Raw genomic sequence first — 56312 nt, 5'->3', positions numbered from 1 at the left:
AAGGTGATCGGGTAGGCGAGGTTTACAGGGTTTACAAAGTGAACGAAAAAGGCGAATTCATCCTCATGCCGTAACACGCCGATAAGCCGCCCTGACGCCTGCCGCCTGGGGGCGTCAGGGTTTACGAATGCATTCAGAAGGTTTCCACATGGAAGAGTTCCTGCAACAGTTCATCAACGGTCTGTGTGTGGGCGGAATCTATGCTCTAATTGCCCTTGGCTATACGATGGTTTACGGCGTTTTGAAGCTCATAAATTTCGCCCACGGCGATCTTTTCACCATAGGAGCCTATCTCGGCCTTACACTGCTCATATCCCTGGGCCTGGCCGATCACATAGGGCCTGTTGCCGGTATTTTCCTTTTATCACTTATGGTTATGGGACTTGTTGCGGTGCTGGGAGTCATCCTGGAACGCGTAGCCTACAGACCTTTGAGACATTCCCCTCGACTTTCGGCCGTCGTCTCGGCTCTTGGTGCATCCATATTCTTTCAAAACGCCGTTATGCTCATTTACGGAGCCCGCTTTCAGGTTTACCCTCAGGATCTCCTTCCCAAAATTGCCCTGAACATCTTCGGGTTGTACATTCCGCTGATAAGGATCCTGGTTCTGGCTGCCTCTGTAATCATGATGCTTGCACTTTATCTTTTCATCCAGAAAACCACCATCGGAACCGCCATCCGTGCTGCCGCTATCGACCAGAAGGCGGCACAGCTCATGGGAATAAACGTGAATGCCGTAATAACCCTGGTTTTTATCATCGGACCGGCGCTGGGCGGTTTTGCAGGGGTTATGGTCGGACTTTTGTACGGACAGATAAAATTCACCATGGGGTGGATTTATGGGTTGAAAGCCTTTACTGCAGCCATACTTGGAGGAATCGGCAACATACCTGGAGCAATGCTCGGTGGGCTGATTCTGGGCGTAATAGAAGCCCTGGGTGCCGCATACCTGTCCATAGCCTGGAAAGATGCCATCGCCTTCCTGGTACTCATCGTAATTCTAATTGTTAGACCCACAGGACTCCTGGGAGAGAGGGTGGCTGAAAAGGTATGAAGCCTGACAAAAGAACTCTGCTGACCGCCGTTTTTCTGGTCACTTTTTTTGTCGTACCTCTTTTTCTAAACCCCTACTGGGTTGATGTTCTGGTAAATGTGGGTATCTACGCACTGCTGGGCCTGAGCCTGAACCTGATAGTGGGTCACGCCGGGCTCTTCAATCTGGGACATGCGGCTTTCTATGCAGTCGGTGCTTACACCGCCGCCATCCTGAACACCAAGTTTCACATTCCCCTACTATGGATTCTTCCCGTCTCCGGCCTTGCCGCGGGAATCTTTGCTTTGATCATAGCGAGGCCGATTATTCACCTCAGAGGCGACTACCTGTGCATAGTGACCATCGGCGTGGGGGAAATCGTTCGCATTGCCCTGATAAACAATGTTTTCGGTATCACCGGAGGAGCCAACGGAATTTTCGGAATATCCCGCCCTCAGATCTTTGGATACGTCATAAAAACACCCTATCAGTTTTTCTATCTCGTCTGGGTTTTCGTGCTCATAACGGTCGTACTTTTCCGTCGTCTGGAGAACAGCCGCGTAGGCCGGGCGCTTAACTACCTGCGAGAGGATGAAGTGGCAGCCGAAGGATGCGGTGTTAACGTGGCCCATTACAAGCTCCTGTGTTTTGTCATAGGAGCCGCCTGGGCCGGCATGGTGGGGAATATCTACGCCGGCAAGATGATACTTATATCTCCGGAATCCTTCAGTTTTTGGGAATCCGTTATAATGTTTACACTGGTTATTCTCGGGGGAGCCGGTAGCATCGAGGGAGTCATCCTGGGAGCATTCCTGATTGTGGGGCTTCCTGAAATATTCAGAGAGCTGGCCGATGCAAGGATGCTTTTTTTTGGAGCGGCAATGATCGTTATGATGATATTCCGGCCGGAGGGATTGATACCGGCACGCCGACGGGTATATAGATTGCCCTCTGGAAGTGCAGGAGGTTTTCTTGCGGAATGAGTCTTTTAAGTATTCAGCGTGTAACCAAGTCCTTTGGAGGTCTCGTTGCGGTTAACAACGTCTCTTTTGATGTAAATTCCGGCGAAATTATCGGGCTTATAGGGCCTAACGGAGCGGGGAAAACCACGGTTTTTAATCTGATTACGGGAATCTATACCCCCGATCAGGGGGAAATTATATTCGACAACGAGTCCATCGTAGGCAGAAAGCCTCACCAGATCGTCCAGCTCGGCATTGCCAGAACCTTTCAGACCATCCGCCTTTTTCCCAGGCTCACCGCTCTGGAAAACGTTCTTGCCGGCGCTCATTGTCGAATGAAATCCGGAGTGATTGCCGCCCTTTTGAGACTTCCCGGGCAAAAAAAGGAGGAAGAAGAAAAGCTTTACGAAGCCTATTCGCTTTTAAAGTTCGTGGGAATTGCAGATTATCACGATGTTCTGGCGGGAAATCTTTCTTACGGAAACCAACGGCTTCTTGAGATCGCCCGGGCTCTGGCAACACATCCCAGATTACTCATCCTGGACGAACCTGCCGGGGGAATGAACGAAAAAGAGACGGAAGGCCTTATAGAGCTCATTGCAAAGATTCGTGACAGAGGAATAACTGTTTTGCTCATTGAGCACGATATGAATGTGGTTATGAAAATCTGCGAAAGGATCGTTGTGCTCGAATACGGGTCGAAGATTGCTGAAGGGACACCGGAAGAAATACGCAGGAACCCAAAGGTTATCGAAGCATACCTGGGAACCGAAGAGGATGGGTGATGCTGCTCCAGGTCGTTGATCTCAAGGTGAAATACGGGAACATTGAAGTACTTCACGGTATTAACCTGGAAGTACGGGAAGGCGAAATCGTTGCAATACTCGGTGCAAACGGAGCCGGAAAGAGCACCACACTGATGACCATAAGCGGCATCCTTAAACCATCTCATGGTGGAATATACCTTGACAAAACACCTCTTCACAAACTCCCGGCTCACGAAATAGTCAAGCTGGGGATTGCTCAGGTGCCCGAAGGCCGCAGGATCTTCGGCACCCTTACAGTGAGAGAAAACCTGAAGCTGGGAGCATTTACGAGACGCAACGATGCCGGGACGGCTGCGGCCGAAGAGTGGGTTTATGAGCTTTTTCCAATCCTTGCGGAGCGCCGGGAGCAACTGGCCGGGACATTAAGCGGTGGAGAACAGCAGATGCTCGCCATCGGAAGGGCTTTAATGAGCCGGCCTAAGATCCTGCTTCTGGATGAGCCCAGCCTCGGACTGGCACCAATTCTGGTAAAAAGCATCTTTCAGACCCTTCGGGAGATCAACCAGCAGGGGGTTACAATACTTCTGGTCGAGCAGAACGCCAGAGCGGCCCTTAAACTGGCACACCGGGGCTACGTCATGGAAGTGGGGAACATAGTCCTGGCCGACACGGCCGAGCAACTGCTGGCAAATCCCGAAGTCCAGCAAGCCTATCTGGGCGGATAACAAGGGCGGGACGGCTTGCCTTCCGGTTATTCCGGTTTTTCCCCGGGAGATATACCGTTAACGGTAAGAAAACTCGAAATCTCCCTGTCTGAGTCCACTATTACTTTCAGGAATAAGCCGGTTATTCCAATATATACCGACCCCCTGTTATTTTGCCGCTCTCTTTCGATTTTTGATATTATGCCGGGGAAGCCCGGAAAACTATCGAAGTGAATGACGAGGAGGAAAAAATGAGAAGCTCCTCTGGACGCGGCAAGCTACGGTGTTTACTCGTGATGTTGACATTTCTGCTGGTACTGGCAATAACCTCTGGCGCAAACTCTACCGTCGGTTCTCCCGGAGCCCTTACCGGAGAAAGAAGCCAGAACGGAGAACAACCCCAGCCAATTCCGCTTCTACCCCTTAAAGAAAAAGTAACCCCCGTGGAAACCCAGAAGATAGATGTAGCAGGCAAGAAGCTGGGTCAGACAATAGACCTGATCGGCAGGAAAGCGGCAAAGCTTTTGGGCCCCTGGGTAAACACCACTCTCTTTCTGGGAATAACCTGGCTTAAGCTGCTGGTGTGTTTTCTCCTGATTTTCCTTGTTATCGTCCTGGAGAGGTTTATTCGATTCCTGATAAATCGGCGGATCAGAAGACTCCGTGATGCCGGACGGGATACATCGTGGCACTTCCTTGCTTTGCAGACCGTCCAGGCTCCTCTGTCTCTGTTTATATGGGTTTACGGAGTATATGGGGCTATTTCTCCTTTGTTTTCACACTTTCAGCGCCCTGACGGGTCAAACCCTGTGCATTTCACGGCGAGCCGCATAGCAGACATCGGAGGGCTGGTAACAGTTTTATGGATTTTGTACCGCCTCATAAAATTCGTCGACCTGCGCCTTTACAATTGGGCAAAGAGCACCGGTAACTCCATAAACCTGATGATTGCCCCTCTGGTTGGGCGGGCACTTCGAGTCTTCATGATCATTATAGGCTCAATAATGCTTCTTCAGGCCCTGACCGGCGTCGATCTTGCCCCCCTCATAGCCTCACTGGGAATAGGCGGACTTGCCCTTGCCCTTGCCGCCAAAGGTTCGGTCGAGAATTTCTTCGGAACCCTCACCATACTTCTGGATCAGCCTTTTCAGGTCGGTGACAGGATTATCGTAGAGGGCTTTGACGGGGTTGTAGAAGAAGTGGGTTTCCGAAGCATACGGCTCAGAACCCTAACGGGACATCTCGTGACGGTTCCGAACGATAGAATTGTGACTTCATCGATAGAAAACATAAGCAAAAGGCCGCACATAAGGTGGCTCACCAACATCACCATTACCTACGACACACCTCCCGAGAAGGTACGGCGGGCCGTGGAAATTCTGGAGGACATACTAAGGGATCACGAAGGAATGCACCCCGATTTCCCGCCCAGGGTTTTCTTCAACGGCTTCAACGACTGGAGCCTGAACATAATGGTTATTGCCTGGTATCACCCGCCAGATTACTGGGCCTATCAGGCGTGGCTTCAGAAAACCTGCATGAAGATACTGGAAGAGTTTGAGAAGGAAGGAATCGAGTTTGCCTTTCCTACGAGGACGGTATATCTTGCCCACGATGAGAGACGTCGGCTGGCTCTTTCGGTAATCATGGGAGATAATCCGGTTACGAAAGAAGACCAAATTGGAGGCGACAAAAATGAAACTTCCTAAGGTCACGGCGACTATCGGGATTTTCGGTTTTTTTGTCGCATTGACCGTTCAGGCCTGGGCCTATACCAGAGATGAAGAAAACAACATGGAGCTTTACGAACGGCTGGCTCCCGGAGTGGTGAACATAACCAGCACCATTCTGGAGAGGGATTTCTTTTTCAATATAATTCCCAAAAAAGGCGTCGGTTCCGGAGTTGTAATAGACAAAAGAGGCTATATAGTTACCAACCATCACGTAATAGAAGATGCCAGTAAACTCGAGGTTACCCTTGCTAACGGAGAAAAATACACGGCCAGACTCGTAGGATCTGACCCCGATACGGACGTTGCCGTAATCAAGATAAATGCGCCGCCTTCGGAGCTGGTGGTCATACCCATGGGTGACTCGGATAACCTGAAGGTGGGCCAGAAAGTCCTGGCCATAGGAAATCCTTTTGGGCTGGGTCAGACTTTGACCACCGGGGTTATAAGCTCTCTCGGAAGATCCCTCAGATCGCCTACAGGCGCTCTTGTCGAGAACGTTATCCAGACGGATGCCTCCATAAACCCGGGCAACTCGGGAGGGCCGCTAATAGACTCTTCAGGACGCATGATAGGCATAAATACGGCCATCTTCAGTCCCACAGGGGCAAATGTGGGCATAGGCTTCGCCATTCCCGTAAATACCGTAAAAAGGGTCGTGGAAGAAATAATCGAAAGGGGCTATTATGCCCATCCCTGGTTGGGGGCGACGCTGCTTACCCTCTTTCCCGACGTGGCCGAGGCCCTTCACCTTCCCGTTCGCCGCGGGGTTATGGTGGTTGAGGTTGTTCCAGGTAGCCCCGCGGACAGAGCCGGACTCAGAGGCGGAAATATGCAGGCTCAGGTAGGCAATTACCTGCTTCTCGTCGGAGGCGACATAATCATCAGGGTGGAAGGAAAAGAGACGGCTCAGGCAGAGGACGTTATACGAATCATCCGGCGTTACCGCCCGGGAGATAGGGTCAGAATGGACATCGTCAGATGGGACGGATCCAGAGAGCGGGTAACGGTTGTACTCGGTGAGCGTCCCAGAACGAATCGATACAGATGGTAAAGGGGGGCAGGCATGGCAACCCGAGAGTTTTTAATACTTCCACAGAGAAGACCAGGTCCTCTGGTGATAGTGATCATGGACGGTATAGGATACCGTGAGGATGTGGAAGGCAACGCCTTTCGTTTAGGATACACCCCTCACTTCGACTGGCTGTGGAATAACTGCCCTCGCACTCTTCTCAAGGCGCACGGCACGGCCGTGGGACTGCCTTCCGACAAAGACATGGGAAATTCCGAAGTCGGGCACAACGCCATAGGAGCCGGCCGTGTCTATGCTCAGGGAGCCCGTCTGGTTAATGAAGCAATCGATTCGGGCAGGCTTTTCAGGGGGAAAGGCTGGCGCTACGTTGTTGACTTCTGTAAAGAACACAACGGGGCTCTGCACTTTATAGGGCTGTTCTCGGACGGCAACGTCCACAGTCACATAGACCATCTGAAAAAAATGATAGAATACGCGGCAAAAACAGAGGGGATACGGAAAATCCGGATACACATCCTGCTCGACGGTCGTGATGTAGGGGAAACCTCTGCTCTGGATTACGTCATTCCCTTTGAAGAATTTCTGAAAAAGATCAGGGCTGAAACGGGAGCAGACTGCCGCATTGCCAGTGGCGGAGGTCGCATGGTCATAACCATGGACCGTTACGAAGCTAACTGGAAAATGGTGGAACTGGGCTGGAAGACCCACGTTGCGGGCGAGGGACGACGGTTTCGTTCTGCTCAGGAAGCCATAGAGACCTATCGGAAGGAAATCCCGGGCGTCATAGACCAGGATATTCCCCCCTTTGTGATTGCCGACGAAAAGGGTGAACCCGTGGGACCGATAAGGGACGGGGACGGAGTGATCTTTTTCAATTTTCGAGGAGATCGGGCGATAGAGATTTCCCGGGCCTTCGAAGAGGAAAATTTTACGGCCTTCGAGCGGGTCCCACGGCCGAAAGTTGCCTTCGCCGGTATGATGGAATACGACGGAGACCTTCATATTCCCAAAACCTACCTCGTGGAACCCCCGCATATATCCGACACCATGGGCGAGTTATTGTGCCGGCGGGGAATCAGGCAGATGGCCATTGCCGAAACTCAGAAATTCGGCCACGTAACCTACTTCTGGAACGGGAACAGATCGGGCAAGTTCGACGAAAAGCTGGAAACTTACACAGAAATCCCTTCGGACATCGTCCCCTTTGAGCAGCGCCCGTGGATGAAAGCTGCAGAAGTAACGGACAGGCTATTAGAAGGAATAAGATCCGGCAGTTACGACCTCATTCGTGTAAACTACGCCAATGGGGACATGGTGGGACACACGGGAATTCTACAGGCGGCCGTCATAGCGGGCGAAACCGTGGACCTGTGTCTCGGGCGAATTATCCCGGCCATAGAGGAGACCCGGGGAATTCTGATCGTAACGGCCGATCACGGCAACCTGGAAGAAATGTTTGAAAGAGACAAAAAGACCGGACAGATAGTAAGAGATGAACAGGGCAGACCCAAGGCCAAAACGGCTCACACTCTAAATCCCGTGCCCTTCATAATCTACGACCCGGCAGGGAAAGAAAAAATTAAATTCAACCCCCGTGTGAAAACCCCGTCTTTAACCAACATCGCCGCAACCTGCTTCCAGCTTCTGGGGCTTGAGCCACCGGAAATATACGATCCGCCTTTGCTCATATTCGAAGATAAGGGAAACTGAGGTGGTCATGAGCACCGGTCGAAACCCATTCGGTTCCTTCCGTTTGCTCCTTTTTCCGTTGTGCTGTTTTCTCTTCACCGCCACTTTCTGGATGATGATGGCCTTTCTTCCCATCTATCTCACAAACCTCGGCGTTGCCGGAAATCATCTTGGATTCATCCTGGGCATGTACCCCCTGGCAGGACTGGGTTTTATAATCCCTTTCGGAGTCCTGGCCGATCGCCTCAGCCCCAAAAAAGTCCTTTACGCCGGCGCGTCGTGCATGCTTATCCACATTGTCATGCTGAAGTTTGCCCTTGCAGAATGTTTAATTTTCTTCGCAACCTTCGTGGGGGGGTTGGGATTAAACATATTCCAGACCGTTCTTTTTGCCCTCTACCTTAAGGTAATCCCCGAAGATCACCGGGGACTAAGGGTGTCGATTTTTCAGATGGGTTTCTTTCTGGGCTTCGGCGTCGGCCCACTTATAGGAGGCTATCTCTGGAATTCGGGAGGTTACGACCTCATCCTAAAAATATCGACATACGTCTTTCTGGTATTAATAGTTTGTTACGCTCTCCTTCCGGAAGGCTCCATAAACCGATTTTCCTGGAGTGAGTATCGGGAAGACGTCTTTCAAAAGAAGACTCTGCTATTTCTGGCCGTATACTTCGTTTACGCACTCCACTTTGGGGTAGAACACACAGGGTTTTCAATGCTGATGAAGAAAGAGTTACTCTTCAGCGCCCGTGAAATCGGTCTGGTTTATTTGGCCGTCGGCTTATGGATGACACTCCTCGCTCCCTTAACGGGTCATCAGTTCGACATACATCCCCGCATTACGCCTTTTCTGGTAGGCGGTATGGTGGTATCATCGGTTTTCCACATCGCCACGGCCTTTGCCGACTCGGTAAACCGTATGATTCTCGTAAGAATCCTGCACACCCTCGGCGACAGTCCGGTGATTTTCGCAACAGGCTTACTGACCTCCACCCTTTTCCCCCAAAGGAGACTTGGAGGCAATTCTGCCGTCGTGCAAACGGTCAGAACCGTCGGTGTGTTCACGGGAAATGCCATGACCGGAATCATTGCATCCTATACGGGATACGGCGGCGCCTTCATCTATACCGGAATCTTCTTTTTGATGTCTGCTATACTGTTTCTGCCCTTCGTTTACGCATACTTTGACGCTCCCCGTGGGAAAAACCTTCCCGTGTCGGATAGTCCCACATGAACTGCAACTTCGGGAAAACCGTAAGCAAGTCGTTAAGCATACTGGCCGCTTCGGCCGGTGGCGCGGGTTTTCTGCCTCGAATGCCCGGAACATGGGGAACTGCAGTGGCTATTCCCATCGTGGTATGGGGCTACGAAACCTTCAAAAGCCCTGCAGCATTCAGATTTTTTATCCTGACCTGGCTATTGTTGGTATGCCTGATCTCGGCATTAGTGCTCCCGGAAGTACAAAAACTGTGGAAGGAAACCGACCCCACAAGGTTCGTTCTGGACGAAGTCGCAGGATTTCTGGTAGTTCCCCTGATTACCGGCGATAAACTTCACATATCCGTGCTTCTCATCCCGGGCTTCCTGCTCTTTCGCCTTTTTGACATTTCAAAACCCCCGGGTGTCAGGCACTTTGACAGAATGAAAGGCACTTTTTGCGGGGTTATGGGAGACGACATAGTAAGCGGCCTCTATGCCGGCTTCATACTTCTAATCCTTGGCAAGCTGATCTGAGTCACCCATTATTCTCGGCGGCTCGATAGAGGTCAGATCCGCCAATGGAAGCCTCAATACCGCAAGAACGGCTTCTTTTAGTACGGCCGCCGCTTTGGCAGATCTTCGAAAATACCTGAAGAAAGAAACAATCACCCCGGGATCGCCGAAGGCGTACGACAGGACACGTCTTATAGAAACGAAGCCCGACGAGTCTATAAGTCGATTAACTTCAAAGGGTATTTCGTCGTCGGGACCGTCCGTTTTTGCCCGAAGGCAAATAAAGGGAAGACCGAAAAGGGAAGCCACCAAAGCCGTAAAATAGGATTCCATATCAAGAATCGACGGGGCAGTGTCTTTAGTGGCTATAAACTTTTTCGGCACATAAACGGGCACACTTATTGCTTGACACACGGTGCCTCCATATGCGGCAAGGGTTTTTATTACCGAAGACGGCAGAGTTAACGAAAGCACGGGCAGTGGTGACGAGGAGTGGTATCCGGGGGGGCGGAAAATCGTGGGAATGTAAAGACCCGAGTCACTGTGAGATGCGGTAAGTTCTCCGCAAAACCCAAAGGAAATCAGGAGATCGGGGCGAAGGTGGTTGAGAATGCGCAACCCGTGCCTAAACCAGAAATTCGGACCCATGCCGGTTGCAACAAGTACACAGTGGCGGCATACATTTTCTTCTGATGACTTAGGGTGAGACGTAAGGTATGTTTCATAAACGGGTATGTTGCCGAGAATTGTCCGGGAGGTGTCGAAAATTGTCTTCAACGGTCTGTATTCCTCTGGTATTGCGGCGGAAACCAGTATTGTAGGGGGTTGTTTCCTGCGATGGAGGAAAGGCTTAAAATCCTGCATCTCTTTACACATCATGCTCTCACCCGGGGAGGTGCATTTCAAGGGCTGAACCTTGCTACTATGCAACAAAAAAGAGGCCACCTTGTAACCTGTATTTTCCACAGGCAACCCTTCCGCGACGTCCACAGCACGTTAAGGCAAGCTTTCCCATTCAAGATCCGGCACATGAACATGAAAAACCCCTCTTCCTACCTTCAACTCGCCCGATTTGTTAAAGAAGAACAGATAGACATAATACACTGCCACAGGAATCTTGCACTTCTTTTTGGATACTTTTCAACGCGAGTTTTATTAAGGACGTCGGCACATGTCCTTATTATCAACAGGGGAACCACCTATCCCTTGCCGGATCCCGTAACCCGCCGGGTCTTCCGCTCCGATGGGCTTGATCACATAATTGCGGTCAGCAAAGCGGTAAAGGACGTTCTGGTAAGAGAAGAAGGTATTTCAGAGGAAAAGATTTCCGTAATCTACGGCAGTTATGACGCATCACGATTCAGCCCAAACATCGATAGTTCCGGCTTTCGGAGAGAGCTCGGGTTGTCGGACGGCGTGCCTCTTGTCGTGTGCGTTGCCGCGGTGGACAGGCGAAAAGGGCTTGAGTACTTCATCAGCGCCGCTCACAGGGTAAAAAAAGTTTTTCCCGAGGCCAAATTCTGCGTGGTCGGTAACGTGGACGACAGGGAATACTATCTTCGTCTGCTTGCCGAAAGAGATAAGCTGGGTCTCGGCGATTCACTTCTCTTTACGGGACACAGAAAGGACGTTCCCACAATTCTTGCGGCCTGCAGTCTATCCGTTTGCGCATCCGTTGAAGGAGAAGGCATAACCGGAGCAATCAGAGAGTCGCTTGCCATGAAAAAGCCCGTCGTTACGACGGAGGTTTCCGGGAATTCGGAAATCGTAATAAAGGGGGAAACAGGCTGGGTAGTTCCGCCTTCCAGCGGCGAAAAGTTGGCCGAAGCCATCATCGAAGCCCTGTCAAATCCAGACGAAGCGGAGAGGCGTGCTACAAAAGGCTATGAGCTGGTCAAAAGGCTATGTTCCCCTGAAACCCGCTACCGGCAGGTCTTTAACCTGTACAGAAAGCTACTTATGGAGAAAAGAAAATGATGAAGCCTATGATCGCCGATTTACTATCTTCACCTGTGCAGGCCGGATTAAAGTTCAAGATATTCTCAAGCGTTAAAGAGATAAGCCCCCATGAATGGAATCGGCTTACCGACCACCTGGCTCCGATGATGGAGTGGGAATATTTTTACATCCTTGAAGAATCCCGTTGCGTGGGCGAGGAACGCCGTTATCAGCCTTTCCACATTGCTCTCGTTGACAGGAAGGATAACATCATAGCCATTGCACCCTTTTTCGAAAGAACCGATTCTGCCTTTGAATTCGGCATATCGGGACTTATGGCCGAAGTTTCGGCCATAACCAGAATACCCTTTGAAAAGGGCCTTGTGGGCACCATTCCCTTTACGCCTGTTCCGGCCTATTCATTTCTGACCCCCACCAGAAACTCAAAAGACCTGCAACACATTGTGCGCCTTTTTCTGCGCTACATAGACTATCTGTGCGAAATCTACGGCTTCATGTCGGTGAGGCTCTACTTTGTGGACCCCCTTTTAAACGAAATGCAACCCCTTCTGGCTCAATTCGGATACGTCCAGCTTATAACTCAACACTTTATGTGGCACAATCACTACGCCAGCTTCGAAGAATTCCTTCGGAGTCTTGGCTCTCACAAGCGTCGCAACGTCCGACGGGAGTTGAGAAAGCTTAATGAAATGGGAATACACATATCCATGCAACCGGGCTCCAGGGTTGACGAAAAGATTTTCGATCAGATGTACGGCCTCTACCTCAGAACATGGAAAAAACACATGCCGCCCTGGATTCGACCTTACCTTAACCGCCAGTTCTTTATCCTGTTAAGGCCTTTTTTCAGAGATCGCTGTGCCTTTTCCATTGCAACCCGCGGGAGCGATACCAAAGGAATGGCCATATTCTTCGAGAAAAACGAAAAACTCTACGGGCGTTACTGGGGGAGCTTTGAACACGTACCTTACCTGCACTTCGCCACCTGCTACTACATACCCTTTATGTATGCCATTGAAAAAGGCATCAAAATGTTCGATCCTGGCTTCGGAGGCTACCATAAAGAGATTCGCGGTTTTGAATACGTCCCGGCCTATCACTTCGTCAAATTCTTCGGCCCTTCGAGACACCTCGGCTACATGGCGCTGGAAAATGTGGTAACCCGGAATTACGAAATATGACGGATTGAAGCTTCTATAATCCCTGCAACTTTTTCCATAACCTCGGGCCCGAGATAGGGGTGGAACGGCAGAGCCAGGACCCGTTCCGAAAGCCATTCGGCAACAGGGAAATCGCCCTTCTTATAGCCAAGACGGGAAAAAGCCGGCTGCAGATGAAGCGGAACAGGATAGTAAACGGCACAGGGTATCCCTGCGGAATTCAGGGCTCTCCTAACCTTATCCCTGACTTCTTTACGCTCAAAGACGACGCAATATTGAGCCCAGGCACTCTCCGTAAGTTCCGGCAGGGCTACTTGAGGAATTCTGACACCGGGCAGGTTACCTATAAGCCTTGAGTACTCTTCCGCTACTTTCCTCCTGAGGCCCAGTTCTTCTTCAAAAATTTCGAGTTTGGCCAGAAGGATCGCCGCCTGAAGCGTATCCATTCTCGCATTTAAGCCCACTCTCAGGTGCTCGTAAGCACCCAAACCCTGACCGTGATCCCTGAGGGACCTCACCACGTCGGCGTACTCATCGAAGTCTGTAAAAACTGCTCCGCCGTCCCCATAGCAACCCAGAGGTTTTGCGGGAAAAAAGGAGGTGCACGCCAAATCACCGAAACTACAGGCTCTGCGCCCTTTTCGCCGGGCACCAAAGGCCTGAGCCGCATCCTCGATCAGAAGAAGACCGTAACGATCGGCAATGACTCTTATTCTGTCATAGTCACAGGGCACGCCGAACAAATCAACGGTTATTACGGCCCGCGCTTTCAGGTCTCCGGACTCAGGAAGGGGATAATCAATTCCTCCTTCACTGAGGGATTTTACCGCCTTAACAAGCTGATTCGGGTCGATGAGAAAGTTTACCGGATCCACGTCAACGAATACCGGCGTAGCCCCAAGAAGTGCTATAGCTTCCGCCGTTGCAAAAAAAGTAAAGGGACTTGTAAAAACCGCATCCCCGGGGCCGATCCTCAGGGCAAGCAAACTCAAAAGAATGGCATCGGTCCCGCTGGAACAGGCAATACAGTGCCTGACACCCACATACTCCGCCAGCTTATGCTCCAGCTCAGAAACCTCGTCCCCCCTGACGTACCTGCCGTGCATGAGAACCCGAAAGATATTTTTCTCCAGGGATGCCCTTATTCGATCCTGCTGACTCCTGAGATCAACAAAGGGCACAGGGACCGTCGTCACGGTACCATCCAGATATTCGGTAAATTCGTCAATTGTAATCCACAACCCGGAAGAAGCAGGTTTTTCCAGATGTTCCACACAAAGGGCTTTTGCTTCCGGGCCAAGGCGGTCAAGAGAAAGTAACACCTGCCTGACATAAGGATCTACCGAGTCATTGCAAATGGAAAAAGCATCTTCAGAAAGCGCAGCTAGAGGTTTCGCATACTCAAGGATTCTGCCCACCAGCCTTTTAAACTCCAACCCCCTACCCTTCGACAACCACCTTTCAAAAAGAGCATTCAGAATACCCAGATGCACCCAAATCCTTATGCCTTTACGGCCTGCTTTCTCAAGGATACGCCATCCTTTGAAGTCGAGAGAACTAAAGAGGGCCTCAAGACAATCCATCGATAGGACCACTTCGCTTATTCGCCGATTTTCCGAAGAATTAGACATATTCCCACTTCGCCTGAAAATGTTCACCGCCTTTCGTCTCTTTTGAAAAACAACATAAATGCCGATATCGGTAGATCATCAAGTCTAATCGCCCTTCTGCTTTTAGGCAATGAGCATATATGCCGCCCACAAAGTTAAAAGTATGAATAAAACTAAAGTTCACCACAGGTCTTTAATATTTTCAGTTTTACTACAGACAACCCGTTATTAGCCTGCAGTTACAAAGCTCACCGTAATACAATCGCGATTTCTACAGCGAACCACAACAGATGTAACATCACATCGTTTCATCCTCATGCCAGATCTCCAGTTCTTCTTGAAGCACCAATCCAAACTCATCAAAAACCCTTTTCTTAACCATCTCAATCAAACTGAGTACTTCTTTTGCCGTGGCTCGACCTCGATTTATAATCCAGTTTGCGTGCTTGGCACTTATCTCGGCATCTCCTATTCTGACTCCCTTCAGAGCGCATTTATCGATTAGATATCCTGCGCTAAGGTTTTGAGCAGGGTTACGGAAAACGCATCCTGCGGATGGATAACCTAAAGGCTGCTTTTCGAGCCTTTCTTTCATGATAGACTTAACTTTCAGACGAACTTTATCGGGACGAGAACGTAAAAGCCTGAAGGTCGCGGATACCACCACCCCGGACTCCGGAATGTCGGCGTGTCTATAGGAAGGCCTGCAATCTTTCATGTAATCAAGGACATGGTATTTTCCTTCAGAGTCTATAACTTCCACGGTCTCGACAACATCACCCATACAACCCCTTTGAGTCCCTGCATTCATTTTCACGGCTCCGCCTACCGTAGCAGGGATGCCGGCCAGAAACTCACAACCCGAAAAGCCCATCCTGACACACCAGGAGATAAGTGTTTTGGTCTTAAGACCCCCATGCACCCTCACGATAACATTACCGTCGTCTCGATAAGCCAGGCCGTCATTCGCAGTTTCACGGAAAAAGTCATCCACCTTTGCCGCTTCAAGTTTAACCACCAACCCCCGCACCCCCCCGTCGGAAACGAGAAGATTGCTTCCACCGCCCATTATCTTTATGGGCAACCCGTTGGTCTTACAAAAACTCATGATTTTTGCCACATCATCGGGATAAAAAACTTCAACAAACAGATCCACGGGGCCGCCGATCCTGAAGGTAGTATGCCTGCTCAAAGGTTCTCTTTGAAGGCACCTCACCCGTTGCAGTCTGTCTTTTTCAACCATCTGTATGAATTCTTTCAGTGCCGGCTCAATCATCGCGGTTCTTGACGCCTTAGCCTCAAAAGGAGTTCTTCACCGACCTTCCAGACATTCCCCGCCCCCAGAGTTATAACCATGTCCCCGGAGGTTATACTATCCACTACCTCCTGTAAAAGCTCCTCAAGGGACGGTCTGAACCTGAATATTCGATCACCGTCTCCGAAGGATTCCCTCTTTATCTTTTCCGCAAGAAATTCACCCGTTATTCCCGGTATGGGTTTTTCCCCTGCAGGGTAAATATCGCACATGAAAAGAACATGACATCTACGAAAGACTCTGGCGAACTCGTCGGCCAATGCCCTGGTTCTCGTATAACGATGGGGCTGGAAAACCACGACTTTTCGCCTTTCCGGGAAATACTCCTCCAGTGTTTCCAGGACTGCCTCAATTTCGGTAGGATGATGACCGTAATCGTCTATCACCGTGATACCCTTTACATCTCCTTTGATCTGAAGCCTTCTCTGAACCCCGGTAAACCGCTCTAACCCTTTTCCAATCTCCTCCCAGGAAAGGCCCAGCTCTCGACCAACCGCAACGGCCGCAAGAGAATTCAAAACATTATGTCTTCCCGGTACGCTAATTCTGAACGAACAAACAACCCTGCCGTTCCACTCAAGATCGTAAACGCTTCCGAAACCTTCGGCCCGTAAGTTAAGAGCCCGATAATTGGCTCCTTCACGAAATCCGTAAGTTACGTAGCGCCTCTTGAGGGCCGGCAGAACCCTTGTGGCCACCCATTCGTTGTCACAGCAAAGAACGGTAAGACCGTAGAAAGGCACCCGATTGGCGAACTGAATAAAGGAGTCAACGATGTGGTCAATATCCCGGTAATAGTCCAGATGTTCTCTGTCTATGTTGGTAATCACGGCTATGGAAGGACTGAACAGCAGAAAGGTCCCATCGCTCTCGTCGGCTTCGGCCACGAAAAATTGACCGGCTCCCATCTTGGCGTTGGTTCCCCAGGCATTGAGTTTTCCTCCAATAACAACCGTGGGATCCAGACCCGACTCACACAGAAGAGTGCCTATCATAGAAGTAGTCGTCGTTTTGCCATGGGCGCCGGCAACAAGAATTGAATGTTTCATCCTCATGAGTTCGGCAAGCATTTCGGCACGGGGTATAACCGGCAAGCCCGGCGTGTTCAGAGCCGCAACCATTTCGGGATTATCGGCCCTAACGGCCGAAGAAAAAACGACCACTTCGGCTCCCTCTATGTTTCCCGGATCGTGACCGATTCTCACATCCGCTCCGAGCTCCCTGAGTCTCAAAGTCGTATCGCTTTCACGTATGTCAGAACCGGACACCTCATATCCCATATTCAGAAGAACCTCGGCTATGCCGCTCATACCGATTCCGCCGATTCCTATAAAGTGAACGCGCCGAAAAGACGGATACCTGATCACACCTACCCCTTCTTTCTAAGGTATATTTCTTCTCTGATCAGCCTGAGCCACAACCCCATAAGAACACCCGTTGCAACGGTATGCGATCCCCCGTATGAAAGAAAGGGCATCGGCAACCCCTTTGTGGGTAATAGCCCGGTTACGACCGCACCGTTAGCAACGACCTGAACCGCCAGCAAAGCGTAAAGCCCCGTTGCGAGTAGCCTGTTTCTGTCGTCTTCTATCCTTTTCATAACGGAAAAGAGTACCCAAAAGAGCACGGCGAAAAGAAAAATCAGCAAAAAAATCCCCGCGAAACCCAGTTCGTGGCCTGCAACGGCGACTATAAAGTCCGTGAACGGCTCAGGAAGATATCGAAGCTTCTGAAGACCACTCCCAAGCCCTTGCCCGAAAAGTCCCCCCGATCCAAGAGCAATCCAGGACTGAATAATCTGATACCCCTGATCCTGAGCATGCTGCCAGGGGCTGTAGGTCGCAATTACTCTCTGCCAGCGGTAATCTACACGGTACACAAAGAAGTAACCCACCACCGCCGCAACAACAACATAAACCGCAAAATGCCTCCAGGGAACACCTGCCGCTGCGAGCATAACCACCGTTAAAACACCCACGAGTACTGCATTACCGAAATCCGGTTCTGCCAGAATAAGCCCCGAAATAATCGCCATGAAGATCGTATAAAATACGAGACCTCTCCAGAAATTACCCAGTTTGGCTCCGTGGCGATAAAGAGCATCGGCAAGATAAATTGCCCACACAAGCTTTGCATATTCGGAAGGCTGAAAATGGAAACCACCGAAAAGCACATACCACCTGCAGGCATTATTGTAGCACCTTCCAACTCCCGGAATTAAAAGGCCTGTGAGCAGGATAACAACAACCACAATGCCCACTCTGGAGAGCCTGTACCATACCCTCAGCGGCACCAGGGACACCAGAAACATGGAAACAAAAAAACCGACTGTAACGAAAAGATGTCGCAGAAGGTAAGTCGTTGAAGCACAATCTTCTTTAAAACCACAGGCTTCGAGGGCATAAGGGGCACTTGCCGAATACACCAGAACCAAACCGATGGAAAGAAGAATCGTGCACAACACCACAATGTATTCAGCGTAGGGCGGCAATTCCCCGACCTTATTGCCTTTCACGACCCCGGCTTCCCTTCTATAAGATTCTTTACGAGGGCTTTGAAATGATCTCCCCTTTCCGCATAATTCCGATACCTATCAAAAGAGGAACAGGCCGGCGACAGCAGTACGATGTCGCCGGGTCTGGCTTTCCTTAAAGAAACAAGGAAAGCTTCTTCAAGATCTTCAACCTTTGTTACTTCAAACCCGCAATTCTCGAAAAACCCGTAGATGCGGTCACGAGCCTCACCAAAGCACAGGACCCCACGACACTTCAACTTTGCCGCCTGAACCAGCTTATCGTACGAACCGCCCTTGTCCCGACCTCCAACCAGAAGCCACAGGGGTCTATCAAAAGCCTCCAGGGCTTTCACCGTCGCATCGACATTCGTGGCCTTCGAGTCATCGTAAAAGTCAATGCCCTTCCAGGATCCTACCCATTCAAGGCGATGGCTTCCGGGTCGAAACTCCGTAAAAACCCGTTCGATACAGCCGGTGGGAATTCCGAGAAGGAAGCAGCAAAGTGCCGCAGCCGCAAAGTTCTCGTGGTTATGCCTGCCCAGCACGCGAGCCCGTGAAAAATCGAAGATCCATTCTTCGCTGGTACCGGGAAATAACCGCAAAGCCGAAGCCGAGATTACGGCATCTCCTTTTCTGCTCCGGCCAGTCCAGAACAGACACCCTCTGTCAGGAGCATATCGCACTATTACCGGGTCATCTCCGTTAAGCACCGCCCTACCACCCGAACTCACAGCCTTCCAGGCGACGCTCATCTTCGAACGGGCGTAGGAATCAAAAGAATCATACCTATCAAGATGATCTTCCGATATGTTAAGAACCACGGCCACACGAGGCGAAAAACTTTTTGCCGTATCCAGTTGAAAACTGCTTACCTCAAGAACAATCACGTCCACGGAGGCCTCAGGCTTGCAGATAAAACTGCTGAGGGGTTCTCCTATGTTTCCGCCGACAAAAACCCGATCGGCACCGAAATATTCCCGGCACACACTCCCGATCAGTTCCGTTGTCGTTGTCTTCCCGTTCGTTCCCGTAACGGCTACAACGGGTACCCGGGGTTCAAGATTTCGCCAGGCCCACTCAAGCTCACCGATTACTTCCAACCCCCTTTTGCCGGCTTCCAGAACCCCCGGATGGTTCAACGGAACACCGGGGCTAACTATAACGGTATCCCCGGCCGAAAGTTCCCCCAGCAGTTCCGCTATCCCTTCCCTGCCACACACGACGCGACAGCCCAGAGAACGCAGCTCACGATAAATCCCGGGCTTTGATTTCTCCAGTTCCTGATCGTCATAGGCGATTACATTACAAAAGCCCTTCTGAAAAAGAGCTTTACATGCGAAAAAACCGGAAACCCCAAGTCCCAGAACGACAAACCGACTCCCAAAGTTTTTCTTAGGCCTTTCCCCCGGTTTCATCTTCGACCTTCGATCAGCTTCTCGACGACCCTTTCCATGGTCATGCTACGGGATCCTTTAACGAGGATGACGGCTCCAGATTCTACCATTTCCATCACCTTTGCAGCCGCTTCCTCGTGAGACCCGGCGTGGACCCATGCTTTCCTACGACTTCCTTCAACATCCTCCAGCATCTTTTTCGCCATTTCACCCAGGGTTACAATCAGAACAGGTTCAAAACTTACGAGAAAAAGTCCTACCTCCTTATGAAGCCTTTCCGCCTCGGCACCCAGTTCTTTCATATCTCCCAGGACTGCCACGAAATTTCGCCCGACTTTTCTCGCAACCTGAGCCACCGTCTCAATCGCCTTTTTCACAGATCCGGGGTTAGCATTGTAGGTATCGTCCACAAGCACGGTCCCGTCCTTAAGGTTATGAACGTTCATTCTGTGGGGCGCCGGCCGCCACATCCGAAGCTTTTCTGCGGATGCCCGGAGATCGATACCGAAATGGACCCCAACGGCCACGGCCGCCAGAGCGTTTACCACATAATGATCGCCCCATACGGGAAGATTGACTTCTGCCCGCTGTCCTCCGAAGCGAACGGGAAAAGACGTACCGGAAACATCCAGTCTGACCGAAGCCTTCCCACCCGGAACCCACACATCGGCATCTGCTTCCAGACCGAAGGAAACCGATGGAACCTTCAAAATAAGCTCCGCTTTCGAAAGCCTCGGATCATCTCTGTTTACAACGGCCAAACCGTCCGGAGGCAAAGCATTCCAGAGCACCGTCTTTTCTCGAAAAACCCCATCTTCCGAACCGAACCCTTCCAGATGAGCGGGCTGAATGTTGGTAATAACACCCACGTTGGGCTCGGCAATCCTCACAAGTTCGGACATCTCACCCGGATGATTAACACCGAGCTCCAGCACCGCTGCATTCGATTGATCGGGCATTTCCAGTATCGAAAGAGGTACTCCGATGTCGTTGTTCCAGTTTCCCGGGTTTTTCCAAACGCGGAACCTGTTCTCAAGCACGGAAGCTATCATTTCTTTTGTGGAGGTTTTGCCGTTTGATCCCGTAACACCCACCACAGGACCCGAGAACCTCTGGCGCCTGTAAATGGCAAGTCGGGCCAGGGCGCTCCTGGTATTTTCGACTTTGATGAAACAGGCCTCGGCCGTTAAAGGCAGCACATCTCTGTCCACAATGACCGCCTTTGCGCCCTTTTTCACCGCCTCTTCAACGAAATCGTGACCGTCAAAGCGTTCTCCCCTGAGAGCAACAAAGACCGAACCGGGCTTCAAAGTGCGCGTGTCCGTGCTGATGAAGTTGAAGACCTCTGATCCGTCACCGGCGCCTGATCCCTGAATCAGCCTACCTTCCGTTGCCTGCAAAAGGTCGGCAAGCCTCCACTGCATAACGTACACCTCCGGAGCTTTGCAGAATCGACTTTTTTCTAGCACATTTCCCGGAACAAACGAAATCTTCTTTGAGGAAACGAAAGGGGGGTCGGGATCCGGAAGTCCCGACCCCCCTTTCTAAGAGGAGGGAACCATGAGCACGAAACGGGGCCTGGCTTAAACGCTGAAAAACACCTTCTGCAGGACCCGTGGGGTTATGCCGGCCATATCAAGGTACATTGTTATCCCGCCCATAAAGAAAGGCCATCCTGCACCCATGATCATGGCCAGATCCACATCCCTGGAGCTTTGCACAACGCCCTCCTGGAGTATCAGGTCAATTTCACGGGCAAGATTTTCGAGGCAGATGTCTCGAATCTCCTCATCAAGAAATTCTCTATTGTCCACCCTTACCCACATCTTCTCTATTTCCGGATCAACCTTCTTGGTTTTGCCCGACTGGATGTAGATGGAGCGTTTCCCGGCATCGACAATCCGCTTCAGATTCTGATTGAGCGGAAAACGTTCGGGGCTGAGATGGTAATGAAGCGTTTCATTAACATGATAGGCAACGGCCGGGCCGACGAGCGCCAGCAGATCAAAGGGAGCCATCGGAAGCCCCAGAGCCAGCAGTGCGTTGTCAACCTGCTGGAAGGACGCTCCCTGATCGACCATGCTAAGGCAGTCCACCATCATCTTGGTAAGCAGACGGTTTACGAGAAAGGCCGGAGAATCCTTAACGAGGATGCCCGTCTTTTTGAGTTTTTTCGCAAGATCAAATGCCGTCGCAAGGGTCACGTCGTTGGTCTTCGGAGTTTTTATGACTTCTATTAGAGGAAGAACCGCCACAGGATTAAAGAAGTGGAATCCCACAACCCTTTCCGGATGTTTGAGATCTGCTCCCATTTCCGTAACGCTTAAGGAAGATGTATTGGTCGCCAGGATACAATCGGGTCTGACAACCTGTTCCACTTCCGCAAAGACCTGCTTCTTCACGCTCATTTCTTCGAAAACGGCTTCTATCACGAAGTCACAATCGGCAAAGTCGCCGTAGTCAAGGGTGCCTTTGAGGAGACTCGTCAGGTAGCGGGCTCTTGCTTCCGTAATCCTGCCTTTCTGAGCCATCTTCTGGAATTCAGAGGCAACATAGGCACACCCCTTATCGACAAACTCCTGTTTGATATCTTTCATGACCACGGGAACACCCAGTCGATAGATGAAGAGATGGGCAAGCTGAGAAGCCATGAGCCCGGCTCCCAGAATTCCCACTTTGTTTATTTTCATGGGTTTGGCATCGGGTATGCCTTTGACCTTCTTGGCATAGCGGTTGACCAGATCGAAAGCGTAGATGGAGCACTTGCACTGGCGGCTTTTAATCAGATCCCCCAGGGCCTTGTTTTCTTCTTCAAAACCCCATTCGATATCGTTGGAACAGACGCCTTCAATGATCTCCAGCGCTCTGTAGGGAGCCGGTGCCGCCCCGTGAACCTTGCTGTCAATAAACTCCCGGGCCTGCTTGACCACCGTTTTAACGGCATTCATCTTCGTTTCGGGCCTTTCAACCTTGACCTTTCCGGAAATTATGTCCTGAAGAAAGAGAAGTGACTCATCCAGAAACTCGGCACCGTCAAAAAGTCGATCTGCAAGGCCCATTTCGTAAAGTTTCGTACCGTCTATCATTCTGTTCTGATTCAAGGCGTTGTAGATTATCAGCTCAACGGCCTTTTCGGGTCCCACGAGCTTTGTCGTAAGAGTACATCCACCCCAGCCGGGAACCAGTCCTATGAAGCATTCAGGAAAGCCGATAGCCTGAGCACTTCTGGATACCGTTCTGTAGTCGCAGTAAAGGGCAATCTCGAGACCACCACCCAGAGCCACACCGTTTATCGCGGCAACGGTGGGAAAGGGCAGGTCCATTATCCTCTTGAAGGTATCGTGCCCTGCCTTGGCGACGGCATAGCCCTGCTCAAAGGTCGTTATGAAGGGGACCTGTGTGAGGTCGGCTCCTGCGGCAAAAATGTATGGTTTACCCGTAAGGAGAAGCCCTTTAACGTCCTTTTCGACAAGGACCGTATTGATCGCTTTATTTAGAGACTCGAGAGCCCCTTCGTTAAAAACATTCGGCTTTTTGTAATCCTCTCCGTTGTCCATCGTAACGATAGCTATTTTACCCACAGGCGAATTGTAAAACCTTACATAAAATTGAGTAATAGGCTCGGCCATCTTTATCCCCTCCGATTATTTTGCCATGAGGTTTTCCCAGATAACGGCTCCACCCTGCCCAAGGCCAACACACATCGTGGCAAGGCCGTACCTTACGTCAGGGCGCTCCTGAAAGAGATGCATGAGATGAATCATCAGCCTTGGGCCGGACGCAGCGAGGGGATGACCAAATGCAATTGCTCCTCCCCAGGGGTTCAGCCGCTCGTCATCGGGCGCCTTGAGGCCGAATTCCTTCATGAACACAAGGCACTGTACTGCAAAGGCTTCGTTAAGCTCAATGATTCCAATGTCGTTAAAAGACAGGCCGGTGCGCTGAAGCACCTTCTTCGTCGCAGGTATCGGCCCCAGACCCATTACCTCGGGATGGACACCTGCATAGGCATAACCCACAAGCCGCATTTTCGGCTGAATTCCCAGTTCCTTCGCCTTTTCGGCAGACATAAGGAGTACGCCGGCAGCACCGTCGTTAAGACCCGAAGAGTTTGCCGGCGTAACCTTTCCCATCACACGGAAAGGAGTTCTGAGATTTTTCATACCCTCAAGCGTCACATCCGGTCGAAGCTGCTGGTCGTGATCGGCAACGACCCATCCCTGCTTGGTATAAACCGTCATCGGAACAATGGTTTTTTGAATTTTCCCTTCTTCGTAAGCCTTGGCGGCCTTCTTGTGAGACCAATACGCGTATTCATCGGACATTTCTTTTGTTATTTCGGGAAACATGTCGTGCAGATTCTCGGCAGTTTTTCCCATAACGAGGGCATCTTCGGATACGATCCTCTCGGTAAGAAAGCGCGGATTGGGATCGGCCGTTGCCCCCATGGGATGATGGCCCATGTGCTCAACTCCGCCAGCAATGGCAATATCACAGGCTCCCAGTGCTATTTCCGATGCCGCACAGGTCACGGCGGTCATCCCGCCGGCACACATCCTGTCAACGGCAAAACCTGAGCATTCCACGGGCAACCCTGCCAGGATGGCCGTTGTACGGCCTATAGTAAGACCCTGATCGCCTTCCTGAGTAGTCGCTCCCCAGACGTTTTCTTCCACCATTTCCGGCTTTACCTGAGGATTTCGCCTCAAAAGCTCGCGAATTACCTTTACCACCATGTCATCGGCTCTGGTGTTCCAGAAAAACCCGTCTTCCTTTGCCTTCCCGAAAGCCGTCCTTATTCCGTCAACCAAAACTACTTCTCTTGCTTTCATGAGCGGTTCCTCCTTAAGTCCAGTTAATCAAGTGCAAATCCGGCCTCGGGGATATCCAGCGGTGAGGTGTCCCCGCTCATGATAGCCCGGGCCTTGCCTCTGGCCTGTGTAAGGTTCTGAGTAATAAAGTATCGAGCCGATGCTATTTTACCGTAGTAAAAAGCAGCACTTTTGTTGGTCTCTATGACCTTCCTCTGAGCGGCCGGATCCTTCGCACCGTGATCCTCAAAGATCTGCTGGAGTTTCTTGTCGGCAATATGGGCCTGCCACAGAAGCAGAAATCCAAGAGTCACATCGCCAAAGAAGTCCAGGTAAGGTTTGGCATAGAGGATCGGAACGTAGAATTCTTCCGTCATTCCCTTAAGACCGAAGTACTTGGTGGTTTCCGTCAGCATCTGCTGGGCTTCATCGTAAATGGCCACAAGATCCCTGAGCCTGCGGTTTTTTCTGATCTTTGCCATGACATCCCGGGAGAACTTCCAGGCGTTCTTAAAGAGTTGCCCTCTTTTTATGGTAAGCTTGCGGCCGACGAGATCTAACGCCTGAATTCCATTAGTTCCTTCGTAGATAGAAGCAATCTTGCAGTCCCTCAAGAATTGTTCGACCGGATATTCCTTGATGTAGCCGTATCCTCCGTACACCTGAATGGCCGTTTCACAGATCCTGAAGCCCAGATCGCTTCCCACGGATTTGCAGATCGGGATAAGCAGATCAACGTATCCCTGAAAGAGCTCTCGCTCCTCGTCATTCTGCGCAACCTCGGCCCTATCGATACAGTAGGCCGCCAGATACATAAGAGCCCGAAGCCCTTCCGTACCGCTTTTCATAAACATCAGCATACGCCTTACGTCGGGATGCTGTATGATGGGAACCCTGGGAGCCGCCGGATCTTTCATTTTTTCTAGCGGAGTGCCCTGAATCCGCTCTTTGGCATACTGCAAAGCATGCAGGTATGCAGCACTTGCGTGGGCCAGGCCCTGCATTCCGACGGACAGACGAGCCTCATTCATCATGTCGAACATGATCCGCATACCGCGATTCTCTTCGCCCATGAGGTAGCCAATGCAATTGCCGTTTTCACCAAAGCTGAGGACCGTCGTGGCAGATCCGTGAATTCCCATCTTCTCTTCTATGCCAAGACAGGTCACATCGTTGTCCACCAGGCTTCCGTCGGCCTCAACCCTCAGCCTGGGAACCAGGAATATGGAAATTCCTTTGGTTCCCGGAGGAGCTCCTTCTATTCTCGCAAGAACCATATGAACAATATTCTCGGTAAGATCATGCATTCCGGAGGAAATAAAAATCTTCTGCCCTTCAATTCGATAAGTACCGTCCCCATTCCGAATAGCCTTGGTTCTCAGGGCGCCGACATCGCTTCCGGCGTTCGGTTCAGTAAGGCACATGGTGCCGCCCCACTCCCCTGAGAACATTTTATACATGTACTTTTCCTGAAGTTCCGGAGTACCGTAGCGATAAAGAAGCCTTGCGGCACCATGGGTAAGCCCCGGGTACATGCACAGAGACCAGTTGGCGGCACCGAAGAATTCGATGCAACAGGTTGCCACAACGTACGGAAAACCCTGACCGCCAACTTCGGGAGGATCTGCCATGGCAAGCCAGCCGCCTTCACAGTACTTCTGATAAGCCCTGTGAAAAGCCTGAGGCACTCTGACAATTCCATTTTCAAACTTGCAACCTTCAAGATCCCCGACGCGGTTGGTGGGGTAGAACTCGTTCATCGCAAGCTTTTCGGCTTCCGATATGGCCATGTCGAACATATCACGGGAAAATTCCTGGTATTTCGGATAGTTGCAAAGCTCTTCAACGTTCAAATGCTCGTATAGAACAAACTTGGCGTCCCTCTCGTCGACAAGTAACTTCATTGCACCCAGCCTCCTGTTATGAGACGTTCTCGGTTGTCTGCCTGCACTTAAAACCCTGCAGGAAGAGCTCGACGATGTGCGGCGCCTGACTTTTCAGGTCGCCTTTACAACCACGACTCACCCACGTGGAAACGATCTCATCGAGAGCACCAAAGACAAAGCGCTTCGCAATGCTGACCGAGATCTCTTTTCTAAAAACCCCCTCCTCCTGGCCCTGTTCAATGATCTGCCCGATAAGGTCCAGGAATCTTTTCAGCTCAACCTTTTTGTATTCTTTCATAAAGCGCGCACTCTGTCGGAGCTCAACCTGCAGGACCGAGGCAAGATCGGGATTTTTTTCAAAGAGGTAGAGATGAACTTCGACGAATTTGCGAAACTTCGATTCTGCATCCGGACACTCCATCAATTCCCTTTTGAAAATTTCGATGGCTTCTCGCATTTTTTCTTCGAAGATAGAGATGAGCAGGTCATCTTTGTTACGGAAGTAGAGATAGATGGTCCCATCTGCAACGCCGGCTTCTCGGGCAATGTCCGAGACTCTGGACTGGAAAAAACCGTTCCTTGCAAAAACTCTGATGGCAGCTTCCAGTATTCGGTCGTACTTGTCATTTTTTCGCTTTGAGTTGTCTTTCATGATCCCGATCCTGCCATTCTGAATGAATATTCATTCAGAAATTTATCGACCTGCCCGCACCCTGTCAACAAAAAAACGCAAAAAACCCTGTTTTTCTTTTTCACTCCCCCTGTGCTAAAAAATCCCATCCTTGCCGAAAACAGTGACTACGGAGGAAAGCCTATGACGGGGACCATCATCAATGTCGGAGCAGTTTCCGCAGGTAGCCTGCTGGGAATTGCAATGGGATCAAAACTACCCGAAAACATTCAGCGCACCGTTTTCGACAGTCTCGGACTGCTTACCGTGGCAATCGGAATCCAGATGAGTCTAAAAACAGAAAATATTCTCATAGTACTGGGCGCCCTTCTTGCGGGGAGCATCATAGGTGAATATCTTAACATTGAAGATAGGTTGAACTCCTTTGCCTCAAGAGTACAAAAGTTGCTTTCACTGTCTGGACACAAAAACTTCGTTGACGGCTTTGTAAGTTCCAGCTTGCTCTTTTGTGTGGGACCAATGGCAATTCTGGGTTCCATACAGGACGGATTAAAAGGGGACTACACGATCCTTTCCATGAAATCGGTCTTGGATGGGTTTGCATCTCTCGGGCTGGCCGCTGCGCTGGGGTGGGGAGTTTTTTTCTCAATTTTCAGCGTTTTTCTTTATCAGGGAGCGATAACCCTGGCGGCATCCTATATCCACAGCATCATGACCGAAGCCATGATCGCCGAAATGACGGCGACCGGTGGACTGCTGGTACTGGCAATCGGAATTCGCCTGTTGCAGCTTAAAGACATCCGTATAGGAAACATGCTTCCCGCTCTGGCGGTGGCCCCAATTCTGGCATGGCTTGTGCCCGTAGTCCAGAGCATATTCCGGGGTTAACAACTTAAACCGAAACAGGAGGGCGCCATGAAGGTATTTGAACCCCATGTTTTAAAAGAGTTGAAAGAAAGAACCGCAAGAGACGGCTCGCCGGTTTTGAGTGTTTATCTGAACATCGATCCCTCCCTCCCTGCCAATGCCAAAGGCGGTTACAGGACGCTTCTGGATCAGATGCTGGAAAAGGTTAGAGCGAATATCGAAGACAGTTCTCTGAAAGAACATTTTGAAGAGGATTCCCGATGGATCAGGTCAAGGGTGGAACACCTGATACCCGGCGGAAAAACCTACGTGGCTTTCTGCGATGTTTCAGAAGATTTCTACTACGAGGAAGAACTCCCCCTCAGACTGGCAAATGTGGTTGCCTACGAAGACACTCCTTACGTGCGCCCTCTTATCGAAGCAATGGACGAATACGAGAGATACGGGGTGGTACTCCTGGACCGGGAAAAAGCACGGTTCTTTATTGTCTTCCTGGGGCAGATTGAAGAACTGGAAGATGCGATAAATATCCCCCCCGTTCGCCACAGAAAGACCAGTGGAACGGACCACATGAGATCTCAAATGGTCTTTCAAAGACGGGCAGAAACCTGGAGTTCGTGGTTCCTAAAAGAGCTTTCGGAAAGGCTTCAGGAACTCACCCTCCGCTATCAACTCCCCCACCTAATACTCATGGGCCCCCCCGAGGTCACGGCAGAATTCTACAGACTTCTACCCCGATCTCTTCAGGAAAAGGTTGTGGACAGAGTTCGTATGCCCGTTAAGGCTTCGGAAAAAGAGGTACTTGAGGCGTGTATCCCTGCTATTGAGGAAAGAGAAAGGGCAGTCGAAGAAAAGCTCGTAAAAGACGTGGTAACTGCCGCCAGCAAATCAGGAAGTACTTCTGAAAAGGCGGTTATGGGGATAAACGGCGTTCTTGATGCAATTAACCAGGGGAGAGTTTACCTTCTGGTTTACCCCTCGGGGTATGCCGTTTCGGGTTACTACTGTCCCAGGTGTGAGGTCTTGCTTGATCACGCTCCCGAGAATGCTAACTGTCCCTATTGCTCGGCAGAACTGGAAGAGGTCGACGACATTATATGGCTCGCATCCGAAAAGGTTCTGGCATCCAAGGGGCGGATCGAGGAAGTCAGGTCTCCCGGGGCAAAAAAATACCTTGAGCAAAACGGATTCGTGGGAGCCTTTCTCAGATAGCCTAAAGCAGGAGGGTCAGTCCTTGCCTTACGAGTACATCGAAGATTGGGCTCCGGCGGATCAGGCATTCAGAGCCTGGGGCAACGCGATGGAAGAGCTATTTAGAAGTGCTGTGGACGCTCTTCTCGGGGTTATGGTAAGTGATCCCGACCTGATCTACCCCGAGAAAAAGCGCAACCTGTCTTTAAGGGAAGAATCCCCCGAGTTTCTGCTGTATCAGCTCCTCAGAGAGATCATCTACTTAAAAGACTCCGAACACCTGCTTTTGAGGATAGGCACCGATACGAGGGATCTTTTAATAAGACAGGAAAAAGACGGATGGTTCCTGGATTGCAATCTTCTGGGGCAAAATCTTAATGCTTATAGAGGAGAATTTCTCGTCGATGTAAAAGCGGTAACGCTACACCGTTTCTCTCTAATGAAAACGGATAGAGGATGGGAGGCCACGGTGGTTGTGGACATTTAAAGCCTTTCTTAGGAATACAAATCCAGAACTTTATGAAGAGCATCTTCAGCTTTGATGTCGTAAAGCCTCCCACATTGAACGAGCAATATCAGTAAACGGGCTAATTCATCGGCCAGGAGAGGCTTCGAAGCAGGTCGGCCATCTGCAATGCGGAGCAACTCCCTCCTGACCTCTTCTTCGGTTAACCTGCTCTCCGGCAAAAGCCCCCTGGAAAGCATCCTGTATGCTCTCAGAAGGGCCGGAAGGGTGGGCGGTATTCCCGTGCTTTTATGCTTTTTCTCCGATTTTTTGATCTTTTGCCAGTTGTCCTTAACATCTTCGGCCGAATTAACCTGAACCGTCCCGAAAACATGAGGATGCCTTCTTATCATTTTGGCCTTTACGGCTTCGCAGACATCCCCAAGTGTAAAGTCTCCCTGTTCTTGATACAGATGGACCATGAAAAGCACCATAAAAAGAATGTCGCCCAGCTCCTCCTTGATTTCCTCAACGTCTCCGGATCTGACCGCCGCAACGGCTTCATGAGCTTCTTCGATTATATATTCCTTCACAGTGTCAGGAGTTTGCTGTCTGTCCCAGGGACATCCATTTTCTCCACGGAGCCGATCTATGATCTCCCAGAGCTGCCGAACACAGGCAGAAGCGTCAATCATATTTTTCCCCTCTCTACATCAGAAGTTCGGTCGGGCGCCTCGCCCCGTCTTCGCCCTTTCCAGTAATCCTGAAGCACATGACGGCGACTTTCCAGTTCTTCTTTTACACCCTCGGGAAGGCAAGAGTAAATAAGGGCCACGCCCTGGAGACTATACCTTGCAAGTACAGACTCCTTAATAATCGTATGACCTCTGGGCAGAAAAAGTGCAAAGGTTGCAACCACGAGAGACTGAACGATAAGGGCAATGATCAATCCGACAAAGGCTCCCAGAACCCTGTCAACAGCCCCGAGTCCGCTTTTCTTCAGCAGCCCGGCCAGCCAGTGCCCAACGGCCCCTATGGCAAACCAGGTAAGGAAAAAAATTATAAGAAAAGCAAGAATCCCGGTATGCTTCCAGGACGGCACGACTTCGGAGATCATCTTTCCAAAGGGAATGTAGTAGGTCAATCCAAGCCAGAGTCCCAGAATAAAGCCCAGAGAGCCCAAAACCACAACGGCACCGCCTTTTACGATTCCTCTTACCAGAAAGAAAACAGAGATCACCAGCAAAATGTAGTCGAGAGCGTTAAATTGACTTAGGCTTCCTATAAATCCTGTGATATTCTCCATAAGAATCCCTTAAGCCTGCGTAAAATATCAGGCTAATTGATAGCAGGGTTGAACGAATGTTTCGAGTTATATATGAAGACGAAAACATCATTGCCGTTGATAAACCTCCGGGGGTTGCCGTTATTCCCGAAAGGAAACCCGACGGATCGGATATCATCACAGAACTTCGCAGGGTGCGAGGTCCTTCCGTGTACGCTGTCCATCGCCTCGACAAGCCCGTAAGCGGGGTACTTCTGGTTGCAAAGAACCGGCTCTTTCATCGGTACCTTAATAAACTATTTGAGGAGAGAAAAGTCCATAAGCATTACATCGCCGTTGTTCACGGCCGTGTCGATCAAAAAAGAGGAACCATTTCTGCTCCCATAAGACGCTTTGGCTCGGGCAGAATGGGTGTGGACTTTAACAGAGGTAAACGAAGCGTTACCCATTTCAAAGTACTGGCCTACGGAAGGGAATGTACGATGATGGCGCTTTTTCCGACAACCGGTCGCCCTCATCAGCTAAGAGTCCACCTCTACCACATAGGCCATCCCGTAGTAGGCGACAAAATGTATGGAGAAAGAGCGACCGCTTTAATCCACGATAGAACCTATCTTCACTGCATGAGACTGAAACTGCCAAAACCTCAGGGGCAGGATTTTTATTCTTTTAAATCTTCCGTTCCCCCTGAGTTCCGTGCTATTTTACGGTATCTATAGGTAAGGGTTTGTCTCTCACGTAACTTCAGGGAGGACGCTGTTATGATGAAAAGAAGTGTTGCTCTGACACTCTGGTTAATTACTCTTTTTGTGCTGGCAGGTTGTTATTACCACGGGAAAGCCTATACAGGCGGTCCCTTTCCCAGAGAATACATAAGCATTATAACAAATCTGGTTCCCGATGAATATCCTCTTAAGAAGTCGGCCTGTGATACGACGGGAGTTTATGTCCTTTCAGTGGACGGAAAAAAAGTGCCGACTTATCTTCAGAACGGAAGAGTCATCCAGGAAATAGAAATGTATCCCGGAAAACACACGATTGAGGTTTCTATGGATTGTGCCATTCACGATGTTGGGGATTATTGCACCAGAAGGAAGATGACGGTGCAGATCGAAGTCCTGCCCGGCAGAACATACCTGTTAGATGCGCGGGCAGATCGATACAGTAACACCTGGAAGCCCGTACTGATAGATCTAAAAGAGGCGGGAATTCGTGCAAGAACATTTATTTCGTCATGATTTATGGCTGAATACATTCCCAAAAGTGTAAAAAACAGACTCATTTTTGCAACTCTTGCGACTCTATCCATAATCCTTTTCGGGACCATTGGTTATATTAGCCTCGAGGGGTTTACATTCCTTGAGGCTCTTTACATGACCGTCATAACCCTGACAACTATAGGGTTCAGCGAGGTCAGACCCCTTGACGAAGCGGGCAGAATTTTTACGATCATTTTAATTTTCGTAGGCATGGCCTTCGTCCTGTCTCAGGTAGCTTATATCGGCGAGTTCTTACTGGACGGTCAATTTGTTCAGCTTTATCGGAGGCGTCGCGTGAAAAGAAAACTCGATGAAATGCACGACCATTACATAATCTGCGGGTATGGTCAGATGGGAAAGATCGTTGTTGACGAGCTCGTGCAGCGAAAGGTTCCCGTAGTCGTTATAGAGCAATCAGAAGACGAAGCGGTAAAGCTTGCCGAGAAAAACATTCCCTACCTGATAGGCGACGCTACGGAAGAAGAGATTTTGATTATGGCCGGGGTAAAAAGGGCTAAGGGGCTCGTTGCCGTTGTGGCGAGAGATACCGACAATGTTTTTATCGTCCTTACGGCAAGAGACCTCAACAGGGACCTCTTTATTTGTGCCCGCGCGGGAACGGCGGGTGCGGAAAAACGCCTGCTCAAAGCCGGAGCAAACCGCGTCGTTTCTCCTTATGTAAGCGGCGCAAGAAGAATAGCTTCCAACATTTTGCGCCCAACGGTAACCGACTTCCTGGAGCTTGCCCTTTCCGGAGAAGGCATGGAACTCAGCATGGAAGAAATTACACTCGTGCCGGGATGCCGCCTTATAGGAAAAGATCTTATAGAGTCGCAGATAAGAAGTACCTATAATTTGATAATCGTGGCCATAAAACGTTCCAGCGGCGTGATGATATACAATCCTTCTCCCAAAGAGGTACTTCAGGAGGGAGATATCCTGGTAGCCATCGGCCCAAGAAACAACCTGGAAAAATTTGCTCTGGACGTTTCAGGAGGAGCGAGCACCGCGGGTATTTGCTCCTGTGGTCACGTAAAGTTGGGAGAGTAAAAGCGGGAAGGATTCCTTCCCGCTTTTTGCCCGGGTAGATTAGTTTACTTCCGGACGTGGATAAAGGCCCGCCGCTTTGATAATGTCGGGAACTCTGTGCTCCCATTCTATGGCCATTAGATGGATTCCCGCAACACCTTCGATTTCCCGAACCTGCTGAATCTGTTCTACGGCAATCTTTATACCCTCTTCTGCCTGCTTTTTCTTTTCCACACCGGCAAGCCTTTTGAGATAATAATCGGGTACATCAAGACCGGGAACAAAATTGGCCATGTAGCGGGCCATACCCAGAGACTTAAGCGGGGTTATTCCGGCAAGGATATAGCACTTTTCCGCCAATCCCATATCGACCACGCGCTTCATGTATTCCCTGAATTTTTCCATGTTGTAAATGCACTGAGTCTGGATGAAATCCACACCGGCCTGGACCTTTTTAGCCAGCCTTATAGGCCTGAAATCAAAAGGATCTCCAAAGGGATTGGCAGCTGCTCCTATGAAAAACTTGGGAACTCCCTCGCATTCCTGCCCGCTCAAAAGCTTCCCTTCGTCCCTCATTTGTTTTACAGTCTGAATAAGCTGAATCGAGTCGAGGTCGAAGACATTTTTCGCCTGGGGATGGTCTCCGAACTTGTTGTGATCCCCCGAAAGGCAGAGAACGTTTCTTATACCCAGTGCATAGGCTCCGAGAAGATCACTCTGTATGGCTATGCGATTGCGGTCACGGCAGGTCATCTGAAGGTTTGGCTCAAGTCCCATTTCAAGCAACAGCTTGCACACCGCCATACTGCACATACGAACAACGGACGTCTGATTGTCCGTTACATTCACGGAATCCACCATACCTCGAAGATGTTCTGCTTTTTTCTTTATAACCTCAACGTCGGCTCCTCTGGGAGGGCCGAGCTCACCCGTTACCGCAAACTGCCCACTTGAAAGAATTTTTTCCAATCTACTCCCGGCTTTCATAGTCTCATATCCTCCCTGACCACCTTTCTGGGTCCACCGTCTCTGCTGGTTGACCAATCTTTAATCGGGAAAATTTTGGCCATATCGTCAAGACGACCAAGTGCTTTCATTCGCTCGTAAATAAGATGCCATGCGCAATCAACTTCTTTGCTTATTTCACACTTGCCACCGGCAGAACCACCACAGGGGCCGTTAAAAAGACTTTTCGAACACCGGGAAACGGGACATATTCCCCCGAAATGATGAATCACGCAATTTCCACAGGCCTGGCAGAATTCAGCCCATACTCCGTGTTCAAGGGAACCGCCAATAAAAGTAGTGTTCAAAGCGGGATACACCGGCACGGCATAACGTTTTGCCATGTACTGAGGTCCCACGCTGCAGGCCATCGAAAGAATGGCTTCAACTCCGTCTCCCTCGACTATGGAAGATACCTGCTCGATGTACTCGGGGTCACACTGGCGTTCCAGAGTGTATTCAACAATTTCTATAGGGTTACCATCTTTTTTGCGTGCGATTCGGAGGGCCGACGCAAGAATTCCGACCTCTTTGGTTCCCCCGGCACAACACACGGTAACACAACCCTTGCATCCTACAAGAAGAATCTTCTTGTAGCCAGCCATCATCTCCAGGATTTCTTTTATGGGTTTTCTTTCGGCAACAACCATACCAGGATTCCTCCCCTAGCCTTTGTGAGACTTATTCCATCCTAATATTCCAACCTTACGGATACGCTCTGTCATTTCACCGGCAACCTTTGCAAAAAGGTGCCCTTGAGACGCACTTATGTGAAACATCTCAACGCGCTCGGGCTCCAGGCCAAGCTCTTCCAGGATCTTTTTCACATATTCAACCCTGCGCTTTGCTCTGATATTTCCCCGTTCGAAATGACAGGACCCTTCCTCGCACCCTGCTACATAGACCCCATCAGCTCCCTTATCAAAGGCTTCAAGTATGTGATCGACTTCGACCCGACCGGTACAGGGAACCAGGATGATCTTGACATTAGAAGGATAATTAAGTCGCATAGACCCGGCCATATCCGCAGCGGCATAAGCACAATACATACAGCAGAAGGCTACTATCTCAGGTTCTTCTGATCGGTAGGCTTCTTCCATCTCGTCAGAAATCCCGAAGACCAAACCAGTCCATGAAAAAGGAGCTCTCCGAAGCCTCACGAACTTTTTCACATGACCACAGCCCTGCTTACAGTCTTGCACATAAAGGAAGTACATATTATTGTCAAATCCTTTCTTGTGGGAGTTTCGGCAAATCTAATTGTGATAGCCTTCACCAATTGGCGGAGGGAGAAATGATAAGGGTAATCCTATCAGAAGATGCTCCGGCTCCCGTAGGGCCCTATTCTCAGGCAATTCGTGTGAACGATATGGTTTTTCTTTCCGGCCAGATTGGCCTAAACCCCCGCACAGGAAAGCTAATCTCCGAAGACGTCAAGGATCAAACGGAGCAGGCATTGAAAAACATCGAAGCCCTTTTACGGGCAGAAGGTCTGTCCCTGTCCAGTGTTGTGAAGGTTACCGTTTTCCTCCGGGACATGAACGATTTTTCTCAGGTCAACGAAGTTTACGCAAAGTTCTTTCCGGCAACGCCTCCTGCCAGGTCCTGTGTTGCCGTATCCGGCCTTCCACTCAACGCCAAAGTCGAAATTGAGGCTATTGCCTTTCATCCGCATCAGTCTAACACCAGGGGCATAATGAAGGACACGTAGGAGGAATCGTCGGGATCCAGAAAAAGGCCTCCGATCAGGTCGTCGGTCCATTCGAAGCGTACATGATCGGACCGTATTACGCCTATGGCATCGAGTACGTAGCGGAGGTTAAATGCCATGGTCACGGGTTCTCCGGAATATTCGACATTTATGATTTCACGACCGATTCCTATTTCCGGGCTACCCGCAGTAACTTCAAGCTCACCGTTCTGAAGTGAAAACTTCACGTGCCGCCAGGTCTGATCCGTAAATATGGCCATGCGCTTAAGGACCTGGCGCAGGGCTTCCATGGGTATCAGCACACTATCGGCCCTTTTGGAGGGAATTATGGTCTCGTAAACCGAAAAGGTTTCTTCCAGCAGACGAGTACTGAAGGACATGGTTTCGCTTTTTGCGTAAAGAGCCTGCTCTGTTACGAAGATTTCCACCCTTTCGTTTTCCTCCAGAAACTTCGCAAGCTCTATCACGCCCTTTTTGGGGATGAAAACATCTGTTTTTATATGGCCAACACCGAGTTCCTCATCGGTAAGTTCAACTGCTGCCAGTCTGTGAATGTCGCAGGCAACAAACCTGTGAAGGTTTTCTCCTACTCTAACCCAGTATAACCCGGGGCCTCCTATAGGGTTTTCGGTAGGTGGTATTGCGTAGGAAGTTTTTTGAAAAACCTTTAACATTGCATCGCGATTTACAGGCATATACTCGGCCTCTTGGGGGACAATCATGGATGGAAAGTCCTCCGGATCCAGGCTGGGCAGGTTAAATACCGCTTTGTCTGTCGAAATTACAAGGCGCTCCCGTCCCTCTGTGCTCAATTCAAGCAGGTCTTCCGGAAATTCTTTAACCACCTCAAGGAGTTTTCTGGCCGGCGCCGTTATCGATCCCTCCGACGATACGTCGGCATCCAGCGTAATTTCCATAAAGATATCCAGATCCGTAGCGCTAACGGTAATCTTTTTGTTTTCCGCTTTAAGAAGCACATGGGACAGGTAAGGAATGCTCTTTTTTTCCGTTACCGATTGAAGGAGCGAAAGTGCCCGGACCATCGGAGATTTTTCGATTTCTATTCTCATCCTGCTACTCCTCGTCTGCTTTCTTGTTATTGTGGTTGTATTATGCACAAGAGAGATAATCACCACAAGAAGCATGTTGATATGTTGAAAACGGAACTAACCGTTTGATTTTTCTTTTATAGATTTTCAACAGCCTTTTCGACAGTCTTTCAACTTTTGGACAGAGCTCTTGAGATGCCGTTGTTTTTTGTATAATCTACAGGAAATTGGACAGGTTTTCGACACTTTTTTGACAGATTTTTCAACACGGGGCCCTGCGGTGGTGAAGGACTCGATTACGTGTCATTTTGTGATAAAGATTACTATGATCCGATTTTTTCGGTTATTCTTGACAATTGGCTTCTTCCTGTTTAGACTGCCGCAAAATGTGAAATTTTTATCGTGTCGCTGAAGAAAGCGTCGTAAGAAATTGGAAATTTGGGAATTTTGTAAGTTTGGGTTGTTTGGTCCTCTTTGAGCAAGGGGGGAAGTGAGCTAACCTCAGGAAGAAAGTAGTAGGAGGATGTTATGCCGTACGATCCGACCAAGCTTGCCGATTGGCAGATTGCGGAGGAAGCCGAGAAGAACATGCCCAAACCGGAAGAGTGGGTTGACCGCCTGGGGCTCCAGAAAGATGAAATCATTCCCATGGGCAGGGTGTGCAAGCTCGATTTTATGAAAATTATCGAACGCCTGAAGGATAAGCCTGACGGAAAATACATCGAAGTCACGGCCATTACTCCGACTCCTCTTGGAGAAGGAAAGAGCACCACTTCACTGGGCTTGATCGAAGGTCTGGGAAAACGCGGAAAGAATGTCGGAGGATGTCTCCGTCAGCCCTCCGGCGGTCCCACGATGAACATTAAAGGAACCGCAGCGGGCGGCGGGAATGCTCTGCTGATCCCCATGACTGAATTCTCTATGGGCCTCACTGGCGACATAAACGACATCATGAATGCTCACAACCTGGCAATGGTTGCTCTTACGGCCCGTATGCAGCATGAGCGGAATTATACCGATGAGCAGCTCCAGAGACTTACCGGTATGCGCCGCCTGGATGTCGATCCCACCCGTGTTGAGTTCGGCTGGGTAATTGACTTCTGCGCTCAGGCTCTCAGAAACATCATAATCGGTATAGGTGGTCGTTATGACGGCTACATGATGCAGTCCAAGTTCGGGATTGCCGTTAGCTCGGAACTCATGGCCATTCTTTCAATAGTGACGGACCTTGCCGACCTGAGAAAGCGTCTTGATGAAATAACCCTTGCCTTCGACAAAACCGGTAAACCCATCTACACCAAAGATCTTGAGGTTGGTGGTGCCATGTGCGCCTGGATGAGAAACACCATCAACCCGACCCTCTGCTGCACCGTTGAATATCAGCCCGTAATGGTTCATGCAGGCCCCTTTGCGAACATTGCCGTAGGACAGTCCTCAATTATCGGCGACCGTGTTGGTCTGAAGCTTTTTGACTACCATGTAACGGAAAGCGGATTCGGTGCCGACATCGGTTTTGAGAAGTTCTGGAACGTAAAATGCCGCCTCAGCGGTCTCAAGCCTCATGTGTCCGTTCTGACTACGACGATCCGGGCGCTCAAGATGCACGGTGGAGGCCCCAAGGTCGTTCCCGGTCTGCCGCTTCCTGAGGAATACAAGAAGGAAAACCTTGAGCTTGTCGAAAAAGGCATCCCCAATATGGTGCATCATATTAACATAATCCGCAAATCTGGTATGAATCCTGTTGTTTGCATCAATAAATTCTACACGGATACCGATGAGGAAATTAAGCTGGTTCGCAAAGCTGCCGAGGAGGCGGGAGCTCTTTGCGCCGTATCCGAACATTGGCTCAAGGGTGGCGAAGGTGCTCTGGAGCTTGCCGATGCCGTGATTGAAGCCTGTGAAAAGCCAACCGATTTCAAGTATCTCTACCCGCTTGAAATGAAACTAAGAGAACGCGTTGAGCTCATCGCGAAGGAAGTGTACGGTGCCGACGGTGTTGCCTGGACTCCGGAAGCCGAAGCTAAGGCAAAGATGCTTGAGTCGGATCCCAAGTACGACGACTTCATGACCATGATGGTTAAGACTCATTTGAGCCTCACTCACGATCCGACCCTAAAAGGTGTTCCCAAAGGCTGGGTGCTTCCCATCAGGGATGTTCTCATCTACTCGGGTGCAAAGTTCCTGTGTCCATGCGCCGGTACGATAAGCCTTATGCCCGGAACCTCTTCCAACCCGGCATTCCGCAGGGTCGATGTTGATGTGAAGACCGGAAAGGTAATGGGTCTGTTCTAGGCGTGGAGTAACAAGGCAGGGCGGGGTCTTTAGGGCCTCGCCTTTCATCTTTTTTGCAGGGAGGAGAAAAATAAGATGGCAGCACAACTTATAAAAGGCACGGAAGTATCAAAGGCCATCAGAGAGGAGTTAAAACAGGAAGTTCAGCACATAAAGGAAAAATACGGGGTTACGCCGGGTCTTGTGACCATCCTGGTTGGCGAGGATCCTGCTTCCCAGAGCTACGTAAGGGCCAAGCAGAAGGCGGCCCATGATCTTGGCTTTTATTCCGTTCAGGACGATCGACCTGCCGACATTTCCGAAGATGAGCTGTTGAAGCTTATAGATCAGTACAACAAAGATCCCAAAATCGACGGCATCCTCGTTCAGCTTCCGCTCCCGAAGCACATAAACGAAACGAAAGTGCTTTATGCCATCGATCCGAGCAAAGACGTTGATGCATTTCATCCTTTCAATGTGGGGAAGCTGATGATCGGGGAGCCCGATTTTCTGCCCTGTACACCCGCAGGGATTCAGGAGCTACTCGTCAGGTCCGGTGTTGAGACATCAGGTGCGGAGGTTGTTGTAGTCGGTCGTTCCAACATCGTCGGTAAACCGATTGCCGTAATGCTCATGCAGAAAGGACCTGGCGCCAACGCTACCGTTACCGTCTGTCATACCCGTACCAGGGATGTAACCTTCCACACGAAGCGTGCGGATATTCTGATAGTTGCGGCTGGTGTAACGGAATACGTTAAGGGTGACTGGATCAAACCCGGTGCCGTAGTAATCGACGTTGGAGTAAACGAGGTGGGAAGGACTGCCGACGGTAAGAGGATTCTCAAAGGAGACGTTGCCTTCGACGAGGCAAAAGAAGTTGCCAGTATGATTACCCCTGTTCCCGGTGGTGTTGGACCGATGACCATCACGATGCTGATGAAAAACACCGTGAGAGCCTGCAAAATCCACCACAACATTAAAGAATAAACAAAGACTCCTCAGGCCGGGAAAAATTTTCGGGAGCTCTTCCAGGAGCTCCCGTTTTTCTTCAGGCTTTCCGACCCACCAGTGTGAGTAATTCTCCGAAGGCGTAACAGTAGGTTCCCAGAAGCGCAATCCACACGAAAACCGTAAGAGCATTGAAGAGAGCGAAAAGGAGCACCACAAAGGCGTAATCTCGATGGTTAATCTTGAGTAAAAAGTCGTGCCCGCGTCGTTTTTCAGAAGCCGGTAGCTTTTCCACAAGGCCCTGTAGATACCCGGCGGCCACAATACCCAGAACTAACAATATCGTTATGAAAAGGTTTGAAAAACAAACAGGAGGGTATGTTCTGATGAGCAGAGCCGCAAAGAAGGTCAGGTTGGATAGATGGCCCAATCGGGTATCCAGAATTCGCCCGGCATCGCTTTCCCTGTGAGTCAACCGGGCCAGAGTTCCGTCGGCGCAGTCGAGGATCCATGAAAATATCAGAATAGAAGCCGCCAGAATTCCCGTTAGATATCCGGGAATTAACAGAATCAAACATCCTACAAGATGAACCAGAAATCCCAGCCATGTTATTTTATTGGGATGAATTTTTTTGTTGGCGCATAAAGTGAGGAAGGGAAAAAGGAGGTGCCTGACGGCTACAACATGAGGCCTATCTGTGGGTTTCCCCACGAGGGATATCAGCCTTCCGGGTTTTTCTTTGAATTCTTCAAGGGTATGGCAAATGATGTCGTCCGGAATTTCCAGTTTAAGCGGAATATCCGGGATTCTCTCAAATCCGGGCATTATCGACGCAATTACCGGAGTGGATTGACCTTTTGGCACGGCAGCAGCGAGGTATTGAGAACCCGTGGCTTTTTCAAACCATTCGATCAATTTCGGCTGCCAGAGATGGTTTGCAGAGACAATAAGAAAGGGCTCTTTCAGCGAAGGCATTTTTCTCGAAACCCGATAGGATGGGAAATACTCTATTTCTCTGCCCCTTTTGATTACGCTTACACAAAAGGACGGGTCTGTGGTGCTTTCGGGAACTATTATGTGAACCTTTTTAATACCCTTCTTTCCCAGATTTGCTAAGATTCTAACGATTCCCGGTACAAACCAGAGGTCTTCCAGCGCCTGTTTCGTTTCTTCGGGCTTTAGCAGAATTACTGCGTTTTGCCACTTTGCCATGGGAACCTGCCGTGAAGGGTAACTAGAACAGGGTTAATTGCCTTATGCCTTTTATTTCAATTCCAAGATGTTCAAAGGCTTTTCGTGTTGCCATTCGTCCCCGTGGGGTTTTTTTGAGGTAGCCCTGTTGAATGAGATAGGGTTCGTAAACGTCTTCCAGGGTGCTTTTTTCTTCAGAAAGGGCCGCCGCAAGAGTATCTATACCCACCGGGCCCCCGTCATATTGTTCGATTATGAATTTCAATATTTTTCTGTCCATCGAATCGAAGCCTTTTTCGTCCACGTCGAGCATCTCCAGAGCTTCTCTGGCCACATCAAGCGTAATTGTGCCATCTGCTCGAACCTGGGCAAAGTCACGGACTCTGCGAAGCAACCTGTTGGCCACCCGGGGGGTTCCTCTGGAACGCCTGGCTATTTCCATGGCGCCTTCTTCGTCAATTGAGATGCCGAGTATGCGGGCAGACCTGATAACGATCTTTTGAAGCTCTTCGGGCTTATAAAAGTCAAGCCTGAGCATAACGCCGAATCTGTCCCTCAGCGGCGGTGAAAGAAGCCCCGTCCTCGTTGTCGCTCCAACCAGTGTAAAAGGCGGAAGATCCAGCCTTATGGTCCTGGCCGAAGGCCCCTGCCCTATGATTATATCAAGCTGAAAGTCTTCCATTGCGGGATAAAGTATCTCTTCCACTACGGGATTAAGTCGATGAATTTCATCGATGAAAAGTACGTCTCTGGGCTCCAGGTTGGTGAGAATTGCTGCCAGATCACCCGGACGTTCGATAACAGGCCCCGATGTTGTCCTCAGGTTTACTCCCAGTTCGTGGCTTATGATTGCCGCAAGAGATGTCTTCCCAAGGCCAGGGTAACCGTGAAGAAGAACGTGATCCAGCGGTTCTCCCCTCTGTCTTGCCGCTTCGATAAAAATCCTCAGCGATTCTTTTATTTCCTCCTGGCCTATGTATTCGTCCAGAGTTCTTGGCCTGAGGTTGTATTCTATTACCAGATCTTCCTGTCTGGGTTCGGGCGTAACGATTCGATCCTTCATGGCTTTTTCCTATATCATTGCTCTGAGAGCCTCTCTGAGCAAATCTTCCAGTGATGCTTCTTTTCCAAGCTTTCTTTCTGCCTTTGACACCGCCTTCTGAGCCTCTATCTGTTTGTAACCCAGATTCATGAGGGCCGATATGGCGTCTTCCGTGATGGATGGTTTTCCCGAAGAGACGGACAGACCCGATGAAAGGTCTTCGGGTATCTTTAGTTTATGCTTTAACTCCAAGAGAATCCTTTCGGCCGTTTTTTTACCGACTCCCGGGATTTTCTGAAGGCGTTTAACGTTGTGCTCCATAACCGTTTGATGAAGCTCCTGAGGAGAAATACCCGAAAGAATGTGAAGGGCCACTCGAGGACCAACACCGGCTATCGCTATGAGTTCAAGAAAAAGCCGTTTTTCTTCTGCAGAGCCGAATCCGAAAAGTTGCAATATGTCTTCTCGTACATAGGTATAGGTATGGAGAAAAACGTCCTTTCCGGGATCCGGGAGTTGATAAAAGGTATTCAAAGATACGGAAACACCGTAGCCCACACCGTTTACATCTACGATAACGTAATCCGGGCTTTTATGGGCCAGTATGCCCTTGAGGTATGCTATCATCTAACCTTGCTCAGGTTACGAAGCTTTTCCGAGTTGAGGTGACAGAGGGCGACGGCAAGGGCATCTGATGCATGAGAATCTCCGGGTACATGAGAACCAAGCAGGGTCGTAATCATTCGGTGAACCTGGTTTTTACTCGCCCTTCCATAGCCAACTACTGCCTGTTTTATCTCCAGAGGAGAATACTCGTAGACGGGAATTCCTTCGGTTATTGCCGAAAGCAGTGCGGCTCCCCGGGCCTGCCCCAGCTTCAGAGCCGTTTTAGGATTTGCTGCGCAGAAGACATCTTCGATGGCCATACCACAGGGCCTGAATTCTTTTATGATTTTTACAAGCTCCCGGAAGATTAATCCCAGTCTTTCGGTAAAGGGTTTTCTGGGTGAAAGATGTATCGTACCACTGATAAGCACCCTGATCAGACCTCCCTTTCCCGATTCCACAATCCCGTAACCGGTGTGGAGAGACCCGGGATCGACACCGATAATACGCTTCCTTTCCATCATGCCGAAACCGACTGAAGAAGCTCGTCGGGAATATCGAAATTGGCATAAGCCTTCTGCACGTCATCGTGATCTTCCAGAAGCTCCATCAGACGGAGTACCTGCTGTGCCTGTTTTGGATCTTCGACCCTTACCGTGGTTTGAGGTATCATCGTGATCTCTGCCATGTCATAGGCCATACCCCGCTCGTCAAAAGCCTGCTTGACCTGAAGGAAATCCGCCGGATCGGTTATAACCTCGTACTGATCACCCTGATCCTTCACATCCTCTGCTCCGGCTTCCAGGGCAACCTCCATGAGCTCCTCTTCAGAGTATTTCCCCTTGTCGAAGACTATCAAGCCATTCTTGTGGAACATCCAGGCAACACAGCCTGCTTCTCCCAAATTACCGCCATTCCTTGTAAAGATGTGTCTTATCTCACTGATGGTCCTGTTGCGGTTGTCGGTCATGGCTTCGACGAGAACGGCAACGCCGCCCGGCGCATAGCCTTCGCAGGTAATCTCCTCGTAGCTCTCTCCTTCCAGTTCCCCGGTGCCTTTTTTGATTGCCCTTTCTATGTTTTCTTTAGGCATATTTTCGGCCTTGGCGGCGGCGATTGCGGCACGTAATCTGGGATTTGCATCGGGGTTGCCGCCGCCGAGACGGGCAGCTACCATGATTTCTCTTATCAGCTTGGTAAAGATCTTTCCCCTTTTTGCATCCTGTGCAGCTTTCTTATGCCGTATATTGGCCCACTTGGAATGGCCGGCCATAGATCAAACCTCCCGGATGATTTTCTTCATACCCAGAATGTAAACTTCCTTGCTCTCCTTCCTGGAAGCCTTCGGCTTAACGGTTTTTACCGAAGCAAATTCTTTTTTCAGTATGGAAAGAATAGCAGGAAAATCGCTTCCCTGGAAGATCTTTAAAAGAATGTGGCCGCCCTGTCCCAGAGCAAGCCGGGCCACCTCAATAGCCCGCTCGGCTAAAAGGGCCGACCTGGCACTGTCGGCATACTTATTTCCCGTCGTGAAGGGGGCCATGTCGCTGAGCACGATGTCAAAAGGTGCCCACCTTTCGATTATGTTGTTTATTAAACTGTCATCCATAACATCGCCGGTTACGAATATGGTGTTTTCCGGAAAATTGCCCGATACGGGCTGAAGGTCAACTCCAACGACAAGACCCGAAGAGCCTACTCTCCTGGAAGTCCACTGAAGCCAGGATCCCGGTGCGGCTCCCAGGTCCAGAACCCTCATCCCCTTTCGGATGAGCCCGTATTTCTTATCTATTTCGATCAGCTTATATACCGCCCGGCTGAAGTAACCTTCCTGTTTTGCCCGCTTGAAAAAATGGTCCTGATATCTGGGTTGAGCCATTTTCAGAATCCGAATTCGGCCAGAAGGGCGTCCACCTCGTCCTGAGACCTTAAAGCACCCTCTTTCTTCTCGTGAGCGGGTCCGTAAAGTTCGTCGGTTCTGTCTTTTTCTTTTTTAGACCTTCCCTTTATTCTTATTCCAAAGGTTTCGACCAGTTCCACCAGTTTCTGTTCCAGTTCTGTGAGAAGGTTCATAACCTTCATTATGATCTGGCCCGTGAGGTCCTGAAAATCCTGAGCCGTAAGAATCTGGGTAAAGTCTTCTCGGTCTTCGCCCAGAAGATCTTTTATTTTTTCGATTCTCATGCGAATGCCTTCAAGCTGTGATTCTGCCTTTTCTCCAAGCGGATAGAGAAAGAGGATTGCCTCTTCCAGTTCCTTGATTACCTTATCCACCGAGGATCTGCGAGATTGAAGGTTTTCAAGTCGGTCAAGCGTAATATTTGCCGCATTTTCGGTGATTTTTAAAATATGTTCCAGCCTGTGACCCGAATCTGGAAGCTTATCCTCTACGAACTCTTTTATCTGAGGATCTAAAGCCGCTCCGAGGTTTTTCAGTGCTTCGTGAAGCTTTCGTGCAATACTTCCCAGTTCGTTGTAAAGTTCGTGTTGTCCCTGGTTCCGGGATAGCCTGTTAAGGGTTTCTCCGGCAAGCTCCAGATCACCCTGTGAGAAAGCGATCATGAATTCTTTGAGTGTTAAAAAGAGCTCTTTCATCGCCGGATCTGAAAACTCGCCGTTCATGTTTTCTCCCGGGTCAGACATGCCGAAAATGCGTTCCAGCCTTTTGACCTCCGATTCCCTTAGCGGGAAGCGTATTGCAAAATAAGGCGACCCCTCTTCGGGTTCCACCAGTTCGGCACCACCCCTTTCTAAGATCTCTCTAAGGCGGGAAAGATCAACGGCCTCTGCAGGCGAAGACGATTCTATTATGTCGTCGATAATTGATTCGTCGGCCCTGTCGGATTCTTCAGCTTTATCCATGCCCAAAAGGGTGAAAACTTCCGTCACGAGATTATCGGTAACGTCCTTGTTTCCTTTCAGAATCTCCTCTTTCAGGCTTGCCACGCAGAACTGTGCAACCTGAAATGCTTCCGGGTTTGCATCGCCCTGTTCCTGAATGAATCTTCTCAAAGCAGAAGCACAGGAGTTCAGCTTCACCATGCCGAGTTCTGCGGATAATTCTTCCGACCTTTTCAGTTTTCTTATTGTGTCGTGGATCAAATCGGTATCCGCTTTTTCTGCAAGGTTCTTTTCTATTTCTTCTATCAATTCACAGATCTCGTCCATACCGGTCACCAAGAGCCCTCCTAGCCCCTATTTTTGTTTGCCTTCGTACACGGACACGATTCCTTTAACGTCTAAGATCAGCGCAACTTTTCCGTCTCCCATAATGGCACCACCGGAAATACCGGCCACGTTTTTCGCGATGCTGCCCAGGCTTTTTATAACCACTTCCTGACGCCCGAGAATTTCATCGGCAAGAAGGCAGTAATTACGACCGTCTTCGTTTACAACCAGTAGAAGTGCTTCCCAGGGGTTGCGAAATTTGGGCTCTACGTCGAAGAGTTCATAGAGCCTTATGAGGGGCATAAGAGTACCCCGGACATTAATCATTTCACCGCGCCCCTGAACGGTGCAGTAATCTTTCTGATCGGGTCTTAAGGATTCTTTAAGGGATATGGTCGGGACGACGTATCTTTCGTTTCCAACCTGTATGATCATACCGTCAATTATTGCCATTGTCAGAGGCAGTTTTAACTGGAAGTGAGAGCCTTTGCCGGGAGTACTGTTAACTTCTATTTTGCCCCTGAGGCTCTCGACGCATTTTTTTACAACGTCCATTCCGACGCCGCGGCCCGAAACATCCGTGACGGTTTCCTTGGTGGAAAAACCGGGCTGGAAGATTAGCTGGAAGATTTCTTCCTCGTCAAGCTGATCATCCGGAGAAATAAGGCCCCTTTCAATGGCCTTCTTTCTTATTTTTGCTGCATCCAGTCCTCTGCCGTCGTCCTTGATGTCGATGACAATATTTCCGCTTTTTTGCTCGGCCGAAAGGATTATCGTACCGTGAGCGGGTTTGCCCGTTTTCACACGCTCATCAGGTGGTTCAATTCCGTGATCTATGGCATTTCGGATCATGTGAACCAGAGGCTCGTAAATCTGGTCGACCATATTGCGGTCGATTTCTGTCTCTTCCCCGTACATTTTTAGAACGACTTCTTTACCGGATTTGCGGGAAAGATCCCTTACCAGCCGGATCATCTTCTGGAACGTGCTCTTTATGGGAATCATCCTCAAGGATGTGCTTATCCGCTGGAGCTCTCCCGTGATTCTCCTGAGCTGAACTATGTCTTTCTGAAATTTCTGACTCTTGATTTTCTGCACTTCCGGATTTTGAAGTACCATGGACTGAGCTATTACGAGCTCACCGATCATGTCCACCAAATTGTCCAGTTTTGCCGTATCCACCCTTATGGAAGATGAAGTATCCTTGAGCTTTCGCTGTTCTCTGAGGGCGCCGGCAACATCTTTGGGGGTAACAAGCCCTTTTTCAATGAGCTTCTCACCTAATTTTTTACCTTCCTTTTTGGCTTCCTCTGCCGCTTCCTCCACCTCTTCCTCTTCAACGGCGCCCCTTTCAGCCAGAATCTTTCCCACAGGTGGAACGGTTACAGGCGGAGCTTCTTTTGTGGGATCGAAATTTCGAATGTATTTCAGGAGTCTGTGTAGCTTTGGGTCTCCCGAGATCTGGATTTCCCCCGCTTTAAGACCTTCTTCGATAAGAGCGAGCTGTTCTTTCAGTATGTCCACGGATTGCAGAACAATGTCTATGATAGCTTCGGTTACGGGATAGTTGCCGGATCTTGCCCCGTCTAAAAGATTTTCCACTTCATGACTGAGTTCGTGGATGTCCTTCAGGTTTAGAAAACCCGCTACGCCTTTGATGCTGTGGAAGGGCCTGAATATGGCGTTTACAACTTCACGATCTTCTGGGTTTTCTTCGAGGGTGATCATATTTATTTCGATTTCGTTCAGGTGCTCTCTCGCTTCCTCAAGAAAGTCCTTCAGAAGCTCGGGATCGTCCACCGGCGTCGTAACCACCGACAGTGCTTCTTCCTGTGCCTGCTCCGATGTATGAGTTTCCGATAGAGCCTCCGATGGGGTTTCTTCCACTTTACCGGTTGTGATCTTTTCGGGGGGCGTTTCACCCGACAGCTTGTTTATAAGAGTTTTTATCTCCTGCCAGTCCTTTTCGACGTTGGAAGAATCTTCAAGAATCAATCGTTTCAGGACACCCCGGAGTTCCGAAATAATTTCCCTTTCCGAAGAGGTTAGCTCCAGGTTTTCCAGTTCGTCCAGGAGATTTAAGCATTCTCCCATACCTATCAGATCATCGGGGGAGGCTATGACGCCTCGGGAAAGCTTTTCCAGTATTTCCTGTTTCTTTTCCATTACAATCACTCCGCCTTAATCCTTCGGCAGAATTTTTTCGAGCTTTTCTGCAAGGGTTTGTGCCGTGAAGGGTTTTACGATGTAATTGCTTACCTTGGCCTTCACGGCTTCAATGACGTTTTCTTTCTGAGCCTCTGCCGTGACCATAAGAAAGGGCAGATCCTTCGTGTCCTCATTGGATCTTACCCACTTGAGCAGTTCCAGCCCGGTCATTTTGGGCATGTTCCAGTCTGATATAATAAGATCAACCTTTTGAGTTTTAAGGATGTCCACAGCAGCCGTTCCGTCTTCGGCTTCGAGGATTTTCTTGAATTCCAAGTCTCTCAATATGTTTCTGATTATTCTCCTCATTGTGGCAAAATCGTCGACGATTAAAACCGTTAGGTCTTTATAGGACGGCATAACTCTAAATCCTCCGTATATCTTGTGAATTCTGAATTGACCTTTCTTGATTTTCGTCTTCGCTGAGAAGTTTGAAGATGGTTTCCGGTATTTTCGGAAGTGGAACGACGTAATCGGCGGCGCCGAGTTTTATAGCCTCCTTGGGCATTCCGAAGACGACACAGCTTTCCTCATCCTGTGCTATTGTTCTCGCTCCGGCCTGTTTCATGGCAAGCAGGCCCTGAGCTCCGTCTTTTCCCATCCCGGTCATCAAAACCCCTACCGCATTGCTTCCCGCATATCGGGCTACTGAAAAAAACAGCACGTCCACCGAAGGCCTCTGATAACATACCATAGGTCCGTCTTTTATTTCTACGTAATATCTTGCTCCACTGCGCTTCAGAACCATGTGAAAATTGCCGGGAGCAATTAGAGCGAGACCGGGAACAACGGCGTCACCGTCTTTTGCCTCCCTTACTTCAATCTGACACAGGTCGTTGAGGCGTTCTGCGAAGGAAGTTGTGAACTTGGGCGGCATATGCTGTACGATCACAATTCCGGGGGTTGTCGGTGGAAGCTGCGTCAATACGGTTTTGATGGCTTCGGTTCCGCCTGTTGATGCGCCTATGGCAATTACCTTGTGAGTTGTTTTGCCCAAAGCAAAGGAAGTGACTTTAAGATTATCCCCTTCTTTTTTGTCTTTTCGAGGTAGCTGGGAAGGAAACATCCTTATTCTGCTTGCGGCACGAATTTTCTCGGCAAGCTGGACGCTCATATCACCGACACTGTAAGATCCTCCCGGTTTGGCCATCACTTCTACGGCACCTGCCTCAAGGGCATCGAGGGCCATACGGCTGTTTTTTTGGGTCAAAGAGCTGACAACAATTGTCGGTACGGGGTAATATTTCATTAGTTTTTTCAAAAAGGTAAGCCCGTCCATGCGGGGCATTTCGATATCGAGAGTTATGACATCGGGTTTTAACTTTACGATTTTGTCTCTTGCTATGTAGGGATCGGGGGCGGTACCTACGACCTCAATGTCGGGATACTTGGAAAGTTCATGGGTGAAAATCTTTCGAACTATCGCGGAATCGTCAACGATTAAGACCCTGATCTTTTTTTGATCGCCCATGTTTTTATCTTTCTCCTTCATCATAAGGATACCAGTCGCTTTTTCTTATGCGATCTGCATGGATTACGGCAACATCTCCGTTGTGACTGTGAAAGACAACCTTTCTCCCTTTATGTCCTCCTACATCTTCGGCCACTATGGGTATGCCATAGCGGCCCAGCATTGTGCGGGCTATGTGAACATTTGCCCTTGCAATTCGTGCCGCCTCCGGAGACGATTCTTCCGGCACTGCCCCGCCGAATATTTGAGCCTCCAGGTTCTTTATTTCCGACCCGTCTTCTCTGAAAAATTTTACAAGGGCGAGAATTGACGCATTACCGAACACAGGGGTCGCTTCCGAACGATTTTTAGCCCGGGGGAACAGGAAGTGGTTCATGCCGCCGCGCTGCTTTTTTCTGTCCCACAGGCATACGGCAATACCCGTACCAACCACCGTTGCTATGAGGGTTGGAACGGCCGGAATGAAAATGTACCCTTTTTTCAGAAAGTATTCCCTTGGGCGTATTGCTTCACTCATGATGAAGTTTCTTTATACAGTCTCACTTTTCCTACCGGACTACCAAGTACGAATAAAGGAATTTCCTCTTGAGCGTTTCCTCCCTCCGTGGAAGGCTCGCCGGGTTGAGGTAGCTCGAGCTTGTAGGAACCACCGAGCTTCGCTACCATACCGCCTCCCGTCATGTTTGCGAGCTCTTTCATGCAATCTTCTGTATCCGTTTCTGTAATGTCGTCGGCAATTTTACCAAGAAAGTCGGCGGTTAGCTGTCTGGCAAAGGATAAATTGAGAGAAATAACGATGGTGATTACTTCTTTATTTTCTTCTGATTTCAGGTTTATGTGGGTTGTTAATTGCTGGTCCGGCTGGTTTTCTTCTTCGCCTTCAAATTCCACGATAGTAAAAAACATTTTCTCCAGAGTTTCAGAAATCACATCCCTCATCAGTTCCTGCCACTCCATAAGTAGGCTCTCCCATTATTCCGGAAAGGTATTCTCGTATTTGATTCGGCTCAAAGGGCTTTCTTATATAACCCTGTGCCCCCAGCGACATTGCATATCCAAGCCGTTCTTCCGAGGCTTCCGTGGTTATGAGGACCACGGGAATGTCTTTGTAATCCTCTTTCTTTCTTAACTCTTCCAGGAATTTAAGGCCGTCCATTACGGGCATGTGAATATCCGATAAAATGATATCCACCCAATTTTTTTCGAGCACCTCAAGGGCTTCCTGGCCGTTCGAGGCTTCGTATATTTCACCTATGTCAAATCCGGAAATGCGTAGAGTTTTTTCTATAACCTTTCTCATCGATCGTGAATCGTCAACTATCAGCACATTGTACGACATGGTTACCCCGTACCTTCTGCCCGTTAAAATTCAAATTCTCCCTCCCCTGAAACCTTCAAAATACACCGACCCGTAGCTATATCGAGCCGAACGGTGCGATTTACGCTTCCACCAACATGTTCGGCCGTAATGCGCACGTTATTCCTCCAGAATAACTTCTTTAATATCATATAATTCCGCTTGCCTATGTTGAATACCCCGTTTTCGTCCAGGATGTTACCCCCGCCGGCTACCTTTACGATCATGTTCTGCTTTTTTGCGCCCAGACTGTAGCAGCTCTTGAACAGAAGGGGTATCCCCGTGTCTCCGAACATGGCGGGATTATTTTTTGCTTTTTCCGGATCGATAGACGATTCGGGAAGCATATAATGCAGTATGCCTCCCACCCGGGCAACCGGATCGTAAACGACAACCCCGATGCACGATCCCAGGGAGTAGGTGATTATCTCGTCCTCTGCTTTGTTACTTACCGCCAGATCTCCAACTCCGACAACTATTCTGCCCATTAAACCTCAATTCTCCCGTCCTTTTCGTTTTTAGCTCAACTTCTTATACACGGCCGGCTGAATGTACTTCAATCCGTGTGAAAGCCCGGCAAGGCTCTCCGAATGACCGACCATGAAGTATCCGCCGGGGGACAGATAGGAAGTCATTCTCTGTATGAGCTCCTGTTGAGTGGGTTTGTCGAAGTAGATCATAACATTTCTGCAGAAAATAACCTCAAAAGGCCCATGAAAGGGATAGGGATCTTTGAGATTTAAACGACGGAATACGGTCACCTCTTTCAAGATCGGAGCCACCTCGTAGACGTATTCGCCGGCATTTGAACCCTGGACTTTTTTGAAATACTTGGTCCTCAGCGGAGCAGGAACTCGCTCTACCTTCTCTTTGGAGTAAAGTCCCCGGATGGCGGTCTGCAAGACTCTTGTGGATATATCCGTCGCCAGAAGCTTGAAATCCCATCTAATTTCCGGTGTCTTTTTTTCAAAAAACTCGAGTACACACATGGCAATAGAATAAGGCTCTTCTCCCGTAGAACAGCCTGCACTCCACATCCTGACCCGGCGACTGCCTTCCTTTTTCTTCACCTCAACGATTTCGGGCAAAGCCCGGCTTTCAAGAAACCTGAAGTGCTGCTCTTCCCTGAAAAAATACGTTAAGTTTGTAGAAATAGCATCCAGAAAGTGAATAAATTCCGCTACATTTTCGGGTTTTGTAATAAAATCGTAGTATTCCTTGAAGGTTTTTATCCCTGTTGCCCTAAGACGCTTGGAAAGTCGAGCCTGCAGTAGAGCTTTTTTGCCTTCGTGAAGGTGAATTCCTGCCGTTTCGTAAACCAGGGCGCTGAATTTGCGAAAAAGATCATCCTTCAAGGTTTCCTGAATCACTTCCCGTTCCCCACTAAAGACATAGACTTCAAAAGTATAGAAAAGCTTTTGTTTTTTTCAATACTTTTATCTGCTAATGGAACGCATTTTATAAATTTTTTTCCGGTCCCTTTTGATGTTCCCTGTCCTTCCAGTATTGACAATAATTTCGAACATTGCACTCCTCGCAGAGCGGCCGCTTCGGTCTGCAAAGGGTCTGGCCGTGTTTGACAAAAAGATCGTTCACATAGGGAATCCAGGTTTTCGGGATGACTTCCTTGAGGTTCTCTTCCGTCTCCTCCGGTCTTCTTGTGTTAACCCAGCCCAGTCGATTGGCTATCCTGTGCACGTGAGTATCCACAGGCAAAACGGCCTGATGAAATCCGTATAGAAGAACGCAGTTTGCCGTTTTAGGTCCTACGCCTGGCAGGGAAAGGAGGGATTCAAGATCTGTGGGAACTTTTCCTCCATAACGCTCTGCAATTATCCTGCTGACTTCCTTTACTCGAAGGGCTTTGGTTCTGTGATAGTTCACTCCACGGATGATCAGAGCGATTTCATCAGGAGGCGCATGGGCAAGGTCATGAGGCGTGGGGAACCGCCTCAACAAGGCCTGAGCCGCCGCATCGGTCTGAGGGTCTCTTGTGCGCTGGGATAAAATTGTTGAGATCAGCACGTAAAAGGGCTTCTGCTGAGTATGCCAGTTCCAGGGCCTTGTTCCGTAAGCTTCCTTAAGCCTCTCGAGCACTTCAATTATGTTTTTTTCCGATAACTCCTTCATTGTTTTCCGGTTTTTTGTAAAATGTGTTCACCCTGAACGAAAAGGGCATTAGCTTTCATAGCAGAGGAGAGGCAAAATGCAATGGCCAAATGATTATGTTTTTTACCGTGTTCCCGGAAGGCATTATCCAACGGTTGATCACGCAGAGGGTGTTTACATCTGGGATACAACCGGAAAGAAGTATCTGGACGGGTCCGGTGGGGCCGCCGTTGTCACCGTCGGCCATGGAGTCAGGGAAATCGTGGATGCCATGACCAGACAGGCCCTCAAGGTTGCCTATGTACACGGTACTCATTTCACCAGCGAAGCGGCAAAAGAGTGTGCGGAAAGGCTGTGCAGGCTCGTGGCCGACGATTCACTTAGCCGCGTTTACTTCGTTTCGGGCGGCTCTGAGGCCGTTGAATCGGCCATGAAAATTGCCAGGCAGTACTGGGAAGAAGTCGGAGAGCGCGACCGGTACAAGATGATTTCCCGATGGACCAGCTTTCACGGCAATACCATGGGAGCAGTTGCCCTCGGGGGCAACACCGGCCGGCGCAGGTTTTACCATCCCATCATGATTCACAACCCTCACATTATGCCCTGCTATTGTTATCGCTGTCCTTTCAGGAAAGATCCCGAGGTCTGCGATCTTGAATGTGCTGAACAGCTTGAAAGAACGATAAAGTACGAAGGCCCTGAAACCGTTGCGGCCTTCATTGCCGAGCCGGTGGTTGGGGCCAGCGGCGGCGTGATCGTACCACCCGACGGATACTGGCAGAGAATCAGAGAAATATGCGATCACTATCGGGTCTTACTTATAGCCGATGAAGTAATGACCGGCGTTGGTCGTTGCGGAAGGAATTTCGCTCTGGACATCTGGCGGGTAGTGCCTGACATCATCGTTCTCGCCAAAGGCCTGAGCTCAGGATATGCTCCTTTGGGCGCAATGATAGTTAAAGACTTTATCTACAAGGCCATAATCTCCGGATCCGGTAGCTTTCTTCACGGACATACCTACGGTCAAAATCCGGTTTCGGTGGCCGCAGGAGCCGCCGTGTTAAAATATCTCGAACGCCACAGGTTGATCGAGCGGGTTGGCCAAATTGAAAAAGTCTTCAGGGAAAAGCTCTCAACTCTTGAGTCCTTTGAAATCGTCGGGGATGTAAGATGTATCGGGTTATTTGCCGGCATTGAGTTCGTTGCAAACAAGAAAACGCGTAAAACCTTCAACCCCGCCCTGAAGGTTGCCCATAGAGTATTTAATGAGGCTTTTCACAGAGGTCTTATCACCTATCCGGGCACCGGTGGGGCCGACGGCATAAGAGGTGATCACATTCTCCTCGCTCCTCCCTATATAATCACGGAAGAGCAGATAGACGAAATGGTCGGAATCCTTCACGATTCAATAAAAGTCGTGGAAGACAGCATCTTATAGGAAGCCGGTGCCGGGGAAGAGTAACACCCCGGCGCCGTCTCTATTGATGAGCCGCAGTGGCCTGTTCCTGGTGTTCCGGTTCTTCTCCTTTCGCCTGTTCAGGAGCTTCGGCTTCTTCGCCGGGCTTTTCGGAGGTTACCGGCTCACCGGTCTTAACGGTTGTCTCTGTTTCCAGTGAAGCCCTGCAGGTTTCAATGAGCTGGCTTCTCCCGGCGTACATGTCGAGCCAGAGCTTCAGAGCTTCTAGAGATTTTTCCAGGCCGGTAGCCCCTGCCTGATGAGCGGCCAGGATTTCTCCGTACAGAACCCTGTAATGACCGAACAGGGTCTGCTCGAGTTCGGCTATTTCGGAAAGATGATTAACAACTATCTTCAGCATTACGGGCCTGAGTGCATCGAGTGCCTCCTCACGGCTTTTGAATTTCTCGGCAAGAAGCACTCTCAGGCCCTCGTCTTTTGATTCACCGATAAAGACGGGAACAAATCCTTTGTCTTTTGTCCCGTCAAGCCAGCCTATCCTTCCCGAATAAAGCCCAAGGGTTCCGTCTTTTACAAGAAAATAGTACTTAACCGGCATCGCAAGGAACAAAAGAAGCCCAACCAGTGCGGCAATTCCTCCGATAATCAACGACTTCTGTAAGAAACTTCGATTTACTCCTGACACCCTGTACCTTTGATCTTCCATAGACCCTCCTTCTTCTGCGTGTGCGTGTTTCAACGGGATTTTCCAAAAAATTTTTTTCACAATCAGTCGCTTCAATTTACACATAACGGTAAGATAGTCAAATATTGAAAGAGATCGATTGAAAAACACGCCCTGTTTTGGAAAGGGCGTAAGCAAGTTATGGAAGATGGGAAAGATATGCATTGCTCTGCTAATCCTCCGGCGCCGGGAATCCGAATAACTATTTTGAAGGATCGGGAGTTCTTGCCGTGATTCCAAAGATTCTGCTGGTAGAAGACGACGACATTCTGGGCGAAAGCCTCGTTGATTATTTGACCATAAACGGCTTTGAAGTCCTCTGGATCAACAGGGGCTTCGACCGGGTTCCCCAACTCGCAGGAGAAGTGGATCTCTTGATACTGGATTTAATTCTGCCCGAAACTTCCGGGGAAGCTATTTTGCGAAAAGTTCGGGAATTGGACACATCGGTCCCCATACTCATACTGACTACAAAGGATTTCCTGGAATCCAAACGCTTTTGCTTTCAGTAGGGAGCCGATGATTATCTGGTAAAGCCCTTCGACATGGAAGAGCTCATACTCAGGATTAAAGCGCTCCTGCGGAGGGTAAATCGAGAATCGGAGTCCGCTGAAGATAAGCGGTTTATTGCCGTCGGGGATTGTCTGATAGACCTGAATAGACGGGTTTTTATCAGAGGGGACGAGGAAATTCCCGTAAGCAGGCGTATGTGGGACCTTATTGCCTATCTCGCCAGAAACAGAGGCAGAGTGGTCGAAAAGCGTGAGCTTCTGGAAAAGGTCTGGTACGATGCTTACGTTACCGAGGACGTGATAAGGGCGTATATAAAGGAGCTTCGTAAGATTCTCCCTCCCAACAGCATAGAAACCTTTAAAGGGCGTGGATACAGGCTGAAATGAAAGAAAAAAATAAATTAACCGTTAGATTTATTGTTGTGATTACCTTCTCTTTCCTGACTCTTTGTGCCTGGACTTCTTTGTTTTTTTACCTGTCGCTGAAACAATTGAATCAGACCATAGCAAAACCGGTGACCCTCCTTTACGGAA

59 protein-coding genes (2 of these 59 only partly in view) are annotated in these 56312 nt (G+C 49.6%); 25 read left to right on the top strand and 34 right to left on the bottom strand.

Features of this window, described 5'->3' with window-relative positions; all coding sequences use genetic code 11:
- The 10 genes from BM091_RS03055 to BM091_RS03010 form a co-directional block, all read left to right on the top strand.
- Nucleotides 1-74, top strand: the 3' portion of a protein-coding gene (locus BM091_RS03055) for a branched-chain amino acid ABC transporter substrate-binding protein (RefSeq protein ID WP_093393375.1). The gene continues 1060 nt to the left of window position 1, outside the view; 74 of the gene's 1134 nt are visible here — the last part of the coding sequence; its start codon lies beyond the left edge, outside the window; the stop codon is at nucleotides 72-74.
- A 74-nt stretch (nucleotides 75-148) separates the two neighbouring features.
- Entirely contained in the window at nucleotides 149-1054 is a 906-nt protein-coding gene (locus BM091_RS03050) for a branched-chain amino acid ABC transporter permease (protein WP_093393374.1), read from the top strand.
- Nucleotides 1051-2016, top strand: a complete 966-nt coding sequence (locus BM091_RS03045; RefSeq protein WP_093393372.1) for a branched-chain amino acid ABC transporter permease — start codon at nucleotides 1051-1053, stop codon at nucleotides 2014-2016. Before BM091_RS03050 ends, BM091_RS03045 begins: the two co-directional genes overlap by 4 nt.
- A complete protein-coding gene (locus tag BM091_RS03040; RefSeq protein ID WP_093393370.1) occupies nucleotides 2013-2780 on the top strand; it encodes an ABC transporter ATP-binding protein in 768 nt (255 codons plus the stop codon). The genes BM091_RS03045 and BM091_RS03040 overlap by 4 nt, the downstream gene beginning before the upstream one ends.
- Nucleotides 2780-3487 (top strand): ABC transporter ATP-binding protein, encoded by a 708-nt coding sequence (locus BM091_RS03035; protein WP_093393369.1) that lies wholly within the window; start codon nucleotides 2780-2782, stop codon nucleotides 3485-3487. Before BM091_RS03040 ends, BM091_RS03035 begins: the two co-directional genes overlap by 1 nt.
- A gap of 230 nt (nucleotides 3488-3717) precedes the next feature.
- Entirely contained in the window at nucleotides 3718-5175 is a 1458-nt protein-coding gene (locus BM091_RS03030) for a mechanosensitive ion channel family protein (protein ID WP_093393367.1), read from the top strand.
- A complete protein-coding gene (locus tag BM091_RS03025; RefSeq protein ID WP_093393366.1) occupies nucleotides 5162-6250 on the top strand; it encodes a S1C family serine protease in 1089 nt (362 codons plus the stop codon). Before BM091_RS03030 ends, BM091_RS03025 begins: the two co-directional genes overlap by 14 nt.
- 12 nt (nucleotides 6251-6262) lie before the next feature.
- Nucleotides 6263-7939, top strand: a complete 1677-nt coding sequence (gpmI, locus tag BM091_RS03020; RefSeq protein ID WP_093393364.1) for a 2,3-bisphosphoglycerate-independent phosphoglycerate mutase — start codon at nucleotides 6263-6265, stop codon at nucleotides 7937-7939.
- 7 nt (nucleotides 7940-7946) lie between these two features.
- On the top strand, nucleotides 7947-9152 hold the full coding sequence (locus BM091_RS03015) for an MFS transporter (protein ID WP_093393363.1): 1206 nt from the start codon (nucleotides 7947-7949) through the stop codon (nucleotides 9150-9152).
- A complete protein-coding gene (locus BM091_RS03010; RefSeq protein WP_093393361.1) occupies nucleotides 9149-9652 on the top strand; it encodes a phosphatidylglycerophosphatase A family protein in 504 nt (167 codons plus the stop codon). The genes BM091_RS03015 and BM091_RS03010 overlap by 4 nt, the downstream gene beginning before the upstream one ends.
- Here the strand turns inward: BM091_RS03010 and BM091_RS03005 are convergent.
- Complete coding sequence (locus BM091_RS03005) at nucleotides 9629-10510, bottom strand: phosphorylase family protein (protein WP_177193456.1); 882 nt, start codon at nucleotides 10508-10510, stop codon at nucleotides 9629-9631. The genes BM091_RS03010 and BM091_RS03005 overlap by 24 nt on opposite strands.
- Between BM091_RS03005 and BM091_RS03000 the strand changes: the two genes are divergently transcribed.
- Together BM091_RS03000 and BM091_RS02995 are read left to right on the top strand one after the other, a co-directional pair.
- A complete protein-coding gene (locus BM091_RS03000; RefSeq protein WP_093393358.1) occupies nucleotides 10469-11608 on the top strand; it encodes a glycosyltransferase family 4 protein in 1140 nt (379 codons plus the stop codon). The two genes, BM091_RS03005 and BM091_RS03000, sit on opposite strands and share 42 nt — an antisense overlap.
- Nucleotides 11605-12771 (top strand): GNAT family N-acetyltransferase, encoded by a 1167-nt coding sequence (locus BM091_RS02995; RefSeq protein ID WP_093393357.1) that lies wholly within the window; start codon nucleotides 11605-11607, stop codon nucleotides 12769-12771. Before BM091_RS03000 ends, BM091_RS02995 begins: the two co-directional genes overlap by 4 nt.
- Here the strand turns inward: BM091_RS02995 and BM091_RS02990 are convergent.
- From BM091_RS02990 to BM091_RS02945, 10 genes are all read right to left on the bottom strand, one after another.
- Nucleotides 12759-14408, bottom strand: a complete 1650-nt coding sequence (locus tag BM091_RS02990) for a DegT/DnrJ/EryC1/StrS family aminotransferase (RefSeq protein WP_245735230.1) — start codon at nucleotides 14406-14408, stop codon at nucleotides 12759-12761. The genes BM091_RS02995 and BM091_RS02990 overlap by 13 nt on opposite strands.
- 250 nt (nucleotides 14409-14658) lie before the next feature.
- Nucleotides 14659-15636: a UDP-N-acetylmuramate dehydrogenase gene (gene murB, locus BM091_RS02985; RefSeq protein WP_093393353.1), complete on the bottom strand. Its 978-nt coding sequence runs from the start codon at nucleotides 15634-15636 to the stop codon at nucleotides 14659-14661.
- Nucleotides 15633-17039, bottom strand: coding sequence for a UDP-N-acetylmuramate--L-alanine ligase (gene murC / locus BM091_RS02980; protein ID WP_342745444.1), 1407 nt, complete (start codon nucleotides 17037-17039; stop codon nucleotides 15633-15635). Before murC ends, murB begins: the two co-directional genes overlap by 4 nt.
- Nucleotides 17040-17044: 5 nt before the next feature.
- Nucleotides 17045-18190: a peptidoglycan glycosyltransferase FtsW gene (locus BM091_RS02975; protein WP_093393352.1), complete on the bottom strand. Its 1146-nt coding sequence runs from the start codon at nucleotides 18188-18190 to the stop codon at nucleotides 17045-17047.
- Nucleotides 18187-19605, bottom strand: coding sequence for a UDP-N-acetylmuramoyl-L-alanine--D-glutamate ligase (gene murD / locus BM091_RS02970; protein WP_093393350.1), 1419 nt, complete (start codon nucleotides 19603-19605; stop codon nucleotides 18187-18189). The genes BM091_RS02975 and murD overlap by 4 nt, the downstream gene beginning before the upstream one ends.
- Nucleotides 19602-21008 carry a UDP-N-acetylmuramoyl-tripeptide--D-alanyl-D-alanine ligase gene (locus BM091_RS02965; RefSeq protein ID WP_093393349.1) on the bottom strand — a complete coding sequence of 469 codons (1407 nt, stop codon included), beginning with the start codon at nucleotides 21006-21008 and terminating at the stop codon, nucleotides 19602-19604. The genes murD and BM091_RS02965 overlap by 4 nt, the downstream gene beginning before the upstream one ends.
- Before the next feature lie 159 nt (nucleotides 21009-21167).
- On the bottom strand, nucleotides 21168-23213 hold the full coding sequence (locus BM091_RS02960) for a 3-hydroxyacyl-CoA dehydrogenase NAD-binding domain-containing protein (protein ID WP_093393347.1): 2046 nt from the start codon (nucleotides 23211-23213) through the stop codon (nucleotides 21168-21170).
- Nucleotides 23214-23228: 15 nt separating this feature from the next.
- Nucleotides 23229-24416: a thiolase family protein gene (locus tag BM091_RS02955; protein ID WP_093393346.1), complete on the bottom strand. Its 1188-nt coding sequence runs from the start codon at nucleotides 24414-24416 to the stop codon at nucleotides 23229-23231.
- A gap of 23 nt (nucleotides 24417-24439) precedes the next feature.
- Nucleotides 24440-26299, bottom strand: a complete 1860-nt coding sequence (locus BM091_RS02950; protein WP_093393344.1) for an acyl-CoA dehydrogenase family protein — start codon at nucleotides 26297-26299, stop codon at nucleotides 24440-24442.
- 16 nt (nucleotides 26300-26315) lie between these two features.
- The gene (locus BM091_RS02945; RefSeq protein WP_218148778.1) at nucleotides 26316-26933 is read right to left on the bottom strand and encodes a fatty acid metabolism transcriptional regulator FadR; all 618 of its coding nucleotides are present in this window, start codon (nucleotides 26931-26933) and stop codon (nucleotides 26316-26318) included.
- Nucleotides 26934-27095: 162 nt separating this feature from the next.
- Here BM091_RS02945 and BM091_RS02940 point away from each other — a divergent pair, with 162 nt between their 5' ends.
- Genes BM091_RS02940 through BM091_RS13830 form a run of 3 tightly spaced genes read left to right on the top strand, consistent with a single transcriptional unit; the run spans nucleotide 27096 to nucleotide 29457 of the window.
- The gene (locus BM091_RS02940; RefSeq protein WP_093393341.1) at nucleotides 27096-27800 is read left to right on the top strand and encodes a DUF554 domain-containing protein; all 705 of its coding nucleotides are present in this window, start codon (nucleotides 27096-27098) and stop codon (nucleotides 27798-27800) included.
- A gap of 27 nt (nucleotides 27801-27827) precedes the next feature.
- A complete protein-coding gene (locus tag BM091_RS13835; protein ID WP_177193500.1) occupies nucleotides 27828-28991 on the top strand; it encodes a baeRF10 domain-containing protein in 1164 nt (387 codons plus the stop codon).
- A 22-nt stretch (nucleotides 28992-29013) separates the two neighbouring features.
- A complete protein-coding gene (locus tag BM091_RS13830) occupies nucleotides 29014-29457 on the top strand; it encodes an archease (RefSeq protein WP_177193499.1) in 444 nt (147 codons plus the stop codon).
- 8 nt (nucleotides 29458-29465) lie between these two features.
- Here the strand turns inward: BM091_RS13830 and BM091_RS02930 are convergent, their stop codons facing one another.
- Nucleotides 29466-30110 (bottom strand): MazG family protein, encoded by a 645-nt coding sequence (locus BM091_RS02930; protein WP_093393338.1) that lies wholly within the window; start codon nucleotides 30108-30110, stop codon nucleotides 29466-29468.
- Nucleotides 30107-30721, bottom strand: coding sequence for a CvpA family protein (locus BM091_RS02925; RefSeq protein ID WP_093393336.1), 615 nt, complete (start codon nucleotides 30719-30721; stop codon nucleotides 30107-30109). Before BM091_RS02925 ends, BM091_RS02930 begins: the two co-directional genes overlap by 4 nt.
- A 56-nt stretch (nucleotides 30722-30777) precedes the next feature.
- On the opposite strand from BM091_RS02925, the gene BM091_RS02920 reads away from it, so the two are divergent.
- The 3 genes from BM091_RS02920 to BM091_RS02910 are packed head-to-tail and all read left to right on the top strand — an operon-like array spanning nucleotide 30778 to nucleotide 33009.
- Nucleotides 30778-31419 carry an RluA family pseudouridine synthase gene (locus BM091_RS02920; protein WP_093393335.1) on the top strand — a complete coding sequence of 214 codons (642 nt, stop codon included), beginning with the start codon at nucleotides 30778-30780 and terminating at the stop codon, nucleotides 31417-31419.
- A gap of 42 nt (nucleotides 31420-31461) precedes the next feature.
- Nucleotides 31462-31938 (top strand): hypothetical protein, encoded by a 477-nt coding sequence (locus tag BM091_RS02915; RefSeq protein WP_093393334.1) that lies wholly within the window; start codon nucleotides 31462-31464, stop codon nucleotides 31936-31938.
- A 3-nt stretch (nucleotides 31939-31941) separates the two neighbouring features.
- The gene (locus BM091_RS02910) at nucleotides 31942-33009 is read left to right on the top strand and encodes a potassium channel family protein (protein ID WP_093393333.1); all 1068 of its coding nucleotides are present in this window, start codon (nucleotides 31942-31944) and stop codon (nucleotides 33007-33009) included.
- Nucleotides 33010-33048: 39 nt separating this feature from the next.
- Here the strand turns inward: BM091_RS02910 and BM091_RS02905 are convergent, their stop codons facing one another.
- The 3 genes from BM091_RS02905 to BM091_RS02895 are packed head-to-tail and all read right to left on the bottom strand — an operon-like array spanning nucleotide 33049 to nucleotide 35093.
- Nucleotides 33049-33975 (bottom strand): methylenetetrahydrofolate reductase, encoded by a 927-nt coding sequence (locus BM091_RS02905; protein WP_093393332.1) that lies wholly within the window; start codon nucleotides 33973-33975, stop codon nucleotides 33049-33051.
- Nucleotides 33972-34643, bottom strand: coding sequence for a methylenetetrahydrofolate reductase C-terminal domain-containing protein (locus BM091_RS02900; RefSeq protein WP_093393330.1), 672 nt, complete (start codon nucleotides 34641-34643; stop codon nucleotides 33972-33974). Before BM091_RS02900 ends, BM091_RS02905 begins: the two co-directional genes overlap by 4 nt.
- A gap of 15 nt (nucleotides 34644-34658) precedes the next feature.
- The gene (locus tag BM091_RS02895; protein WP_093393527.1) at nucleotides 34659-35093 is read right to left on the bottom strand and encodes a hydrogenase iron-sulfur subunit; all 435 of its coding nucleotides are present in this window, start codon (nucleotides 35091-35093) and stop codon (nucleotides 34659-34661) included.
- A 194-nt stretch (nucleotides 35094-35287) separates the two neighbouring features.
- Here BM091_RS02895 and BM091_RS02890 point away from each other — a divergent pair, with 194 nt between their 5' ends.
- A complete protein-coding gene (locus tag BM091_RS02890) occupies nucleotides 35288-35704 on the top strand; it encodes a RidA family protein (protein ID WP_093393329.1) in 417 nt (138 codons plus the stop codon).
- Here the strand turns inward: BM091_RS02890 and dnaN are convergent.
- The gene (gene dnaN, locus BM091_RS02885) at nucleotides 35668-36774 is read right to left on the bottom strand and encodes a DNA polymerase III subunit beta (RefSeq protein ID WP_177193498.1); all 1107 of its coding nucleotides are present in this window, start codon (nucleotides 36772-36774) and stop codon (nucleotides 35668-35670) included. The two genes, BM091_RS02890 and dnaN, sit on opposite strands and share 37 nt — an antisense overlap.
- 507 nt (nucleotides 36775-37281) lie before the next feature.
- Between dnaN and BM091_RS02880 the strand changes: the two genes are divergently transcribed.
- Together BM091_RS02880 and folD are read left to right on the top strand one after the other, a co-directional pair.
- Nucleotides 37282-39045: a formate--tetrahydrofolate ligase gene (locus BM091_RS02880; RefSeq protein ID WP_093393326.1), complete on the top strand. Its 1764-nt coding sequence runs from the start codon at nucleotides 37282-37284 to the stop codon at nucleotides 39043-39045.
- Nucleotides 39046-39120: 75 nt separating this feature from the next.
- Nucleotides 39121-40011 (top strand): bifunctional methylenetetrahydrofolate dehydrogenase/methenyltetrahydrofolate cyclohydrolase FolD, encoded by an 891-nt coding sequence (gene folD, locus BM091_RS02875; RefSeq protein WP_093393324.1) that lies wholly within the window; start codon nucleotides 39121-39123, stop codon nucleotides 40009-40011.
- Nucleotides 40012-40072: 61 nt separating this feature from the next.
- On the opposite strand, the gene BM091_RS02870 is transcribed toward folD, so the two are convergent.
- From BM091_RS02870 to BM091_RS02795, 16 genes are all read right to left on the bottom strand, one after another.
- Complete coding sequence (locus BM091_RS02870; protein ID WP_093393323.1) at nucleotides 40073-41185, bottom strand: CDP-alcohol phosphatidyltransferase family protein; 1113 nt, start codon at nucleotides 41183-41185, stop codon at nucleotides 40073-40075.
- Between the two features lie 22 nt (nucleotides 41186-41207).
- Nucleotides 41208-42227, bottom strand: a complete 1020-nt coding sequence (gene ruvB / locus BM091_RS02865) for a Holliday junction branch migration DNA helicase RuvB (protein ID WP_093393322.1) — start codon at nucleotides 42225-42227, stop codon at nucleotides 41208-41210.
- A 9-nt stretch (nucleotides 42228-42236) separates the two neighbouring features.
- Nucleotides 42237-42833 carry a Holliday junction branch migration protein RuvA gene (ruvA, locus tag BM091_RS02860; protein ID WP_093393320.1) on the bottom strand — a complete coding sequence of 199 codons (597 nt, stop codon included), beginning with the start codon at nucleotides 42831-42833 and terminating at the stop codon, nucleotides 42237-42239.
- Nucleotides 42830-43333: a crossover junction endodeoxyribonuclease RuvC gene (ruvC, locus tag BM091_RS02855; protein WP_177193497.1), complete on the bottom strand. Its 504-nt coding sequence runs from the start codon at nucleotides 43331-43333 to the stop codon at nucleotides 42830-42832. Before ruvC ends, ruvA begins: the two co-directional genes overlap by 4 nt.
- Nucleotides 43333-44085, bottom strand: a complete 753-nt coding sequence (locus BM091_RS02850; RefSeq protein WP_093393319.1) for a YebC/PmpR family DNA-binding transcriptional regulator — start codon at nucleotides 44083-44085, stop codon at nucleotides 43333-43335. The genes ruvC and BM091_RS02850 overlap by 1 nt, the downstream gene beginning before the upstream one ends.
- Before the next feature lie 3 nt (nucleotides 44086-44088).
- On the bottom strand, nucleotides 44089-44691 hold the full coding sequence (locus tag BM091_RS02845) for an RlmE family RNA methyltransferase (RefSeq protein WP_093393317.1): 603 nt from the start codon (nucleotides 44689-44691) through the stop codon (nucleotides 44089-44091).
- A gap of 2 nt (nucleotides 44692-44693) precedes the next feature.
- Nucleotides 44694-45980: a protein phosphatase CheZ gene (locus BM091_RS02840; protein WP_245735246.1), complete on the bottom strand. Its 1287-nt coding sequence runs from the start codon at nucleotides 45978-45980 to the stop codon at nucleotides 44694-44696.
- A 27-nt stretch (nucleotides 45981-46007) separates the two neighbouring features.
- Entirely contained in the window at nucleotides 46008-48146 is a 2139-nt protein-coding gene (locus BM091_RS02835; RefSeq protein WP_093393315.1) for a chemotaxis protein CheA, read from the bottom strand.
- A gap of 15 nt (nucleotides 48147-48161) precedes the next feature.
- Nucleotides 48162-48548, bottom strand: coding sequence for a response regulator (locus BM091_RS02830; protein WP_093393314.1), 387 nt, complete (start codon nucleotides 48546-48548; stop codon nucleotides 48162-48164).
- Between the two features lie 4 nt (nucleotides 48549-48552).
- Nucleotides 48553-49659, bottom strand: coding sequence for a protein-glutamate methylesterase/protein-glutamine glutaminase (locus tag BM091_RS02825; protein ID WP_093393313.1), 1107 nt, complete (start codon nucleotides 49657-49659; stop codon nucleotides 48553-48555).
- A gap of 4 nt (nucleotides 49660-49663) precedes the next feature.
- Entirely contained in the window at nucleotides 49664-50176 is a 513-nt protein-coding gene (locus BM091_RS02820; protein WP_093393312.1) for a chemotaxis protein CheD, read from the bottom strand.
- The gene (locus BM091_RS02815) at nucleotides 50173-50616 is read right to left on the bottom strand and encodes a chemotaxis protein CheX (protein ID WP_093393310.1); all 444 of its coding nucleotides are present in this window, start codon (nucleotides 50614-50616) and stop codon (nucleotides 50173-50175) included. The genes BM091_RS02820 and BM091_RS02815 overlap by 4 nt, the downstream gene beginning before the upstream one ends.
- Complete coding sequence (locus tag BM091_RS02810) at nucleotides 50579-50998, bottom strand: response regulator (protein ID WP_093393309.1); 420 nt, start codon at nucleotides 50996-50998, stop codon at nucleotides 50579-50581. The genes BM091_RS02815 and BM091_RS02810 overlap by 38 nt, the downstream gene beginning before the upstream one ends.
- A gap of 23 nt (nucleotides 50999-51021) precedes the next feature.
- The gene (locus BM091_RS02805) at nucleotides 51022-51504 is read right to left on the bottom strand and encodes a chemotaxis protein CheD (RefSeq protein WP_093393307.1); all 483 of its coding nucleotides are present in this window, start codon (nucleotides 51502-51504) and stop codon (nucleotides 51022-51024) included.
- 30 nt (nucleotides 51505-51534) lie between these two features.
- On the bottom strand, nucleotides 51535-52386 hold the full coding sequence (locus tag BM091_RS02800; protein WP_093393306.1) for a CheR family methyltransferase: 852 nt from the start codon (nucleotides 52384-52386) through the stop codon (nucleotides 51535-51537).
- 88 nt (nucleotides 52387-52474) lie between these two features.
- Nucleotides 52475-53146, bottom strand: a complete 672-nt coding sequence (locus BM091_RS02795; RefSeq protein WP_093393304.1) for an endonuclease III domain-containing protein — start codon at nucleotides 53144-53146, stop codon at nucleotides 52475-52477.
- Between the two features lie 76 nt (nucleotides 53147-53222).
- Between BM091_RS02795 and BM091_RS02790 the strand changes: the two genes are divergently transcribed.
- A complete protein-coding gene (locus tag BM091_RS02790) occupies nucleotides 53223-54563 on the top strand; it encodes an aspartate aminotransferase family protein (RefSeq protein ID WP_093393303.1) in 1341 nt (446 codons plus the stop codon).
- 40 nt (nucleotides 54564-54603) lie between these two features.
- On the opposite strand, the gene BM091_RS02785 is transcribed toward BM091_RS02790, so the two are convergent.
- Entirely contained in the window at nucleotides 54604-55248 is a 645-nt protein-coding gene (locus BM091_RS02785) for a hypothetical protein (RefSeq protein ID WP_143083084.1), read from the bottom strand.
- Nucleotides 55249-55496: 248 nt separating this feature from the next.
- Between BM091_RS02785 and BM091_RS02780 the strand changes: the two genes are divergently transcribed.
- The 3 genes in view from BM091_RS02780 to BM091_RS02770 are tightly spaced (at most 33 nt apart) and all read left to right on the top strand, a layout consistent with a single transcriptional unit that may run on beyond the window.
- The gene (locus BM091_RS02780; protein ID WP_093393300.1) at nucleotides 55497-55778 is read left to right on the top strand and encodes a response regulator; all 282 of its coding nucleotides are present in this window, start codon (nucleotides 55497-55499) and stop codon (nucleotides 55776-55778) included.
- Between the two features lie 33 nt (nucleotides 55779-55811).
- Nucleotides 55812-56165 carry a winged helix-turn-helix domain-containing protein gene (locus BM091_RS02775; protein ID WP_093393298.1) on the top strand — a complete coding sequence of 118 codons (354 nt, stop codon included), beginning with the start codon at nucleotides 55812-55814 and terminating at the stop codon, nucleotides 56163-56165.
- A protein-coding gene (locus tag BM091_RS02770) for a sensor histidine kinase (protein ID WP_093393297.1) crosses the window boundary here: on the top strand, nucleotides 56162-56312 show its 5' end (the start). Its footprint extends 674 nt past the window's final position; the window shows 151 of its 825 coding nt (coding positions 1-151); it begins with the start codon at nucleotides 56162-56164; its stop codon lies off the right edge, out of view. Before BM091_RS02775 ends, BM091_RS02770 begins: the two co-directional genes overlap by 4 nt.

The organism is Thermodesulforhabdus norvegica (assembly GCF_900114975.1).
Lineage (GTDB): Bacteria > Desulfobacterota > Syntrophobacteria > Syntrophobacterales > Thermodesulforhabdaceae > Thermodesulforhabdus > Thermodesulforhabdus norvegica.
The sequence above is the reverse complement of the archived record's forward strand: the minus strand, read 5'-3'. Positions and strand labels throughout refer to the sequence as shown.

Coding starts and splice junctions, on each gene's coding strand:
- BM091_RS03050 (WP_093393374.1), top strand. CDS start 149: ATGGAAGAGTTCCTGCAACAGTTCATCAACGGTCTGTGTGTGGGCGGA.
- BM091_RS03045 (WP_093393372.1), top strand. CDS start 1,051: ATGAAGCCTGACAAAAGAACTCTGCTGACCGCCGTTTTTCTGGTCACT.
- BM091_RS03040 (WP_093393370.1), top strand. CDS start 2,013: ATGAGTCTTTTAAGTATTCAGCGTGTAACCAAGTCCTTTGGAGGTCTC.
- BM091_RS03035 (WP_093393369.1), top strand. CDS start 2,780: ATGCTGCTCCAGGTCGTTGATCTCAAGGTGAAATACGGGAACATTGAA.
- BM091_RS03030 (WP_093393367.1), top strand. CDS start 3,718: ATGAGAAGCTCCTCTGGACGCGGCAAGCTACGGTGTTTACTCGTGATG.
- BM091_RS03025 (WP_093393366.1), top strand. CDS start 5,162: ATGAAACTTCCTAAGGTCACGGCGACTATCGGGATTTTCGGTTTTTTT.
- gpmI (WP_093393364.1), top strand. CDS start 6,263: ATGGCAACCCGAGAGTTTTTAATACTTCCACAGAGAAGACCAGGTCCT.
- BM091_RS03015 (WP_093393363.1), top strand. CDS start 7,947: ATGAGCACCGGTCGAAACCCATTCGGTTCCTTCCGTTTGCTCCTTTTT.
- BM091_RS03010 (WP_093393361.1), top strand. CDS start 9,149: ATGAACTGCAACTTCGGGAAAACCGTAAGCAAGTCGTTAAGCATACTG.
- BM091_RS03000 (WP_093393358.1), top strand. CDS start 10,469: ATGGAGGAAAGGCTTAAAATCCTGCATCTCTTTACACATCATGCTCTC.
- BM091_RS03005 (WP_177193456.1), bottom strand. CDS start 10,510: ATGATGTGTAAAGAGATGCAGGATTTTAAGCCTTTCCTCCATCGCAGG.
- BM091_RS02995 (WP_093393357.1), top strand. CDS start 11,605: ATGATGAAGCCTATGATCGCCGATTTACTATCTTCACCTGTGCAGGCC.
- murB (WP_093393353.1), bottom strand. CDS start 15,636: ATGATTGAGCCGGCACTGAAAGAATTCATACAGATGGTTGAAAAAGAC.
- murD (WP_093393350.1), bottom strand. CDS start 19,605: ATGAAACCGGGGGAAAGGCCTAAGAAAAACTTTGGGAGTCGGTTTGTC.
- BM091_RS02965 (WP_093393349.1), bottom strand. CDS start 21,008: ATGCAGTGGAGGCTTGCCGACCTTTTGCAGGCAACGGAAGGTAGGCTG.
- BM091_RS02960 (WP_093393347.1), bottom strand. CDS start 23,213: ATGGCCGAGCCTATTACTCAATTTTATGTAAGGTTTTACAATTCGCCT.
- BM091_RS02955 (WP_093393346.1), bottom strand. CDS start 24,416: ATGAAAGCAAGAGAAGTAGTTTTGGTTGACGGAATAAGGACGGCTTTC.
- BM091_RS02950 (WP_093393344.1), bottom strand. CDS start 26,299: ATGAAGTTACTTGTCGACGAGAGGGACGCCAAGTTTGTTCTATACGAG.
- BM091_RS02945 (WP_218148778.1), bottom strand. CDS start 26,933: ATGAAAGACAACTCAAAGCGAAAAAATGACAAGTACGACCGAATACTG.
- BM091_RS02940 (WP_093393341.1), top strand. CDS start 27,096: ATGACGGGGACCATCATCAATGTCGGAGCAGTTTCCGCAGGTAGCCTG.
- BM091_RS13835 (WP_177193500.1), top strand. CDS start 27,828: ATGAAGGTATTTGAACCCCATGTTTTAAAAGAGTTGAAAGAAAGAACC.
- BM091_RS02930 (WP_093393338.1), bottom strand. CDS start 30,110: ATGATTGACGCTTCTGCCTGTGTTCGGCAGCTCTGGGAGATCATAGAT.
- BM091_RS02925 (WP_093393336.1), bottom strand. CDS start 30,721: ATGGAGAATATCACAGGATTTATAGGAAGCCTAAGTCAATTTAACGCT.
- BM091_RS02920 (WP_093393335.1), top strand. CDS start 30,778: ATGTTTCGAGTTATATATGAAGACGAAAACATCATTGCCGTTGATAAA.
- BM091_RS02915 (WP_093393334.1), top strand. CDS start 31,462: ATGATGAAAAGAAGTGTTGCTCTGACACTCTGGTTAATTACTCTTTTT.
- BM091_RS02910 (WP_093393333.1), top strand. CDS start 31,942: ATGGCTGAATACATTCCCAAAAGTGTAAAAAACAGACTCATTTTTGCA.
- BM091_RS02905 (WP_093393332.1), bottom strand. CDS start 33,975: ATGAAAGCCGGGAGTAGATTGGAAAAAATTCTTTCAAGTGGGCAGTTT.
- BM091_RS02900 (WP_093393330.1), bottom strand. CDS start 34,643: ATGGTTGTTGCCGAAAGAAAACCCATAAAAGAAATCCTGGAGATGATG.
- BM091_RS02895 (WP_093393527.1), bottom strand. CDS start 35,093: ATGGAAGAAGCCTACCGATCAGAAGAACCTGAGATAGTAGCCTTCTGC.
- BM091_RS02890 (WP_093393329.1), top strand. CDS start 35,288: ATGATAAGGGTAATCCTATCAGAAGATGCTCCGGCTCCCGTAGGGCCC.
- dnaN (WP_177193498.1), bottom strand. CDS start 36,774: ATGAGAATAGAAATCGAAAAATCTCCGATGGTCCGGGCACTTTCGCTC.
- BM091_RS02880 (WP_093393326.1), top strand. CDS start 37,282: ATGCCGTACGATCCGACCAAGCTTGCCGATTGGCAGATTGCGGAGGAA.
- folD (WP_093393324.1), top strand. CDS start 39,121: ATGGCAGCACAACTTATAAAAGGCACGGAAGTATCAAAGGCCATCAGA.
- BM091_RS02870 (WP_093393323.1), bottom strand. CDS start 41,185: ATGGCAAAGTGGCAAAACGCAGTAATTCTGCTAAAGCCCGAAGAAACG.
- ruvB (WP_093393322.1), bottom strand. CDS start 42,227: ATGAAGGATCGAATCGTTACGCCCGAACCCAGACAGGAAGATCTGGTA.
- ruvA (WP_093393320.1), bottom strand. CDS start 42,833: ATGATAGCATACCTCAAGGGCATACTGGCCCATAAAAGCCCGGATTAC.
- ruvC (WP_177193497.1), bottom strand. CDS start 43,333: ATGGAAAGGAAGCGTATTATCGGTGTCGATCCCGGGTCTCTCCACACC.
- BM091_RS02850 (WP_093393319.1), bottom strand. CDS start 44,085: ATGGCCGGCCATTCCAAGTGGGCCAATATACGGCATAAGAAAGCTGCA.
- BM091_RS02845 (WP_093393317.1), bottom strand. CDS start 44,691: ATGGCTCAACCCAGATATCAGGACCATTTTTTCAAGCGGGCAAAACAG.
- BM091_RS02840 (WP_245735246.1), bottom strand. CDS start 45,980: ATGGACGAGATCTGTGAATTGATAGAAGAAATAGAAAAGAACCTTGCA.
- BM091_RS02835 (WP_093393315.1), bottom strand. CDS start 48,146: ATGGAAAAGAAACAGGAAATACTGGAAAAGCTTTCCCGAGGCGTCATA.
- BM091_RS02830 (WP_093393314.1), bottom strand. CDS start 48,548: ATGCCGTCCTATAAAGACCTAACGGTTTTAATCGTCGACGATTTTGCC.
- BM091_RS02825 (WP_093393313.1), bottom strand. CDS start 49,659: ATGGGCGATCAAAAAAAGATCAGGGTCTTAATCGTTGACGATTCCGCG.
- BM091_RS02820 (WP_093393312.1), bottom strand. CDS start 50,176: ATGAGTGAAGCAATACGCCCAAGGGAATACTTTCTGAAAAAAGGGTAC.
- BM091_RS02815 (WP_093393310.1), bottom strand. CDS start 50,616: ATGGAGTGGCAGGAACTGATGAGGGATGTGATTTCTGAAACTCTGGAG.
- BM091_RS02810 (WP_093393309.1), bottom strand. CDS start 50,998: ATGTCGTACAATGTGCTGATAGTTGACGATTCACGATCGATGAGAAAG.
- BM091_RS02805 (WP_093393307.1), bottom strand. CDS start 51,504: ATGGGCAGAATAGTTGTCGGAGTTGGAGATCTGGCGGTAAGTAACAAA.
- BM091_RS02795 (WP_093393304.1), bottom strand. CDS start 53,146: ATGAAGGAGTTATCGGAAAAAAACATAATTGAAGTGCTCGAGAGGCTT.
- BM091_RS02790 (WP_093393303.1), top strand. CDS start 53,223: ATGCAATGGCCAAATGATTATGTTTTTTACCGTGTTCCCGGAAGGCAT.
- BM091_RS02785 (WP_143083084.1), bottom strand. CDS start 55,248: ATGGAAGATCAAAGGTACAGGGTGTCAGGAGTAAATCGAAGTTTCTTA.
- BM091_RS02775 (WP_093393298.1), top strand. CDS start 55,812: ATGGAAGAGCTCATACTCAGGATTAAAGCGCTCCTGCGGAGGGTAAAT.